The organism is Pseudomonas sp. 1928-m (genome assembly GCF_029269135.1).
Classification (GTDB): domain Bacteria; phylum Pseudomonadota; class Gammaproteobacteria; order Pseudomonadales; family Pseudomonadaceae; genus Aquipseudomonas.
The window spans coordinates 1-55,863 of the sequence record NZ_JARIXO010000005.1 but is presented as its reverse complement, the minus strand read 5'-3'; the positions used below and the strand labels follow the sequence as shown (position 1 = coordinate 55,863).

Below are 55,863 nucleotides of genomic sequence, written 5' to 3'. Positions count from 1 at the left end.
TGCCCAGCCCTGCCGCTTAAACCAGGTCATCAGATTCGGCACGCGCCGGTGGTCGATATTGCTGTCGGGCCGGCTTAGCCCCCAGTTTTTGGGATACAGGCGAAAGTTTGCGCGCATGTCCTGATGCACCGCTTGCTGCAGATCCAGCCCCTGCTGGCGCAGCGCGCGGATTATCACATCGGTACACACGCCAGTATTCAGCGGTACATCGCCATTGGGGTAACTCAGGCGGCGGTAAGCAGGGTCATAATTCAGGGTTACGCCGACTTGCTCGCGGGCCGCTGTGACCAGGGCATCGGCTTGCAGGGCCCAGGCCTGGGCGCTTAGCAACATGGCCAATGCAAACAGCAGAATCACCCGCATAACGCCTCCTTGATCGCCCAGCTGCTACTTGCCCACGGGATACAGCAGCTCTTCCTTATACCCGGCCCACACGCGCACCACATCGGGAAAGGCATCGTCCAACGCCACGTCGCCGCTGTCCACCAGCAGCGGCCGGCCTTCAAGCGTGCCGAGCTTGCGCTTGGTGGCGACCACCCGCAGGTTATCCAGTCCAATCGCGCGCAGCACTCGTGGGCTGACCTGCTGGTTGCCACGACCGATAATATGCCCCTGCCCGCCAATCGCAGTCACCAGCAGCCGCGCTGGATGGCCATCAATCAGCTCGAACAGCTGCGCCTCAGTGACATCGCTGGCCAGCAGCTGACCATTCTCGATTACATCGACGCCCAGCAGCGTGGTCTGCAAACCGAGGTTCTGCGCCAGGCCATGCAGGGTCGAGCCGGGGCCGAAGACATAACGTACATCGCTTTCCCAGCTGTCCTGCAACCAGTCGGCCAGGTCAATCAGTACCAGCTCTTCAGACTCCACGCCGCCCTGCTTGACCTGCTGCACATAGCCGCCTTCCTGCGGCACCGTCAGCTCGCCATACCAGCGCGCGGTTACGCGCCCCTCACGCAGCGCACTTTCATCAATATCGCGCACCTCGCCACTGCTCAGGCGCACCAGGCCGCCTTCGATTAGCCGTGCAGTCAGCTCACCGGCTGCGCGTGGGCTGATGGCGTAGACCCCGGACTGAATCTTTACCCCAGCCGGAATACCCAGCACCGGCTGGCCTTCGCGCGCTGCGGCGCAGATATCCCGCGCCGTGCCGTCGCCACCGGCAAACAAAATCAGTGCCACGCCGGCATCCTGCAGCAACTCCACAGCCTGACGGGTATCAGCGGCGCTGCTCGGACCCGCCGGCAGCTCACCGACCACGCGGTGGGCAAAACCCATCTCGCTCAGCAAGTCGGCGCCCATGGCGCCGGGAAAGGTGACGAATTCCAGGCGTTCACGCAGCGGAAGCAGCACTTCAAGGGCAGTTTGTGTACGCAGCGCCGACTTGGCCTCAACGCCCAGAGCCAAGGCCTGTTCGGCCATGCCGTCACTGCCCTTGAACCCCGCCGGGCCGCCCAGCCCGGCCAATGGATTGATGATCAAACCAATATGGAAAAGCCCCATAACACCCTCTAATTCAATACCTACCTGCTCAATATCTGCCGGGCCTGGCACAGTGCCTGCAGTGACTGATTTGCCCTGTGCCCTGCGGCGGTTTTCTGCCGTCGCAGTTGTCATAGCGCCTTCATCTAACACTCATAAAATCGCGCTAACCGATGAGGAGACAAGCCATGCACAGCCAACAACAGAATTCGCCAAAAGCCCCGACAATGCCGATTGGTGGTTTTGTCATCGACGCCCAGGGCCGCGAAATCCCGATCACCGAAGAGATGATCCAACAGGCCTGCAACGCGCTGGAAAAAGCTAAAAAGCAAGCCCCTCAAGCCAAGTAAGCATGCTCTTCGTAGGGTGGATGAGGCTTTTTTCATCCACCATGAAGAGAGCAGATGGTGGATGGGTGAAGCGCCATCCACCCTACTCTTTCATCTTCGCACCCAACGCCTGCACCAGGCTTACCAATGCCGGCGCATTACCCTTTACGCAAACCGCCAACCCGTCGATTTCCCGGCGCATAGGGTAGTGTTTGCGCAGCCCGTCAAAAGCCGCACGCCGGGTTGCCGCATCACCCTGCAGGCTGCGGCGAAAGTCCGCATCATCGCGGCGTGGGTCATACACGGCGCGGCAGATACTGGCCAAGGCCCAGGCCGGATCGGCGCTGGCATCAATCTCCAGCTCACGCAGCCAGGCAGCTGGCATCAGTTGCGCCAGTTCAACGCTGGGCGCAACGCCCAGGTGCTGACACAGCGCCTGATAAATCTGCGCCGTGCCGCGCAGCTTGCCGTCCAGGCTGTAGCCGGCAATATGCGGCGTAGCGATGCGGCACAAGGCGGCCAGCTCGACATCAGCCTGCGGCTCGCCTTCCCAGACATCCAGCACCACTTGCAAGTCAGTGCGCTGCGGCAACAACTCACGCAAGGCACGGTTATCCACCACAGCGCCACGGCTGGCGTTGATCAGCCAGCTGCCTGGCTTGAGTGCAGCCAGGCGCGCGGCATCGAATAGATGATGAGTGGCATGCTCGCCGATGCGTTCAAGCGGCGTATGCAGGCTGATCACATCGCACTGATCCAGCACCTGCTGCAGGCTGACATAATCACCGCCCTCCGCCGCCTGACGCGGGGGATCGCAGACCAGCACACGCCAGCCCAGGCCACGCAGCACCTTGAGCAAACGGCTACCAACCTGCCCCGCGCCGACCACGCCATAGGTGCGCGTCGCCAGATCAACGCCCTGTTGCTCGGCCAATACCAGCAGGCTGCCCAGCACATAATCGACCACGCCACGGGCGTTGCAGCCCGGTGCGCTGGCCCAGGTGATGTGGGCCAGCTGGAAGTAGTCGAGGTCCAGATGGTCGGTGCCGATGGTGCAGGTGCCGACAAACTTCACTGGCGAGCCGTCGAGCAGCGCGCGATCCACCTGAGTCACCGAGCGCACCAACAGCAGGTCGGCATCGACGACCGCCGCTGCATCGATGCTGCGGCCGGGCAAGCGGCGAATCTCACCAAAACCGGCAAAGAACTCATCAAGCAGAGGGATATTTTCATCAGCAACGATGCGCATAGAGGGTCTGTTCCCGTGCTCCGCAAATCAGGCCGGCATTCTAACCTGCCAACACAGCTTGGCTACGCTGAGTCGCGTAATGTGCCTGTTGCACTGAAACATTGCGCAACAAGGTTTCCTGACCAAGCCGTCAAGGCGTAGACTGCACGGTTTCCTGATATACAGCTGGATACACCTCAATGCTTGCCCAAACCCGCTTGCAACGCGTCAGCACCGAGTTCTACAGCCTGCTGAAGCTCGCAACGCCGATCATCATTGCCCAACTGGCCAACACCGCCATGGGCTTCGTCGATACCGTGATGGCCGGCCGGGTCAGCCCGCAGGATTTGGCTGCGGTGGCGCTGGGCAACTCGATCTGGGTGCCGGTGTTTCTGCTGATGACCGGCATTCTGCTGGCCACCACACCCAAGGTCGCGCAGCGCTTCGGTGCTGGTGCGCATACCGAAATCGGCCCACTGGTGCGCCAGGCGCTGTGGTTGGCGCTGACGGTGGGCATCGCGGCGGCGGTGATCCTGTGGAACGCGGAAATTGTCCTCAGCCTGATGAACGTCGACCCAGCGCTGATAGAGCCCGCCATGGGCTACCTGCGTGCGGTGGCCTGCGGTTTTCCGGCTGTGGCGCTGTACCACGTGCTGCGCTGCTTCAGTGACGGCCTCGGGCATACCCGGCCGAGCATGGTCATCGGCCTGTGCGGCCTGGCGCTGAATATCCCGCTCAATTACATCTTTATCTACGGCAAGCTCGGGTTGCCGGCCATGGGCGGCGTCGGCTGCGGCTGGGCCACTGGCCTGGTAATGGGCTTTATGTTTCTGAGCATGCTCTGGTGGGTGAAGTGGGCGCCGTTCTATCAACCGAGCAAAATCTTTAGCCATTTCGAATGGCCGCAGTGGCCGGTGCTCAAGCGCCTGCTCTCGGTCGGTCTGCCGATTGGCATCGCGGTGTTTGCCGAATCGAGCATTTTCGCCGTGATCGCCCTGCTGATCGGCGGCCTGGGCGCCACTGTGGTGGCCGGGCACCAGATCGCCCTGAACTTCAGCTCCATGGTGTTTATGATCCCGTATTCGCTCGGCATGGCTGCCACCGTGCGCGTCGGTCAGGCGCTSGGCCGTGGCGAGCCGCGTGAAGCGCGCTTTGCTGCTGGGGTGAGCATGGCGGCGGCGCTCGGCTATGCCTGCCTGTCGGCAAGTTTGATGCTGCTGTTGCGCGAAGAGATTGCGCAGATCTATACCCCGGACCGCGCAGTGATCGCGGTGGCCACCACGCTGTTGGTGTATTCGGCGCTGTTCCAGTTCTCCGATGCCATTCAGGTGACGGCTGCCGGTGCGCTGCGCGGTTATCAAGACACCCGCGTGACCATGATCCTGACCCTGTTCGCTTATTGGGGCATCGGCCTGCCGGTGGGTTATGCGCTCGGCCYGACCGACTGGCTCGGCGAACCCAGCGGCCCCAGCGGGCTCTGGCAGGGCCTGGTGGTTGGCCTGACCTGCGCCGGCGGCATGCTCGCCGTGCGCCTGGCCAGCAGCGCGCGCAAACGCATTCGAGCCGCTAAGATGGCCTGATGAACGCCCGCCTGCTGCTTCTGCTCACTGCACTTTGCCTGTGCGCCTGCACACCCGCCGATGATGGCCTGGCGCTGCAGGCCGATTACCTGCAGCGCCTGAGCAACGCCCTGGATGTCGAACCGGCAACAGCTTTCGACGCCAATGAGCTGACCCGCTATCGCCTACCTGCCCGCCGCGAACGGCTGATCGAGATTGCCGAGCTGCGCATCAGCCTGCTCGATCTGCTGGTCGATGTGCGTCGCTGCCCCGCCCTGCAACAACAGATCAGCCAGCGCAACAACAGCCTCGGCAAACAACTCACGCCCAGCAGCCGCCTGGCTTACGAAGGCGATCTGCTGCGCTCCCTGGATGCCTGCAGCGCACACCTGCGCAGTCAGGATCAGCAACCCTTGCGCAACACCCTTGAACAACTGGCGCAGGAAAAACGTGCGCAACTGCCCGGCGTATTCTGGAATGCCCTGAATGCCAGCCCGGAAGTCGAACGCTACCTGCGTTTTGCTGAACAGACCCTGCCGCCGGATGCCGACGAAGACAGTGCTGCGCTGGATGCCCTGGCGCAGCTGGCCAGCATCGGCAGCGCGCTACCCGCAGCCTTGCCGCCGAGTGCCGAGCAGCTTGATCCGCTGTTCTTCGCCCTGCATGCCAGCGACCAGGGCGGCCAATTGATCAGCAGCCTGGCCAGCCTGACCCACAGCCTCAACCTGGGCAGCGATATGCTGCAAAGCCGCCAACAGGGCCGACCGCTCTGCCCCACAGGCACGGCCACGCAAGGCGCACGTATCGCGCAGAACATCTTCGTCAAGTATTACGCCGGCAGCCTGCAGCCCTATCTGGCCCAGGTGGATCAGCGTGGCCAGCTCTGGAGCAGCAGCCTACGCAGCCTCAGCAGCGTGGCGCAGATACCGCCAGCCACTCGGCAGTATTTGCACAGTCTGAGCGGCCCAGAGGCTTCGCTATGGGCAGATTTCCAGCAGGCCACCGCGCGCCATGTGCGCAGCTGGCAGGAGCTGCTAAACAGCTGTGGCCTGGCGCCCGGTCAGTCGGGATGGACCGACCAGGCCGCCAGCGTCGACCAGTAGGCTTCGGACAACAACTCACGCCCAGCCAGCAGGTGGGCCAGGTAATCGGCGCTGGGCAACAGCCCTTCTTCGCGAAACGCCGGGTTGGCGATATACACCCAGGCCGGCTGCACGCCATAGGCCGCGACAATCGGCAGGCACTCGCGGCTGTAATAGATCGGCGTACCTTCGAAGTGATCCAGTTTGGCGATCTCACCAGCGTCGGCCAGGCGATAGAGCACACCCTCCACCACACTGTCGCGCTGATGCCGAATATTGGCGTAGGCCCGCCCCGGTGCACGGTCCGCTGCACGCTTGTTAAAGCACAGGCTGTATCCCGGCAGATGCCCTGGCAGCGCCTCCAGCACCGTCATGCCGCGCGCCTGCATGCGCGCGGGGTTCATATTCGAGCCGTAGGCGAAGTACCAGTTCATTAGTCGAGCTTCTTGCGGATTAAGTACAGGTAAGTCGCGCCGTCTTCGGCCTGTTCCACCAGCTCATGGCCGAGAAATACGCAGAACTTGGGAATGTCGCGGCGGGTCGAGGGATCGGTGGCAATCACCTTGAGCAGGCCGCCGGCCTGCAGGTCGCGCACCTTGTTGTGCAGCATCATCACCGGCTCGGGGCAGTTGAGCCCGGTGGCGTCGAGGGTGGCATCGGGAATGGCAGTGGTTTGCAAAGACATCAGCGGGCTCCAGTAGCAGGCCGCTATTCTCGCGCAAAGTTGACCCAAAGGTCATCTAGCAGACAGTTGAAAACGACTGCATCCGTATTCGAGCCGATAACAGGTCAACACAACCTTGGATGGGCAGGCAGCCACGGCCCGATCAGGCAGGCTGCGCAGCGTCCACCATTCCAATAAGAGCCATTCATGCGCCTTGCCCTTCTACTTGCCACCCTGCTGCTCAGCGGCTGCGCCGCCCGTGATCAACTGCCGGACTTCAGCGTCACCGCGCAGCAGGACCTGCCTGCCACCCACTTTGATGCGGTGATCTATGGCCGCGATGGCACCCGGTTGTCTGCCACGGTATTCCAGCCAGCGCTGAAGGCCGGCGAGCAGGCGCCAGTGATCGTGCATACCCACGGCTGGGGCGGCTGGCGCGTCACCCGGCCGAATGGCTTCTATGGCACGCAGATGATGTCCGGTCGCGCCGCAGTCAAAGCCTGGCAAGCCGGTTACTGGGTGATCAGCTACGACCAACGCGGCTGGGGCGGCAGCGAAGGCGATATCGAAATGATGAACCCCGAGTACGAGGTGCGGGACGCGCTGGCAGTGATCGACTGGGCCGCCGCCAACCTGCCGCGATTAAGCATGGACGGGCCGAACGACCCGAAAGTCGGCATGCTCGGCGAAAGCTACGGCGGCGCGGTGCAGCTGTTGGCCTCGGCGACTGATCCGCGTATCGACGCCATTGTGCCGATTGCCACCTGGTACGACCTGAGTGAAGCCCTGGCCCCGGACAGCCATATGAAAGTCGGCTGGACCGGCGTACTGCTCAGCCTGGGCCTGTCCACCGGCTATGACCTGGGCAAATTCGTCCAGGCGCCCTACCTGAAAAGCGCCGACGGCCGTATGCGCGAGCCGGTGCGCGCCGAGCTCAAGGCCCACAGCCTCACCAGCTACTGCGCACGCGGCCAGCGCCCACAGGCCGATGCCCTGCTGATCCAAGGCATGCGCGACACCCTATTCCCGCTCAACCAGGGCCTGGCGATTCGCGATTGCCTGCAACAAGGTGAGCGCGACGTGCGCCTGCTCGGCATGCAGGGCGGGCATATCCTGCCACCACCGATGCAACGCTGGAGCGGCCTGCCGCCGTTCAATAACGAAGCGGTGCTGCACTGCGACGGCCGGGCGATCAACCTCTACCAGAGCATCATCAACTGGTATGAAGACAAGCTGCGCGGCCGTAAGGGCGTGGCGGCGAGCATTCCTGAGTTCTGCATCAGTCTCGATCTGGATCAGGGCGTGGCCCTCCAGCAACTGCCAGTCAATCAGCGTATCGAGCTGACTGCTACAGCGATTCGCCCGCTTAGCAGCGGGCTGCTGCAGCCGTCGCGCTTTATCCCACTGCAACAGGTACAGGCGAGCAGCGCCCTGATCGGCGTGCCCCGGGTACATCTGGAAAACGCCGAGGGACTGCCGACGCTGTTTGCCGCCCTGGTGGTCAAGCGCGACAATGGCAGTAGCGAGGTGCTGAGCGAGCAGGTCACCCCACTCAACGGCCAGGCCAGCACCGAATTGGCTGCCGTCAGCGCGCAACTGCAACCTGGTGATGTGCTGGGTCTGCGCATCAGCGGCTTTAGCAGCCAATACCTGTTCAACAGTTCCTGGCAGCTCGCCAGCAGCACCCTGCAGGGGACGGTCGAGGTGCCGCAGTTGCTTCCGTTACAGCCGCAACTGGCCAGGCATTGAGATCACTTGCCTAACCGGCGCAGGTGGCAGGTCACTTCCTCGCGGTCGTGATAGAGCTGCTTGCAGGCAATCGAGACCTTGATCTTGCGCTCGGCAAAGCCATCTTCCAGGCGTTGCAACAGCCGGCGCACCTCGGCGTAGCGCTGCTTCATCGGCAACTTGAGGTTGACCACCGCTTCACGGCAATGCCCTTCGCCAATCCAGGTTTCCAACAAGGCGGCGCTGCGGGCGGGCTTTTCGACGATATCGCAGACCATCCAATCCACCGGCTGCTTGGGCTTCCAGGTGAAGCCGTCGACCATCAGGTGGGTCACCAGGCCGGTGTCCATCAGGCTTTCGGCCATTGGCCCATTGTCGATGGCGGTCACCAGCATGCCGCGCTTGACCAGCTGATAGGTCCAGCCGCCGGGCGCGGCGCCGAGGTCAACCCCGGTCATCTCGTCGGACAAACGCTCATCCCACTGTTCACGGGGGATAAAGGTGTGCCAAGCCTCCTCCAACTTGAGGGTCGAACGGCTCGGTGCCTCGCGGGGGAACTTCAAACGGGGAATGCCCATGGGCCAGATCGCCGAGTTATTCGCCTCGGCCATGCCGACGAACACTTCACGGCCACTTTTAAAGGTCAGCAGCAGACGCGGCTTGTGCGCATCCTCGACCAGCTTGCCGGCCTTGCTCAGGGCATTGCGCAGCGGCGCCTCGAACTTCTTGCAGAAGTTCGATAGCTCCTTGCCGTCATTGGTATCCAGCACTTCCAGCCACAGGCTGCCAAATACCGGAAAATCCGCCAGATGGCCGAGCAGCACGCTGATGCGGTCCAGCTCCGGCAGGTTGATAAACACCCCGCGCGCCCACTGCCGCGGGAAGATCAGCTGATTGAAGCGCACCCCACGCATCAGGCGCTCGGCACCCTCGCCCTCGGTGCAGATAAATTCCGCGCAGGCGGTACTCGGCTTGGCCTTGGCATAACCGGCAACGTCCAGACGCGCGGCATGTTCGGCGATTTCCGCACACACCTCATTTTCAAAACCCGGACGGCAGTGCAACAGCAACGTATTCATCAGCGACTCTCCTCAAGGCGCGCATCATAGCCGAGTCACCCGCTTGTGCTTGTTTTGCGTCGGCCTTTTCCTGGTCTGCAGGTTAGACTGGCGCCACTGCGCAAGGCTCTAGAGCCTGCCAACCGCTCATCGGCCGCCCCAGCAAAACAGCGCGGTACACGGCCATAACCTGTCCCTTGTCGGTTACGCCCGAATTCACGGGCTAAACTTCCGCCAGCAACGGCCGAAGTACCGGTAACGCTTAAAGGAATAAAGAACGCCATGCGCAATAACCAACCTATTACTCAGCGTGAGCGCACCTTCCCCGCGCAACAAAGGCTGATTTCCACCACTGACCTCAAGGGTCAGATCTCCTACTGCAATGACGCCTTTGTCGAGATCAGTGGTTTCACCCGCGATGAGCTGATTCGTGCGCCGCATAACCTGGTGCGCCACCCGGACGTGCCAGCAGAGGTGTTCCAGCATATGTGGGACACCCTGAAGAAGGGCCGGCCGTGGATGGGTATCGTCAAAAACCGCTGCAAGAATGGTGATCACTATTGGGTCAACGCCTACGTCACGCCGGTGACGGAAAACAACCAGGTAGTCGGTTACGAGTCGGTACGGGTCAAACCGACTGCCGAGCAGATACGCCGCGCCGAGGGGCTATACCAACGCATCAACAGCGGCAAATCGGCGGTCCCCAGCAGTGACCGCTGGCTGCCAATACTGCAGGACTGGCTGCCGTTTATCCTGGTCAGCCAGGTGGGTTTCCTGATCGGCGCATGGCTTGATTCCAGCTGGGGCTTTGCCATCGCTGCCGGCTTGTCGGTGCCACTGGGCCTAGCCGGGCTGAACTGGCAACAACGCGGCCTTAAGCGCCTGCTACGCCTGGCTGACCAAACCACCTCCGACCCGCTGATTGCGCAGATGTACACCGACAGCCGCGGCGCTCAGGGCCGCCTGGAGATGTCCATCCTCAGCCAGGAAGCCCGTCTGAAAACCTGCCTGACCCGTCTGCAGGACACCGCCGAACAGCTCACCCTGCAGGCCAAGCAGGCCGACACCTTGGCGCACAACAGCTCCGCCGGGCTTGAGCGTCAGCGCAGCGAAACCGACCAGGTCGCCACTGCAATCAATGAAATGGCCGCTACCACCCTGGAAGTGGCGAGCAACGTAGCGCGCACTGCCATTGCCACCCAGGACGCCAACCGCCTGACCAGCGCCGGCCGTGGCATCGCTGCTGAAACCCGCCAGGCCATTCAGCGCCTGTCGCAATCGGTTGGTGATACCGGTGAAACGGTGACTCGCCTGGCTCAAGACAGCAACGAAATCGGCGGCGTGGTCGATGTGATCAAAGGCATCGCCGACCAGACCAACCTGCTCGCCCTCAACGCTGCCATCGAGGCCGCGCGCGCCGGTGAAATGGGCCGTGGCTTTGCCGTGGTGGCCGATGAAGTGCGCTCTCTGGCGCAGCGCACCGCCGAATCCACCGGGCAAATTCACCAACTGATCGCCAAGCTGCAACGCACCGCCGAAGAAGCGGTGCTGACCATGGAAATCGGCCGCAAACAGGCCGACGAAGGGGTTGAACGCGTGCAGCAAGCCGATGAAGCGCTGGCCGGCATCAGCGACGCGGTGGCCAATATCACCGATATGGCCAACCAGATCGCTGCCGCCGCCGAGGAACAGAGCGCCGTGGCTGATGAGGTCAACCGCAGCATCACCACCATCGCCCAACTGGCCGATAAAACCGCTGGCGAAGCGCATGACACCGCCCTGCTCAGCGAAGCCCTGACGGCCACAGCCAATGGTCAGTACGCCCTGGTGGAACGCTTCAACCGCTAGAACCGTAGGTTGGTGCTGAGCGCAGCGAAGCCCAACGCAGGAACGCCAAGCTATGTTGGGCTTCGGCGCTGCGCGCCTTAACCCAACCTACTCCCTGCAGTGCGCGGCCCTCCCCGCTGTTACAAATTCTCGTAGCGATTCATATCCAGCACGCCAGCTTCCAGCGGTTCGGTTTGCTGGATATACGCTGACATATCGTGGAAGTAGCGCCAGAACTCTGGATGCGTGCGGCGAATACCCCAGCGCTCGACGACGTTCTCGAAGGCCGCGGCATCGCGCGCCTGCTCCAGTGCCGTAACAAACTCCGCCGCCTGCTGCACCTGCACATTGAAGATAAAATTCGGGTAGCTGCTAAGCACCCCCGGATACACCGTCAGGGTATCCAGCGCCGGCTGGTAGCGCAGTTCCTCGCCAAGCATAAAGGCCACGTTGCTGTGCGCGCGGTTGCGCAGCAGGCTGTACACCTCACGCTGACCATCGGCCATTTCCAGCCGTAGCAAGGTTGCTTCCGGCAGTTGCTCGATCACCTTGAGCGTGCCGGCCGGTTTTGCCGTCAGGCGGCTCAGCGACTGCTCGGCGCGCTGCAACTCGGCGTCCAGCCCCGGGCGATGGCAATGCGCGCCCGTGCAGCGATTGATCGGATCGGGGCGAGCATTCAGGCTGCCGTAACGCTCCAGCAGAGTCTCGACAAAACTGCGTTTGGGGTCATTGCCGGGCAGGCGCAAGGCGCTCGGGCTTTCCGTATCAATGGCCTGATAGTCCAGCCAGATTTTCAGTTTGCCGCTGCTCTGGTACCAGTCGCTCAGGTAGCCCTGGCGCGACTCGGCTGGCATCAAACGGAGGAAGTTGACCTCGGCGCCGTTACGGATCAAATCGAAGTACAGCCGCGTTTGCGCCTGGTGCGACACGTTGCCGAACACATCGAAATTCACCACCAGCTGGTAATAGGTGCGCTCCAGCAGCGGGAAGTCCAGCCACCAGAGGGTTTGCGGCACCTCACCGATCAGGCCTTTGCGCACCGAGGCGCTGTCGTGCTGGCGGAAGATCGACAGCAGCGCGTTGTCATTACCGGCCCAGATATGCGACCAGCTTGGCGCAGGCGCATCGGCATAGCGCTGCATGCGCAGCGCTTCGTACTCATTGCGCTTGTCGCGGTAGGTACGCCACAGGCCGAGCAGGTCGCCGATGCTGTCCAACTGCCCGGGCATGGCCAGCAGCTCCTTGGCCTGCTCGCGGTACTCGGGGTCGGTGATATACAGGTCGTGCTGCGGGTCCTGGAACACCGCCCAGAAGTTATCGCGAATCACATCCGTGGCAATCTGCCCACGACACACCGGCCCGCGAATAAAGGTGCGCACGAAGTATTCGGCGTTATCCAACATAAATTGGTAACGCGCCTGCGCCGGAATCGCGGCAAAGGTCTCGAACGGATTGGCCCGGCGCAGCAGGCTATAACCCGGCACCGCATCGGCCTGCCAATCGCTGGCGAAGAACAGCTCTTTAACCCGCGCCAGCTTGGCCGCACTCAGCCCATAGGTGATATGGGTCTTGTGCACAATCACGCCCTGCACCGGTGTCAGGCGGTAATAGAACTCGTTACCCGGGTCTTCATTGGGCAGGCGCGTGGCGATGATATCCACCGGCTTACCGCTGGGCGTACGCGAACGCACCATCTGAAAGAAATGCCCCGGCTCGCCGCCGGCAAAATACAGATGGGCAAGGAACAGATGCTCATACAACCAGCGCGAAACCAGCGACTCGCGGGCGCCGGGGGCGTTCATAAAGGCTTCCCAGGTGTCGATCTGCTGCGCCTCGGCGGTGCTGGCCTGCAGCGATTGCTGATCAACCGGTGCGCCCTGGGCCAGCCAAGCCTGCAGCGTCTGGTAGTCGGCCTCGCTCAAGCCGGTCACCGCGAACGGCATGCCGGCTTGCGGGTTCTTGCGGGCAAATTCGTCGAACTCCTGCGGCAGCGGGCATTGGTTGAGCCGATTGATGCTGATATCCAGCTGCGCCGGCAGTTTGCTATTGGCGGCCAATGGCTGCTGATGACCCAGCTCGAGCATGCGCGCCATCAGCGCGGCCTGGCTGCCCTGCTGCTCCAGCACGGAAACAAAGTCCTTGCGCCGCCACGCGGCCTCACCATGGGCATCGACAAACAGGCGCGTGGTGGCCTGCGCCTGGGTGCGTGTGCCGTTGTACACCGTGGCCTTGCTGGCGCCGCGCTGTACGCCTTCGCCACTGCCCAAGTTGAGCTGGCAGGCAGCGTCGTAGCAGGCATGGCAGGCCACGCAGTTCTTGGTAAAAATCGGTTGGATATCGCGGCTGTAGGAAATGGGCTCGGCCGCCTGTAATGAGCCGATGAACAACAAACACACGCCAAGCAGTAAGCGGCAGACCATGGAAACGTCTCTAAAATGGCTTAAGTGCCGATTCTAGCTGGCGCCGGCTGGCCAAGGCCAATCCACGAACATGAGTAAGATTCATGTAAAAGTGCAGGCCACTGCAAAAGCGTGCAGCTTTGTTATCATCGCGCATCTTTTTTTCACGCGTCCCAGGTAGTTCTCTCCATGTCTCTGTCCGATCGCAGCGCCCGCCTTAATGCACTTCAGCAAGCCCTGAAGGAACGCATCCTGATCCTCGACGGCGGCATGGGCACCATGATCCAGAGCTACAAGCTGGAAGAAGAGGACTACCGTGGCACGCGCTTCGCCGACTGGCCAAGCGATGTGAAGGGCAACAACGACCTGCTGATCTTGAGCCGCCCAGACGTGATCGGCGCCATCGAGAAGGCCTACCTGGATGCCGGCGCCGACATCCTCGAAACCAACACTTTCAACGCCACCCAGGTGTCCCAGGCCGACTACGGCATGCAGGCCCTGGCCTATGAGCTGAACGTCGAAGGCGCGCGCCTGGCCCGTAGCGTGGCTGATGCCAAGACCCTGGAAACCCCCGATCGCCCGCGTTTCGTGGCTGGCGTCTTGGGCCCAACCAGCCGTACCTGCTCGATCTCCCCGGACGTGAACGACCCCGGCTACCGCAACGTCACCTTCGACGAGCTGGTGGAAAACTACTTGGAAGCCACCCGCGGCCTGATCGAAGGCGGCGCGGACATGATCCTGATCGAAACCATCTTCGACACCCTCAATGCCAAGGCAGCGATCTTCGCCGTGCAGCAGGTGTTCGAGGACGACGGCGTCGAGCTGCCGATCATGATCTCCGGCACCATCACCGACGCCTCCGGTCGCACCCTGTCCGGGCAGACCACCGAAGCCTTCTGGAACTCGGTGCGCCATGCCAAACCGATTTCCGTGGGGCTGAACTGCGCCCTCGGTGCCAGTGACCTGCGCCCGTACCTGGAAGAACTGGCCAACAAAGCCGATACCCACGTCTCGGCCCACCCCAACGCCGGCCTGCCGAACGCCTTCGGTGAATACGACGAAACCCCGGCGGAAATGGCCGTGGTGGTTGAAGAGTTCGCCGCCTCGGGCTTCTTGAACATCATCGGCGGCTGCTGCGGCACCACGCCGGCGCATATCCAGGCGATTGCCGAAGCGGTGAGCAAATACTCGCCACGCATCATTCCGGAAATCCCCAAGGCCTGCCGCCTGTCGGGCCTGGAGCCCTTTACCATCGACCGCAACTCGCTGTTTATCAACGTCGGCGAGCGCACCAATATCACCGGTTCGGCCAAGTTCGCCCGGCTGATCCGCGAAGAGAACTACACCGAGGCGCTGGAAGTCGCCCTGCAGCAGGTGGAAGCCGGCGCCCAGGTGATCGACATCAACATGGACGAGGGCATGCTCGATTCCCAGGCGGCCATGGTCAAGTTCCTCAACCTGATCGCCGGCGAGCCGGATATCTCCCGCGTGCCGATCATGATCGACTCCTCCAAGTGGGAAGTGATCGAAGCCGGCCTGAAGTGCATCCAGGGCAAGGGCATCGTCAACTCGATCTCCATGAAGGAAGGCGTCGAACAGTTCAAGCACCACGCCAAGCTGTGCWAGCGCTACGGCGCCGCCGTGGTGGTGATGGCCTTCGACGAAGCTGGCCAGGCCGACACCGCCGCACGCAAACGCGAAATCTGCCAGCGCAGCTACGACATCCTGGTTAACGAAGTGGGCTTCCCGCCGGAAGACATCATCTTCGACCCGAACATCTTCGCCGTGGCCACCGGTATCGAGGAACACAACAACTACGCGGTCGACTTTATCGAGGCCTGCGCCTATATCCGCGACCACCTGCCCCACGCCCTAAGCTCGGGTGGGGTGTCCAACGTGTCGTTCTCCTTCCGTGGTAACAACCCGGTGCGTGAAGCCATCCACTCGGTGTTCTTGTACTACGCGATCCAGAACGGCCTGACCATGGGCATCGTCAACGCCGGCCAGCTGGAAATCTACGACGAGATCCCCAAGGAGCTGCGCGACCGCGTTGAAGACGTGATCCTCAACCGCACACCAGAGGGCACCGACGCCCTGCTGGCGATTGCCGACAACTACAAGGGCGACGGCAGCGTCAAGGAAGCGGAGACCGAAGAGTGGCGCACCTGGAGCGTGGTCGACCGCCTCAAGCACGCGCTGGTCAAGGGCATCACCAGCCATATCATCGAAGACACCGAAGAGTGCCGCCAGCAGTGCGCGCGCCCGATTGAAGTAATCGAAGGCCCACTGATGGCCGGGATGAACGTGGTCGGTGACCTGTTCGGCGCCGGCAAGATGTTCCTGCCCCAGGTGGTGAAATCCGCTCGGGTCATGAAGCAGGCGGTCGGCCACCTGATCCCCTTTATCGAGCTGGAAAAAGGCGACAAGCCGGAAGCCAAAGGCAAGATCCTGATGGCCACGGTCAAAGGCGATGTGCACGATATCGGCAAGAACATCGTCGGCGTGGTCTTGGGCTGTAACGGCTACGACATTGTCGACCTGGGCGTGATGGTGCCGGCCGAAAAAATCCTGCAAACGGCGATTGCCGAGAAGTGCGACATCATCGGCCTGTCCGGCCTGATCACCCCGTCACTGGATGAGATGGTGCATGTCGCCCGCGAAATGCAGCGCCAGGGTTTCCACCTGCCGCTGATGATCGGCGGCGCCACCACCTCGAAAGCCCACACCGCGGTGAAGATCGAGCCCAAGTACCAGAACGATGCGGTGATCTACGTCACCGACGCCTCGCGCGCGGTCGGCGTGGCCACTCAGTTGCTGTCCAAGGAACTCAAGGCCGACTTTGTCGAACGCACCCGCCTGGACTACATCGAAGTGCGCGAACGCACCGCCAACCGCAGCGCCCGCACCGAGCGTTTGAGCTATGCCAAGTCGGTGGAAAACAAACCGAAATTCGACTGGGCGACCTATCAGCCGACCGTGCCGAGCTTTACCGGCGTGAAGGTGCTGGAGGATATCGACCTCAAGGTGCTGGCCGAATATATCGACTGGACACCGTTCTTTATCTCCTGGGACCTGGCCGGCAAGTTCCCGCGCATCCTTACCGATGAAGTGGTCGGCGAAGCCGCCACCGCACTGTACGCCGACGCCCAGGAAATGCTGAAGAAGCTGATCGACGAGAAGCTGATCAGCGCCCGCGCCGTCTTCGGTTTCTGGCCAGCCAACCAGGTGAACGACGACGATCTGGATGTCTACTCAGGCAACGGCGAGAAACTGGCCACCCTGCACCACCTGCGCCAGCAGACCATCAAACCGGACGGCAAACCGAACTACTCCCTGGCCGACTTCGTGGCGCCCAAGGACAGCGGCATCACCGACTACGTCGGCGGTTTTATCACCACCGCCGGCATCGGCGCCGAGGAAGTGGCCAAGGCCTATCAGGACGCCGGCGACGACTACAACTCGATCATGGTCAAAGCCCTGGCCGACCGCCTGGCCGAAGCCTGCGCCGAATGGCTGCACAAAGAGGTGCGCACCAAGTACTGGGGTTACGATCCAGAAGAGCAGCTTTCCAACGATGAGCTGATCAAGGAAGCCTACAAAGGCATCCGCCCCGCTCCCGGCTACCCGGCCTGCCCCGATCACACCGAGAAGAAGACCCTGTTCACCCTGCTCGACCCGGCGGCCGAATTCAACAAGGCCGGCGCCAGCGGCGTGTTCCTCACCGAGCACTACGCCATGTTCCCGGCGGCAGCGGTATCCGGCTGGTACTTCGCCCACCCCCAGGCGCAGTACTTCGCCGTCGGCAAAATCGACAAGGACCAGGTGGAAAGCTACACCGCCCGCAAGAAGCAGGATCTCAACGTCAGCGAACGCTGGCTGGCGCCGAATCTGGGCTACGACAACTAAAACTAAAAAGGCCCGCTACTTAGCGGGCCTTTTTGCATTCCTCGACTGTTTAGCTCAACCGCGAGGTCGACTTGCGTACGATCTTGATCGAATGCTTAAGCGTCGGTTTGCGGGTAACGCTGATGGCTTTGCGCGAGACCGTGTCGATGGTGATATTCCAGAAACCGCTGCTGGGTACGGTGATTTTGGCCGGGAAGGTATCGAACGCGCCGCCGTGGTAAGTGTGCCGGCCGCCATTCTTGAAGCTGCGGAAGTTGGCATCGCTCATCAGGCGAATGTTGCAGGTCTGCGAGCACTCGATCACGACGACGTCGTCTTCGTTGAGGTGTTCGCGCTGGTGTATAAATTTCATCTACCGCTCCGCACAGCTGGGTCAGGCCAATCAGGTCGCTAGTATGAGTGCCTGGCGCGGCTTGAGCAAAGACTAAGCAGTTTTGCCAGTGCTCCGACGCTTGCCCTCCGCCGCACATACCACCGCAACCTGGCCGGTGGTAGCATGCGCGCCCCATGCATATTCACGACTTTCACCAACGCCTCACCGATCTCGGTGCCAAGCCCATGCACATTGGGCGGATTACCCGTGCCTGGCTGCGTGGCATGCCGCTGGATACCGGTACGCGCAACCAGAAGACCGAGAACTTCCTGCCGCTGGCGGTGCGTAATGCCCTGCCCGAAATCAGCAGCGAACTCGATGGGCTGGCGCGCCTCAGCTCCGAACATCCGGCGACGGACGGTTCGGCGCGTTTGCTGGTGGAGTTGGCCGACAAGCAGATGGTGGAAAGCGTATTGCTGCCACGCGACGGCCTGTGCGTGTCCAGCCAGGTCGGTTGCGCGGTGGGCTGCGTGTTCTGCATGACTGGTAAGAGCGGCCTGTTACGCCAGCTAAGCACCGCTGAGATCGTCGCTCAGGTGGCGCTGGCACGGCGCTTTCGCGCGGTTAAGAAAGTGGTATTTATGGGCATGGGCGAGCCGGMGCATAACCTGGATAACGTGCTCGAAGCGATCAACCTGCTCGGCACAGAGGGCGGTATCGGTCAGCGTAATCTGGTGTTTTCTACCGTCGGCGATCCACGGGTGTTCGAGCGCTTGCCGCAGCAGCAGGTCAAGCCAGCGCTGGCGCTGTCGCTGCACACCACCAATGCCGAACTGCGCCAGGCGCTGCTGCCGCGCGCGCCACGCATCGATCCTGAAGAGCTGGTCGAGCTGGGTGAAACCTACGCGCGGCAGATCGATTACCCAATCCAGTACCAGTGGACGCTGCTCAAGGGCATCAACGACAGCCAGGAAGAAATGGACGGCATCCTGCGCCTGCTAAAGGGCAAGTACGCGATCATGAACCTGATCCCCTACAACAGCCTGGAAGCCGACGAGTTCCAGCGCCCCGATGGCGACCGTATCGTGCAGATCGTGCGTTACCTGCACAGCCGTGGCGTGCTGACTAAAGTGCGCAACTCCGCCGGACAGGACATTGATGGCGGCTGCGGGCAACTGCGCGCACGGGCGACCGAGGTGCTGGATCGGCGCAAAAGCCGTACATAAGTTATGACTGCACTGTTGCGTCGCGGCTAAAGCCCCTCCCACAACACTAGGCAAGCAGCTACGAATCGACGGGCAATCTGACTCCCGTGGGAGGGGCTTTAGCCGCGAGCCTTTGCTTCAACAAACAACCAGCAGCATAAAAAATGCCCGCAGAGCGCGGGCATTTTTATTTGGGCAGCTACCTAGTAGTAGGCATTTTCCTTGATGCTGTGGTCAGTCACATCACGCACGCCTTTAAGCTCGGGAATGCGCTCAAGCAGGGTTTTCTCGATGCCTTCCTTGAGCGTCAGGTCAACCTGGCCGCAGCCCTGGCAGCCGCCGCCGAACTTCAGCACGGCAATGCCATCTTCGACTACGTCGATCAGGCTGACTTCACCGCCATGGCTGGCCAGACCGGGGTTGATCTCGGTCTGCAGGTAGTAGCTGATGCGCTCGTTGATCGGGCTGTCTTCATTGACCATCGGTACTTTGGCGTTCGGCGCCTTGATGGTCAGCTGGCCGCCCATGCGGTCGGTGGCGTAGTCGACCACAGCGTCTTCCAAAAACGGCTCGCTGACGGCGTCGATCCAGGCGGTGAAGCTGGCCAGGCCCAACGCAGTGTCTTCGGCCTTCTGCTCGCCCGGCTTGCAGTAGGCAATGCAGGTTTCGGCGTACTGGGTGCCCGGCTGGGTGATAAATACGCGAATGCCGATGCCCGGGGTGCTCTGCTTGCTCAGCAGGTCAGCCAGATAATCGTGGGCAGCGTCGGTAATGGTAATGGTGCTCATGGCAACTCCTCGCAAACATGGGCGCAGTGTACGCCACTCACCCGCGCCGGCAAAGTCCTAGTGTTTTAGTAGGAATAGAACTTATTCACCAAACGCCTGCCCTCGCCGGCTGTGCGCAGAGGAACTGCGCAATCGCATCGGCTGCTGCGAGCATGTGCTGCTGATGGTTGAAGCCTGAGCTTTTCAGCGGTTTGAGGTCGTGATCAGCGGCGGTTAACCAGTGCAGGTTGATCGCCTCAGACAGCGCATAGCCCGCTACTGCCTGGCGATCCCCCAGGGCATCGCGTTCACCCTGGATGATCAGCGTTGGCGTGCGCAGCTCGGCCAGGTGCGCGACACGCGGTTTTTCCGGTTTGCCTACGGCATAAAAGGGATAACCCAGACACACCAGCGCATCGGCGCCCAACTCATCGGCCAGCAGGCTGGCCATGCGCCCGCCCATGGACTTGCCGCCAATGGCCAGCGGCCCTGCGACCTGTTGGCGCACCTGGCGTACCTGGGTGTAGACCTCACGCCATTGCTCAAGCAGTTTGGCCTGGGGATTGGGTGGGCGTTTTTTGCCGTCCAGACGCCGCGCCGCCATATAGGCGAACTCGAAGCGCAGTACCGCAACCCCGCGCACAGCAAGGCTTTGCGCCATTTGCTGCATAAACTCGCTGTCCATCGGCGCACCGGCGCCGTGGGCCAGAATCAGGGTGGCGCGCGTCTCGTCAGACGAGCGATCCCACAGCCATGCGCTATCACCCTGCCACTGCGCGCATTGATCCCCGTCAATACCCGCCACCTGCCCTTTGCTCATGCTTGCCTCGCTTAAAGAATCCGTGGACTGCGGTGCCGATCGTACAAGCACTCAGCCGCTGATTTTCACTGATCTGCCTATAACCGTGGATGGAAGCCCAGACATGAACACAACCAGCAGTTCCGCCTACAACTACAAGGTGGTTCGCCAATTCGCCATCATGACGGTGGTGTGGGGCATTGTCGGGATGGGGCTCGGCGTGTTTATCGCCGCGCAACTGGCCTGGCCCGAGCTCAACTTCAACCTGCCGTGGACCAGCTTCGGCCGCCTGCGCCCGCTGCACACTAACGCGGTGATCTTCGCCTTCGGCGGTTGCGCGCTGTTCGCCACCAGCTATTACGCGGTGCAACGCACCTCGCAGGCCACCTTGTTCGCACCCAAGCTCGCGGCCTTTACCTTCTGGGGCTGGCAACTGGTGATCGTTCTGGCGGCCATCAGTTTGCCCATGGGCTGGACCAGCTCCAAGGAATACGCCGAGCTGGAATGGCCGATCGACATCCTGATCACCATTGTCTGGGTCAGCTACGCCATCGTGTTCTTCGGCACGGTCATGAAGCGTAACGTCAGCCATATCTATGTGGGCAACTGGTTCTTCGGCGGTTTTATCCTCACCGTGGCGCTGCTGCACCTGGTCAACAACCTGGAAGTACCGGTCACCCTGACCAAGTCCTACTCGGCTTATGCCGGGGCCACCGATGCGATGATCCAGTGGTGGTACGGCCACAACGCCGTGGGCTTTTTCCTCACTGCGGGCTTTCTGGGGATGATGTATTACTTCGTGCCCAAGCAGGCTGGGCGCCCGGTCTACTCCTACCGCTTGTCCATCGTGCACTTCTGGGCGCTGATCGCCGTGTACATCTGGGCCGGCCCGCACCACTTGCACTACACCGCGCTGCCGGACTGGGCGCAGAGCCTGGGCATGGTGATGTCGCTGATCCTCCTGGCACCGAGCTGGGGCGGCATGATCAACGGCATGATGACCCTCTCCGGGGCCTGGCATAAGTTGCGCACCGACCCGATCCTGCGCTTTCTGGTCGTTTCCCTGGCGTTCTACGGCATGTCGACCTTCGAAGGTCCGATGATGGCGATCAAGACCGTCAATGCCCTGTCCCACTACACCGACTGGACCATCGGTCACGTGCACGCTGGCGCCCTTGGCTGGGTGGCCATGGTGTCCATCGGCTCGCTGTATCACATGCTGCCGAAAGTCTTCGGCCGCGACGAAATGCACAGCACCAGCCTGATCAACGTGCACTTCTGGCTCGCCACCATCGGCACCGTGCTCTATATCGCATCGATGTGGGTCAACGGCATCGCACAGGGCCTGATGTGGCGTGCAGTCAACGAAGACGGCACGCTCACCTACTCCTTCGTCGAAGCGCTGGAAGCCAGCCACCCCGGCTTTGTGGTGCGGGTAATCGGCGGCGCGATCTTCTTCGCCGGCATGCTGGTGATGGCCTGGAACGTCTGGCAGACCGTGCGTCATACCAAGGCCGCTGAAATGGAAACCGCCGCGCAGTTTTCGCTTGAGGGAGCCCACTGATGAGACACGAAATACTCGAGAAGAATATCGGCCTGATGGCGCTGATGATGGTCCTGGCCGTGAGTATCGGCGGCCTGACACAGATCGTTCCGCTGTTCTTTCAGGACGTTACCAATGAGCCGGTGGCAGGCCTAAAGCCCTACACCGCGCTGCAACTGGAAGGCCGCGACATCTATATCCGCGAGGGCTGCGTTGGCTGTCATTCGCAGATGATCCGTCCGTTCCGCGCCGAAACCGAGCGTTATGGCCACTATTCGGTGGCAGGCGAAAGCGTCTACGACCACCCCTTCCTCTGGGGCTCCAAGCGCACCGGACCGGACCTGGCGCGCGTCGGCGGACGCTACTCGGATGAATGGCACCGCGCGCACCTGTACAACCCGCGCAACGTGGTGCCGGAGTCGAAGATGCCGGCCTACCCCTGGCTGGTGGAAAGCACCCTGGATGGCCAGGACACCGCCAAGAAGATGCAGGCCCTGCGCTTTCTCGGCGTGCCGTACAGCGACGAAGACATCGCCGGTGCGTCGGCTGCCGTCAAAGGCAAAAGCGAGATGGACGCCATGGTCGCCTACCTGCAAGTGCTCGGCATTGCCGTGAAGAACAAAAGGTAAGCGCCATGACATTTGAACTGATTGATATCGGCATGCTTCGTGGCATCGGCACGGCACTGGTTCTGCTGTCCTTTGTCTGCGTCACCCTGTGGGCTTACAGCGGCAAGCGCCGCCCGGCGTTCGATGAGGCCGCCCTTCTGCCCTTTGCCGATGAACCCAAGCTGGCTGCACCGAGGAGCAACACCCCATGAGCACGTTCTGGAGCTGGTACATCACAGTGCTGACCGTCGGCACCCTGCTCGCCCTGTTCTGGCTGATTTTCGCCACCCGCAAAAGCGAAGTGCACAAGAACCCCACCGAGCAGACCATGGGTCATTCCTTCGACGGCATCGAGGAATATGACAACCCACTGCCCAAGTGGTGGTTCATGCTGTTTATCGGCACCATCGTCTTCTCTATTGCCTACCTGGCGCTGTACCCAGGCTTAGGCAACTGGAAAGGCGTACTGCCGGGTTATGCAGACGGCTGGACCCAGGTCAAGCAATGGCAGCGTGAAGTCGACAAGGCTGACGAGTTGTATGGGCCGATCTTCGCCAAATACGCGGCCATGCCCCTGGAAGAAGTCGCCAAAGACGAGCAAGCGATGAAAATGGGCGGGCGCATGTTTGCCACCTATTGCTCGGTGTGCCACGGCTCCGACGCCAAGGGCGCAGTGGGCTTCCCTAACCTCACCGACAGTCACTGGCGCTGGGGCGGCGAGCCTAATGTGATCAAGACCAGCATCCTCAATGGCCGTATGGGCGCCATGCCGGCCTGGGCGGCGATCATTGGTGAAGACGGCGTGCAACAGGTTGCCGCTTATGTGCGCAAGGATCTGGCCAGCCTGCCGCTGCCAGCCGACAAGAGCGTCGATCTGGAAAAAGGCGCCGCCATCTATGCCGCCAACTGCCTGGCCTGCCACGGTGCAGAAGGCAAAGGCATGGCCATGCTTGGTGCGCCCGACCTGACCAGCCCGGCTGGCTGGATCTACGGCAGCAGCCTGGTGCAGTTGCAACAGACCATCCGTCACGGCCGCAACGGCCAGATGCCCGCGCAAGAGCAGTATCTGGGCAACGACAAGGTGCATCTGCTGGCCGCTTATGTCCTGAGCCTGAGCCAAAAACAACAGAACACCGCCGCACAGTAATCGCTAAAACCGCAGCACCCGGCTGGCGATCTCAGGTCGCCAGCCACTCAAGCAAGCCTCTCCCGCGCCCGGACAACCGTCCGAGCCATGCGACCCAAGGTCGCACCCTTCCGACCAAGTGCATGCGCGCCCTTTGACTTGAGCTAATCTTGTCGACAGTCGCCACCTGTCATAACTCCAAGGCGATTCCCATCTTTGCGCTACGCCTGTTTAAGGCGTTTTATGCTCGCGGCAATGCCCTGCATAAGCGGCCATGCATGCTTGCCAACAGCCCTGAAAGCCTTATCGCGCCGGCTTGTGTCGTTGCAATGAGCACCTGCTTTCTCCATACTTGCCGCCGATTTTTGCCCCTAAAAAATCCATTAACCGTGGAACCCATAATGAGCACAGCAATCAGTCCGACTGCTTATAACTACAAGGTGGTTCGCCAGTTCGCCGTAATGACGGTGATTTGGGGAGTCATTGGCATGAGCCTGGGTGTTTTCATCGCCGCGCAACTGGTGTGGCCTGAACTCAACCTGGGTATGGAATGGACGAGCTTCGGCCGTCTGCGTCCGCTGCACACCAACGCGGTGATCTTCGCCTTCGGCGGCTGCGCGCTGATGGCAACCTCGTTCTATGTGGTGCAACGCACCAGCCAGGTACGCCTGATCTCCGATGGCCTTGCCGCATTCGTATTCTGGGGCTGGCAAGCCGTGATCGTCGCTGCGGTGATCACCCTGCCAATGGGTTTCACCGGTTCCAAGGAATACGCCGAGCTCGAGTGGCCTATCGATATCCTCCTGGGTATCGTCTGGATCGCCTATGCGGTGGTGTTCTTCGGCACCATCGTCAAGCGCCAGACCAAGCACATCTATGTCGGCAACTGGTTCTACGGTGCCTTCATTCTGGTTACCGCGATGCTGCACATCGTCAACAGCGCGGCCGTTCCGGTCAGCCTGTTCAAGTCCTACTCGGCGTACGCCGGTGCGACTGACGCGATGATTCAGTGGTGGTACGGCCACAACGCCGTGGGCTTCTTCCTGACCACCGGTTTCCTGGGGATGATGTACTACTTCGTACCCAAGCAGGCCGAGCGTCCGATCTACTCCTATCGCCTGTCCATCGTGCACTTCTGGGCGCTGATCACCCTGTACATCTGGGCCGGTCCGCACCACCTGCACTACACCGCACTGCCGGATTGGGCACAGTCCCTCGGTATGGCGATGTCGATCATCCTCCTGGCACCAAGCTGGGGCGGCATGATCAACGGCATGATGAGCCTGTCGGGCGCCTGGCATAAGCTGCGCACCGACCCAATCCTGCGCTTCCTCGTGGTATCGCTGGCGTTCTACGGCATGTCGACCTTCGAAGGTCCGATGATGGCGATCAAGACCGTCAACGCCCTGTCCCACTACACCGACTGGACCATCGGCCACGTACACGCCGGCGCACTCGGCTGGGTAGCGATGATCTCCATCGGCGCCCTGTACCACCTGATTCCGAAGGTCTTCGGTCGTCCACAGATGCACAGCGTTGGCCTGATCAACGCGCACTTCTGGCTGGCCACCATCGGCACCGTGCTGTACATCGCCTCGATGTGGGTCAACGGCATCACCCAGGGTCTGATGTGGCGTGCAGTCAACGAAGACGGCACCCTCACCTACTCCTTCGTTGAAGCGCTGGAAGCCAGCCACCCGGGTTACGTGGTGCGCATGATTGGTGGCGCGTTCTTCGTCGCTGGCATGCTGCTGATGGCTTACAACACCTACCGCACCGTGCGTGCCGCCAAGGCTTCTGAGTACGAAGCCGCTGCACAGATTCCTGCTGGAGTAGCGCACTGATGAAACACGAAATCATTGAGAAGAATATTGGCCTGATGGCGCTGCTGATGGTTCTGGCCGTCAGCGTCGGCGGCCTGACTCAAATCGTTCCGCTGTTTTTCCAGGACGTTACCAACGAGCCGGTGGAAGGCCTCAAGCCTTACACCGCGCTGGAACTGGAAGGCCGCGATGTGTACATCGCCAACGGCTGTGTCGGCTGCCACTCGCAGATGATCCGTCCGTTCCGTGCTGAAACCGAGCGTTACGGCCACTACTCGGTAGCCGGTGAAAGCGTCTGGGACCACCCGTTCCTGTGGGGTTCCAAGCGTACCGGTCCGGACCTGGCTCGCGTTGGCGGTCGTTACTCGGATGAATGGCAGCGTGCGCACCTGTACAACCCGCGCAACGTCGTGCCTGAGTCGAAGATGCCGGCATACCCCTGGCTGGTTGAGCACAAGCTCGACGGCAAGGACACCGCCAAGAAGATGGAAGTCATGCGTGGCTTTGGCATTCCCTACACCGATGAAGACATCGCAGGGGCCAAGGACGCAGTAAAAGGCAAGACCGAAATGGACGCGATCGTTGCGTACCTGCAGGTTCTCGGCACATCCATCAAGAACAAACGGTAACGCACATGGATATCGGGATGATTCGCGGCATCGGCACAGCAGTGGTGTTCATCGCCTTTATTGGCGTGGTGCTCTGGGCCTACAGCAGCAAGCGTAAATCCAGCTTCGACGAGGCCGCCAACCTGCCCTTCGCCGACGATCCCAAACCCAATGAGCGTGACGAGCAATCTTCCAGGAGCAATAACCAATGACCACGTTCTGGAGTTGGTACGTAACCATTCTGTCTCTGGGCACCATCTTTGCCCTGACCTGGCTGATCTTCGGCACCCGCAAGGGCCAGCGCGAAGAAACCACCGAAGAAACCGTCGGGCATGAGTTCGACGGTATCGAAGAGTTCGACAACCCGCTGCCCAAGTGGTGGTTCATGCTGTTTGTCGGCACCATCATCTTTGCCCTCGGCTACCTGGCGCTCTATCCGGGCCTGGGTAACTGGAAAGGTCTGCTGCCGGGCTACGACTACCTCGACACCGAGGCCAAGACGCCCTTCGCCACCAATATCCAAATTGCCGGTGGTGTAGAGCGCAACGCAGGCTGGACCGGCGTGCACCAGTGGGAAAAGGAAATGGCCAAGGCTGAAGGCCAGTACGGCCCGATCTTCGCCAAATATGCCGCCATGCCGATTGAGCAAGTGGCCCAGGACGAGCAAGCGCTGAAAATGGGCGGCCGCCTGTTTGCCTCCAACTGCTCGGTCTGCCACGGCTCCGACGCCAAGGGCGCTTATGGCTTCCCCAACCTGACCGACAACGATTGGCTGTATGGCGGCGAGCCGGAAACCATCAAGACCACCATCATGGCCGGTCGTCAGGGCATGATGCCTGCACAACTGGATGCACTGGGCGAGGAAGGTATCCGCAACGTGGCTGGCTACATCCGCAGCCTGTCCGGTTTGAAAAACCCGGAAGGTATCGCGGTTGACCTTGCCGCAGGTCAAGACATCTTCGCCACTACTTGTGCAGTCTGTCATGGCGCTGAAGGTAAGGGCCAACAGGCCATGGGCGCACCCAACCTGACCGACAAAACCTGGCTCTACGGCTCCAGTTTTGCTCAGGTACAACAAACTCTGCGCTACGGCCGTAACGGCAAGATGCCAGCCCAGGCGGACTTCCTGGGCAACGATAAGGTGCATCTGCTGGCGGCTTACGTGTACAGCCTGTCGCAAGCAAAAACCGAGAAGTAATTCTCCTGCCTGGCAGGCGCGACCGCAGGTCGCACCTGCCAGGCAATCGTCAGGCGTACCATAGCGCAAGAGCCCGTATGACCCCGGCCGGCACGTATCGACCAGGGCAGCCAATCAACCGCCGTGGTACGAACTGATGAGTGCACAGATTCCAGTTAAAGACGTCACCCCTGCCCCGGCCAAGGTCGAAGTTGTTGACCTGTACGCCAACCGCGAAAAAATCTACACCCGCTCCTTCACCGGTATCTTCCGCAACTTGCGCATGCTCGGTGGCGCAGCCCTCTTTCTGTTGTACTTCGGCACCGTATGGTTGACCTGGAATGGCCGTCAGGCCGTCTGGTGGAACCTGCCGGAGCGCAAGTTCTATATCTTCGGCTCCACCTACTGGCCGCAGGATTTCGTCCTGCTCTCGGCGCTGTTGATCATCGCCGCCTTCGGCCTGTTCTTTATCACCGTGTTCGCTGGCCGCGTGTGGTGCGGCTACACCTGTCCGCAAAGCGTGTTCACTTGGGTATTTATGTGGGCGGAAAAGGTCACCGAAGGTGATCGCAACCAGCGCATGAAGCTCGACAAGGCGCCGATGACCACGCAGAAATTTCTGCGCAAGCTGGCCAAGCACGGCATCTGGGTCGGCGTGTCGCTGGTTACCGCGATTACCTTCGTCGGCTACTTCACGCCAATCCGCGAATTGATTCCCGAGCTGTTCACCCTGCAAGCCGGCGGCTGGGCGCTGTTCTGGGTCGGTTTCTTCACCCTCGCCACCTACGGCAACGCCGGCTACCTGCGCGAGCAGGTGTGCATCTACATGTGCCCCTATGCGCGCTTCCAGAGCGTGATGTTCGACCAGGACACCCTGATCGTCTCCTACGATCCGCGCCGCGGCGAACACCGTGGCCCGCGCAAACGCGATGCCGACTACAAGGCTGAAGGCCTGGGCGACTGCATCGACTGCAAGATGTGCGTGCACGTCTGCCCTACCGGCATCGACATCCGCGACGGCCTGCAGATCGAATGCATCGGCTGCGCGGCCTGCGTCGATGCCTGCGACAGCATCATGGAGAAGATGAACTACCCGAAAGGGCTGATCAGCTACACCACCGAACACAATCTTTCCGGGCAGAAAACCCACCTGGTGCGCCCGCGCCTGATCGGTTACGCCATCGCCCTGCTGGCCATGTTCTGCGTGTTCGCCTGGGCCATCGCCGACCGCTCGCTGGTGGAGCTGGATGTGCTGAAAGACCGCGTGCTCTACCGCGAAAACGAAGAAGGCCGGATCGAGAACGTCTACACCCTGAAGATCATGAACAAGGCCCAGCACGAGGTCACTTATCTGATCGAAGCTGACGGCCTTGAAGGCCTGGTGTACGAAGGCAAGCGCGAGATCAGGGCAATCGCTGGCGAGGTGCTGTCGCTGCCGGTTGAACTGTCCATCGAGCCGGAAAAACTACCTTCGAGCACCAATGAAATCACCTTCCACCTGCACTCGGTGGATGACCCAAGCATCAAAACCGACGCCGCCAGCCGCTTTATCGGCCCCAGCGTACGCTGATTAGAGAAGCCCATGCCTGAACCCATAGCTGAAAAGAACGCCGAAATCATCAAGCCCTGGTACAAGCAATTCTGGCCCTGGTTCCTGATTGGCCTGCTGGCCTATTCAGTGGTCCAGGGGCTGACCCTGCTGACCATCGCCACGAAGAACCCGCCGGGGCTGATTTCCGATGACTATTACGACGTCGGCAAAGGCATCAACCAGTCCCTGGAGCGGGAAAACCACGCCATTCGCCTCAAGCTGCACGCCAGCCTGCTGCTCAACGATGACAACGGCACCGCCACCCTGCAACTGAGCGGCAACAGCCGGCCGCAGCAATTGGTGCTCAACCTGATCTCGCCGACCCAACCCGAGCGCGACCGCCGGGTGATTCTGCAGCCGCAGGCCGATGGCAGTTACAGCGGACAGATGATCGACGCCGTGCAAGGCCGGCGCTTTGTCGAACTAATCGGCCAGGAAGGCGGCAAGGACTGGCGTCTGTTCGAAGAAGAGAACGTGCAAAGCGGGCAGAACATCCTTCTCGGGGATGCTCAATAAGCGCACCGATGGCCAGCCCGACTCCCTGCTATCACTGTGGTCTGCCGGTTCCCGCCGGCAGCCGTTTCCAGGCCCAGGTACTGGGCGCAACCCGCGAGATGTGCTGCCCGGGCTGTCAGGCAGTGGCCGAAGCCATTGTCAGCGGCGGCCTGGAGCACTATTACAAACACCGCAGCGAAAGCGCCGCCAACCCGCAGAGCCTGCCCCAGGCGCTGCCCGATGAGCTGGCGTTGTATGACCGCAGCGACGTGCAGCAGCCTTTTGTCGAGCATAACGGCGAACTCAGCGAAACCTGCCTGTTGATCGAAGGCATCAGCTGCGCGGCCTGTGGCTGGCTGATTGAAAAGCACCTGCGCACCCTGCCCGGCGTTAGCGAGGCGCACCTCAACCTGTCCAACCACCGCCTGCAGGTGCGCTGGGCCGACAGCCAACTGCCGCTCAGCAGCCTGCTCAAAGCCCTGCGCAAGATCGGCTACGCCGCCCATCCCTGGCAGGCCGATGCCGCCGCCGAACAGCTGCAGCGTGAGAACCGCCGCGCCATGCGCGAACTGGGGGTGGCCGGCATGCTGTGGATGCAGGTGATGATGGCGACCATGGCTACCTGGCCGGAATTCAATATCGACCTCAGCCCCGAGCTGGACAAGATCCTGCGCTGGGTCAGCCTGTTTCTCACCACGCCGATAGTCTTCTACTGCTGCGGTCAGTTCTTCCGTGGCGCGCTGCGCGACCTGCGTACCCGCCACCTGACCATGGATGTGTCGGTCTCGCTGGCGATTGGCGGTGCCTACATCGCCGGCATCTGGTCAACCGTCACCGGCCAGGGCGAACTGTATTTCGATGCCGTGGGCATGTTTGCCCTGTTTCTGTTGGCCGGCCGCTATCTGGAGCGCCGCGCCCGCGAACGCACAGCCGCCGCCACCTCGCAGCTGGTCAATCTGCTGCCGGCCTCCTGCCTGCGCCTGGCTGCCGATGGCCAGAGCCAGCGCATTTTGCTGAGCGAATTGCGCGTCGGCGATCAGGTGCTAGTACCGCCTGGCGCTCTGCTGCCCGCTGACGGGCGGATTGTTCAGGGTCAGTCGAGCGTGGATGAGTCCGTGCTCACCGGCGAGTACCTGCCACAGGCGCGTAACGTTGGCGACAGCGTTACTGCCGGCACCCTGAATGTCGAAGGACCGTTGCAGGTTGAAGTACAGGCGCTTGGTGATGCCACGCGCCTGTCGGCCATCGTCCGCCTGCTGGAGCGCGCGCAGAGCGACAAGCCGCGCCTGGCGGTACTGGCCGACCGGGTTGCGCAGTGGTTCCTGCTAATCGTGCTGGTGGTAGCGGCCATCGTCGGCCTGGTCTGGTGGCAGCTYGATCCCTCGCGCGCATTCTGGATCGTCCTGGCCCTGCTGGWCGCCACCTGCCCGTGCGCCCTGGCGTTGGCTACACCCACAGCGCTCACCGCCGCCACTGGCTCGCTGCACAAACTAGGCATGTTGCTGACCCGTGGCCATGTATTGGAAGGCCTGAACCAGATCGACACCCTGGTGCTGGACAAGACCGGCACCCTTACCGAAGGCCGCCTGACCCTTAGCGCCATCCACCCCCTGCGCGATCTGGATGCCGACAACTGTCTGGCCCTAGCCGCCGCCCTGGAAAACCGCTCCGAACACCCGATTGCCCGCGCCTTCGGCCAGGCCCCTGAAGCCGCCGAAGCAGTCGACAGCCATCCAGGCCTGGGCCTGCAAGGGTATGTCGGCGGGCGGCGGCTGCGTATCGGCGAGGCCAATTTTGTCTGCGCACTCAGTACTCAGCCCGCCCCTGCGATTAGCGGCGAACACGGCCAATGGCTGCTGCTGGGTGATGAGCAAGGGCCGCTGGCCTGGTTCGTATTGAATGACCGCCTGCGCGAAGACGCACCGCAACTGATCGACATGGCCAAGGCCAAGGGCTGGCAGATCCTGCTGCTGTCCGGTGACAGCTCGCCGATGGTCGGCGAAGTGGCGCGCCAACTGGGCATCATTGACGCCCGTGGCGGCCTCACTCCGGATGCCAAGCTGGATGTGCTGAAACAATTGCACAGCCAGGGCCGCCGGGTGCTGATGCTCGGTGACGGGGTTAACGATGTGCCGGTATTGGCCGCCGCCGATATCAGCGTGGCCATGGGCAGCGCCACCGACCTGGCAAAAACCAGCGCCGATGCCGTACTGCTGTCCAACCGATTGAGCAGCCTGGTGCAGGCGCTACACATGGCGCAACGAACCCGGCGCATCATCATCGAGAATCTGACCTGGGCCAGCCTGTACAATGGCCTGGTGCTACCCTTCGCCGCCATTGGCTGGATCACGCCGATCTGGGCGGCGCTGGGCATGTCAGTCAGTTCACTGCTGGTGGTGGTCAACGCCCTGCGCCTGACTCGCACGTAGGGTGGATCACGCTTCACCGATCCACCACAACGTTGCTCCGGTGGATGTAAAAAGCGACATCCACAAGTCAAACAGTCCACTAATACGCCCGGCGAGGTCCTATGCAAAACAACATGACTGGCAAGGTTGCCGGGTGGGTGCGCTTACTGGCCGTGGTGCTGTTCAGTCTGCAGCTGTTTATGGCCTACCACGTTGCTACCGCGCTGATCAGCCAGCAGACCACGCTCAGCAGTCTGTTTACTGACAGCCTGCCGGACACCCTGATCATGCTTTTCCTTAATGCTCTGTTTGCCTTCGTCGCACTGACCGGTCGCAGCCCGGACAGACTCTTCCCAGTTGCCAGCCTCGATCTGCGACAACTCTTGCGCCGGAGCCACTAAGCCATGCCCGCCCTCTATATCCTGATCCCGGTTGCCATCGCCCTGGTGGCCTTTGCCATCTGGCTGTTCTTCTGGGCGGTGGACAGCGGCCAGTACGACGACCTCGACGGCCCGGCCCACAGCATCCTGTTCGACGACGAAGACCCCAAACACACTGCCGCCGTAAACCAGGTGCAGCAGCTCGACGACCCCGAGACCGAACAGAAGCCACAGGACAAGCCCGGTGCTTGAGCTACTGCCGCTGCTGATTTCGGCGCTGATTCTCGGCCTGCTCGGCGGCGGCCACTGCCTGGGTATGTGTGGCGGCCTGATGGGCGCACTGACCCTGGCCATCCCACCCGAGCGGCGCGCACAGCGCTTTCAACTGCTGCTGGCCTATAACCTGGGGCGTATTTTCAGTTACAGCCTGGCCGGCCTACTGCTCGGCCTGGCCGGCTGGGCAGTAGCCAACAGCCCTTTGGTCATGGGCCTGCGCGTGATTGCAGCGCTGTTGCTGATTGCCATGGGGCTGTACCTGGCCGGCTGGTGGAGCGGACTGACCCGTATCGAAGCCCTCGGTCGTGGCCTTTGGCGACATATCCAACCGCTAACCCGCCGCTTTATGCCGGTCACCAGCCTGCCGCGTGCCCTGGTGCTCGGCAGCCTGTGGGGCTGGCTGCCCTGCGGCCTGGTCTACAGCACCCTGCTGTGGGCCGCGAGCCAGGGCAATGCATTGAGCAGCGCGGCGCTGATGTTGGCCTTCGGCCTCGGCACCCTGCCGGTGCTGCTGGCCACCGGCATGGCCGCCGAACGTTTGACCGCCCTGCTACGCAGACAAGGCGTGCGCATGGCCGGCGGTATTCTGGTAATCCTCTTCGGCCTATGGACAATGCCCGGCCCGCACCAGCACTGGCTGATGGGCCACTAGCAGGCCGCTTGATACAGGTCAAAACACCCCAGGCGCAGCGCTCTTAGACTCCCCGGTATTGAAAGCCAAACCGGGAATACCCGCATGCTCAACGCCATCCAGTGGGACAGCACCATGATCCGTCGCTACGACCAGGCCGGCCCGCGTTACACCTCCTACCCGACCGCCGTGCAGTTCCATGAGCGCATCAGCCAGTTCGACCTGCTGCACGCCCTGCGCGACAGCCGCAAAGCCCTGCGGCCGCTGTCGCTGTATGTGCACATCCCGTTCTGCGCGCACATCTGCTACTACTGCGCCTGCAACAAGGTGATCACCAAGGATCGCGGCCGCGCCCAGCCCTATCTGGACAAACTCGAGCGCGAAATCGAGATCATCAGCCGTCACCTCGACCCGCAGCAGAAGGTCGAACAGCTGCACTTCGGCGGCGGCACCCCGACCTTTCTCAGCCACGATGAACTGCGCCACCTCATGAGCAACCTGCGCCAGCATTTCAACCTGCTGGATGACGACAGCGGCGATTACAGCATCGAGATCGACCCGCGCGAAGCCGACTGGTCGACCATGGGCCTGCTCCGCGAGCTGGGTTTCAACCGCGTCAGTCTGGGGGTGCAGGACCTCGACCCGGCCGTGCAGCGGGCGGTCAATCGCCTGCAAACCCTGGAAGAAACCCGCGCCATCGTCGAAGCCGCGCGCACCCTGCAGTTCCGTTCGGTAAACATCGACCTGATCTACGGCCTGCCGCTGCAAACCCCGGAGCGTTTCGCCCGCACTGTGGCCGAAGTGATTGCCCTGCAGCCCGATCGTCTGTCGCTGTTCAACTACGCCCACCTGCCGGAACGCTTTATGCCGCAGCGGCGGATCAACACCAGCGACCTGCCCAGCCCAGGCGACAAGCTGGCCATGCTGCAGGCCAGCATTGAGCAACTGAGCGCCGCCGGTTACCGCTATATCGGCATGGATCACTTCGCCCTGCCCGACGACGAACTGGCCAGCGCCCAGGAAGATGGCAGCCTGCAACGCAACTTCCAGGGCTACACCACCCATGGCCATTGCGACCTGATCGGTCTGGGGGTGTCATCGATCAGCCAGATTGGCGAGCTGTACTGCCAGAACAACAGCGACCTGAGTAAATACCAGGACAGCCTCGGCCACAGCGAACTGGCCACCCTGCGCGGCCTGCACTGCGATGCCGACGACCAGCTGCGGCGAGCGGTAATCCAGCAATTGATCTGTCATTTTCAGCTGCGTTTTGCCGATATCGAACAGGCCTATGCCATCGATTTTCGCAGTTACTTTGCCGAGGTCTGGCCGCAACTGCAGCAGATGGCCAGTGATGGGCTGATAGAGTTGAATGCTCAGGGCATCGAAGTGCGGCCCGCGGGGCGCCTGCTGGTGCGCTCACTGTGCATGCTGTTTGATCGCTACCTCAGCGAGCTAAACCAGCAGCGTTTTTCCCGGGTGATCTAGCAGGCTGTCAGGATACGAGCCGAGGTCATTTCATAATCAGGGTGGCTACTTCCTGCATCTGCTGGTCGCTCAGGTTCTGCTCACGCATGGTCTTGATCAGCGTCGCGTTGGCGCTGCTCAACGCGCCCTGCAGTGAAGCCAGCTCGCCCTGCAGCGCTTCGATCTTTATGCGCTTGGCCTCGGGGTTGAGGCTCTGGTCCTGCATGACCTCTTTCAGCTCGGCTTTCTTCGCCTCGATCTGCGCCTTGAGTTCGCGGATCATCTTGAGAATATCCTTGAGCACATCCGGCAGGCTGCTCTCATCAATGTCGCGGTTCTTCTCTGCCGCGGCGGAGCGGGCCTTGCCCAGCTCCGACAGGCTCACCCGCAGGCTGTCGCGCAGCGCCTGCTGATCCGCCTCGTTGCTTGCCACAACGCCTTCGCTCGCAGCGCTCTTACGCTCCAGCGCCAGGTTCATGCGGGTACTCAAGTGGGTCGATTCCAGACGCATACGAATGCTCCTTGCAGATATTCAAAGCCGCCTGGTTTATCGGCCGCACCCGCTAAAACTTGAACATTCGATCAGACTTGTGTCTTGGTGGCCCTACCCTGCGCCCTGCTGTAACCTTACGGCTATTGTGTGTTTACCCTCAGGATCGCCAGCGATGTCCGAAAGCATCAAGTTGCATACCCCACACCAAGCCCATTGCAAGGATTGCAGCCTGGCGAGCTTGTGCCTGCCGCTGTCCCTCAACCTGGAAGACATGGACGCGCTCGACGAAATCGTCAAACGCGGCCGCCCGCTGAAAAAGGGCGAATTCCTGTTCCGCCAGGGCGATGCCTTCAATTCAGTATTTGCGGTGCGCTCCGGCGCGCTGAAAACCTTCAGCCTGAGCGACAGCGGTGATGAGCAAATCACCGGCTTCCACCTGCCCAGCGAACTGGTCGGTCTGTCCGGCATGGACAGCGAAGCGTACCCGGTGTCCGCCATGGCATTGGAAACCACCTCGGTGTGTGAAATCCCCTTCGAGCGCCTCGACGAGTTGTCGGTGCAACTGCCGCAGCTGCGCCGCCAGCTGATGCGCATCATGAGCCGCGAGATCCGCGACGATCAGCAGATGATGCTGCTGCTGTCGAAAAAAACCGCCGACGAACGCATCGCCACCTTCCTGGTCAACCTCTCGGCGCGCTTCCGCGCCCGCGGTTTCTCGGCCAATCAGTTCCGCCTGGCCATGTCACGCAACGAAATTGGTAACTATTTGGGCCTTGCGGTGGAGACCGTATCGCGGGTATTTACCCGCTTCCAACAGAACAAGCTGCTCGAAGCCGAAGGCAAGGAAGTGCATATCCTCGATCCCATCGAGCTGTGCGCATTGGCCGGCGGCAACCTTGAGGGCTGATCGACCCGCACAGCGCAGGACCTAGCCGATGATCTTCGACGAATTCAGCATCAAAACCCTGATCCGCCCGGTGGTGGACTTCCCCAAGCCGGGGGTGATCTTTCGCGACATCACCCCGCTGTTCCAGTCGCCGCGTGCCCTGCGCATGGTCGCCGACAGCTTTATCCAGCGTTACGTCGAAGCGGATTTCAGCCATATCGGCGCCATGGATGCGCGCGGTTTTCTGATCGGCTCGATCATCGCCTATGAGCTGAACAAACCGCTGATCCTGTTTCGCAAGCAAGGCAAGCTGCCCGCCGACGTGCTGAGCGAGAGCTACCAGACCGAGTACGGCGAAGCCAAACTGGAAGTGCACGCCGACAGCCTCTGCGAAGGCGACAAGGTACTGATTTTCGATGACCTGATCGCCACCGGCGGCACCCTGCTGGCCGCCGCACAACTGGTACGGCGCATGGGCGCGAGCATCATCGAAGCCGCCGCGATCATCGATCTGCCCGAACTGGGCGGCTCGCAGAAACTGCAGGACAGCGGCATCCCCACCTTCGCGCTGACCAGYTTCGCCCTCAACGACCAATAAATCCGCCTCAAGGCCCTGACGGCAGCGCTGCATGTCCGGGCCAGGCTGACCTTCGCGAACTCACTCGCCCACCGCTTACACAAGTACCCCACAGACCATGAATCAACTACCCATAACCCCGACGTCCAGCCACTGGCGACTGCGCCTCGGCGCGCTGATGGAAAGCACAACCGTCACCCGCCTGGTCACCGCCCTGATCATCCTCAACGCGACGATTCTCGGCATCCAGACCTACCCCGGGCTGATGGCCGATTGGGGCGAGTTGCTGCTGATGTTGGATCAACTGATTCTCGCGGTGTTTATCCTGGAACTGGCGCTGCGCTTTATCGCCCGCGGCCTGGGGCTGCTGCGTGATCCCTGGGCAGTATTCGACTGCCTGGTGGTGGGCGTGGCGCTGGTGCCGTCCAGCGGGCCATTCGCCGTGCTGCGTGCGCTGCGCGTGTTGCGCGTGCTGCGGCTGATTTCGATCAACCCGAATATGCGCCGGGTGGTCGAGGCGCTGCTGTCCTCACTGCCGGGCATGGGCAGTATCGCCATGCTGCTCGGCCTGGTGTTCTACGTGGCGGCGGTGATGGCCACCCAGCTATTCGGCGCTGCCTTCCCCGAGTGGTTCGGCAGCCTCGGCGCCAGCCTCTACACCCTGTTCCAGGTGATGACCCTGGAAAGCTGGTCGATGGGCATCGTGCGCCCGGTGATGGAGACATTCCCGCTGGCGTGGATGTATTTCCTGCCGTTTATCCTGATTGCCACCTTTATGATGCTCAACCTGTTTATCGCCGTGGTGGTTAATGCCATGCAGACCACCCATGAACAGGAAGCCAAACTGGCGCCGCCTTCGCCCACCGAGCAATTGCTGCTCGATGAACTGCGCGCCCTGCGCGCCGAAGTCGCCGAGCTGCGCCAGCAGCGCTGAGGCCAACACACGTAGCAGCACTGCTTCGCGCCGCCCTGGCGCGATGCAGTGCTGACATAGATCGCATTTCCGCAACGCCCACCCTCTCGCTGCTAACTCACGCCCCTAAAGTGCCTGGGCCTGAACAACTGTCCGACAACTATCCATAAGTTGGCGCAATTCCGGCCGCCCTGGCCAGGAATGACCTCGCGCCCAAAACGCCCTCGGCTAAAGATAAATCACGGCCCAAGACAGCCCAGCCTGTCGTCTCAAGCCCCATAACAAGAGCGGTCGCGAATGCGACCAATATGCCGAGGAGTCGCCCTTATGACAGCCAAAACCAGCACCCCTACCGCCAGCTTTCCCGTGCGTCGCATGGACTTCACCTTCGATGAAAGCCAGAAGTTCTGGTTTGCCGGCGACCCCTTTATGAGCCACTTCATGAACAACCTGTCGTCGCTGTTTCCCTATGGCGAAAAGTTCTTCGTCGACAGCGTGCGCGCCGTGCGCGAACAGGTAAGCGAGCCGCAGCTGAAAAAGGACATCAGCGCCTTTATCGGCCAGGAAGCCATGCACTCCAAGGAACACGCGGCCTATAACGACTACGCCGCCGAGCACAATATCGACCTGGAGTTGCTGGAGCTGCGCATCAAGGTGCTACTGGAGTGGGTCACCAAGATCACCACCAAGAAGCAGCGCCTGGCCGCCACCTGCGCCCTGGAGCACTTCACCGCGACCATGGCCGAACAATTGCTGCAGCGTGAAGACCTTACCACCCAGATGAACGACCCCAAGCTGTACCAGCTGTGGATGTGGCACGCGATTGAAGAGAACGAGCACAAGGCAGTCTGCTACGACGTGTACCAGAAGGTCTACGGCGGTTATTTCACCCGCGTCGGCATGATGGCGATCTCTACCGTGATCTTCTTCGGCGTCATTGGCTGGTTCCAGCTGCACCTGCTGCGCAAAGACGGCCAACTGTTCAACTGGCGCAGCTGGGGCAAAGGCCTGAAAACCCTGTTCGGCCCACGCAACGGCTTCCTGACCAAACTGATCCTGCCGTACCTGGACTACTACCGCCCCGGCTTCCACCCCTTCGACCACGACAGCAAGGCGCTGGAACAGCGCTGGCGGCAGCGTCTGGGCTTTAACAACTGAGTGTTGCCCAGCCATAAAAAAACCGGCCTCGGCCGGTTTTTTATGGGTTCGACAGGCACCTACTCCACAGGCAATTTCAACTGCCCTAGCCCCTGCAACACGCTGGCCCCGGTAAACAGCATAACGATCTGCTCCTCGGCCAGTGCACAGATTGCCTCTTGCCGCTCGGGTTGGCCGATATAGTCCAGCGACAGCTGGAACAGGTTGCGGCTGATCAGGTTCGACACCTGCAGCACCACCGCTGGGTTGACCATTTCCGGCAGCAGCTTGAAGGCGATGATGTCCTCGGCCATGTCCGCGCCAAACTCATCCATCACCTCCTGCAGCGCCGCGCGCAGCACGGCCGAGGCGCCATGCAGCTCGCGCACGCCGATGATAAAGGCCTCGGGGTTTTGCGCGACGAAATCAAAGAACAGCTGCACGGTTTCATGGCACACCCGTCGACCGCGTTGCAAGTCGATGCCAAACAACATCGGCGAGCTTGCCTGAGTCGACTGCACGGCCCGCTCAGCGGCTTCACGGCGCAGGTCGCGCAGCGGTTGGCGCAGCTGGGTGGAGATCTGCCGGATCACCGTCAGCCCAAGGTCATCGACATCCTTGAAGTGCCTATAGAAGGTATTGGGGTTTAGCCCCGCCTCACGGGCCAGCTCGCGCAGGCCCAGATTGCTCAGGCTGCGGCTGGTTGAGGTGAGACGTAACGCTGCCTCCAGTAACAGGGTCTTGCCTGGGGCCTCGCTGGCTTTTTCTGCGGCTGGCTGCTGCGCGCTGGCATCTGCCTGCATGACGAACCCTACCTAAAAGTTGGCTTGTGAGAATGCTGCTTGCTGGCGAGTATACATTTGTCTACCTTGGTATACAGCTGTATACGCCAGCAATAAACATAACAGGAGCTTGGCCATGAATGCACCCGTCTCACCCCCTTCTGCCACCCGCCACTGCAAGGTCGCCATTATCGGTACGGGCTTCTCCGGCCTGGGCATGGCCATCCGCCTGAAGCAGGCCGGCGAACATGACTTCCTGCTGTTCGAGAAAGAAGCCGGCGTCGGCGGCACCTGGCGGGTGAACAATTACCCGGGCTGTGGCTGTGACGTGCAATCGCATCTGTATTCCTTTTCGTTCGAGCAGAACCCCAACTGGACGCGCATGTTCGCCAAACAGCCGGAGATCCAGGGTTATCTGGAAAGCTGCTGGGCCAAGTACCGCCTGCAGAACCACACCCAGTTGAACACCGAAATCACCCGCCTGGCCTGGGATGAGCAGCAGGAGCTGTGGCAGATCAGTGACAGCGCTGGCAACAGCTACACCGCGCAGTTCGTGGTGTCCGGCATGGGCGCGCTGTCCACCCCGTCGATTCCGGCGCTCAAGGGCCTGGGCGATTTCACCGGCAAGATCTTCCACTCGCAGCAGTGGGATCACAGCTATGACCTCACCGGCAAGCGCATCGCGGTGATCGGCACCGGCGCCTCGTCGATCCAGTTCGTGCCGCAGATCCAGAAGCAGGTCAGCCAGCTAGACCTCTACCAGCGCACCGCGCCGTGGATCATGCCCAAGCCCGACCGCGCTATCAGCGAGCGTGAACGCAACCGCTTCAAGCGTTTCCCGCTGCTGCAGAAGCTCTGGCGCGGCACCATCTACGCCCTGCTGGAAAGCCGGGTGATCGGCTTTGCCATGCTGCCCAAGGTGATGACCATCGCGCAGAAAGTCGGCAAGTGGTACATCAACAAGCAGATCAAGGACCCGGTCCTGCGCGCCAAGGTCACCCCGGATTATCTGATGGGCTGCAAACGCGTGCTGATCTCCAACGATTACTTCCCGGCGCTGACCCAGCCCAACGTTGACCTGATCACCGACGGCATCGAGGAAATCCGCAGCGGCAGCATCCGCACCGTGGACGGTAAAGAGCGCGAGATCGACGCGATCATCTTCGGCACCGGTTTCACCCCGAGCGACCCGCTGCCGCGCGGCGTGGTGTTTGGTCGCGGCGGCGTCGACCTACTCGATACCTGGCCAGAAGGCCCACAGGCCTACAAAGGCACCCTGACCGCCGGCTTCCCCAACCTGTTCTTCCTGATGGGGCCGAACACCGGGCTGGGCCACAACTCGATGGTCTATATGATCGAGTCGCAGATCCATTACGTGCTGGGCGCGCTCAAACTGGTGGGTGAGCAAGAATTGCAGAGCCTGGAGGTCAAGCAGGCGGTGCAGGACAAATTCAACGGCAAGCTGCAAGGCAGCCTGGGCAACACCGTATGGAATGCCGGCGGCTGCACCAGCTGGTACCTGCACCCGGTCAGCGGCCGCAACTGTACGGTATGGCCGGGCTTTACCTGGCGTTTTCGCCTGCTGACGCGCAACTTTGACCCGGCGGCCTATCATTTCAGCCGTAAACACGCGGCACACCCGGCGCAGAACAGCGCTATCCAGTTGACTGCCCAGGAGGCCAGCGCATGAAGTCGTTTGAAAATAAGGTAGCCGCCATCACCGGCGCCGGTTCCGGCATCGGCCGCGCCCTGGCTTTCGGCCTGGCTCGTCAGGGTTGCCAGCTGGCGCTCTCCGATGTGAATGCCGAAGGCCTGGCAGAAACCGCCGCCCAGGCGCGCAAGCTCGGTGTGCAGGTCAGCGAAACCCTGGTCAACGTTGCCGACCGTGAAGCCGTGCATGCCTGGGCGGACCAGGTGGTGGCTGAGTTCGGCCGGGTCAACGCGATCTTCAACAACGCTGGCGTGGCCCAGGGCGGCACCGTGGAAGGCAATGACTACGCCGACTACGAGTGGATTATGAACATCAACTTCTGGGGCGTGGTCAACGGCACCAAGGCCTTCCTGCCGCATATCAAGGCCTCGGGCAGTGGCCATATCGTCAACGTCTCCAGCGTCTTCGGCCTATTCGCCCAGCCGGGCATGAGCGCCTACAACGCCAGCAAGTTCGCCGTGCGCGGCTTTACCGAGTCGCTGCGCCAGGAGCTGGACATGGCCGATTGCGGTGTATCGGCCAGCTGCGTGCACCCTGGCGGGATCAAGACCAACATCGCCAAGACCGCGCGGATGAATGCCAGCCTGAGCAACGTCACCGGCCAGGATGCCGACAAGGCGCGTCAGCAGTTCAACGATCAGTTGCTGCGCACCACGCCGGAGAAAGCCGCCCAGGTAATCATCAACGGCGCGCTGGCGAACAAGCGGCGCATCCTGATCGGCCCGGACGCCTACGCCCTGGATGGCATGCAACGCCTATGGCCGGCCTTCTATCAGCGCCTGGTAACCGCTTCCATGCGCCTGGCCGCGCGCTTTGCACCGAAAGGCTCAAGCAAGAAAGCCCAGGCTGCCGTGGAGTAATCGGCAACAGCTCAAGCCCCAGCGCCGCAGGTGTCTGGGGCTTTTTTATGCCTGCCATCCCTGGCAGCCACCCTACGGGCCGTCGCTGTGCGACGTTAAAAATGGCTCCCGGCCATTTTTTATGCCTAACGTTTGTCTGTGCGGGATGAATACCGCGCGCATTCAATTGGCATAACAGTAGTTGGCGCGATAAATTGTCGGCACCTGTCCCATACCGCTGGAGAATGCCATGAACACGCAAGACCCTTGCGCCRAACTGCTGCTCGATAACCAGCTGTGCTTTGCCCTGTATTCGACGTCGCTGCTGTTGACCAAGGTCTACAAGCCGCTGCTGCAGGAGCTGGGCCTGACCTACCCGCAGTACCTGGCGATGATGGTGCTCTGGGAAAGCGATGGCATCACCGTCGGCGATATCAGCAGCCGTATGCTGACCGACCCCGGCTCCGTCACCCCGCTGCTCAAACGCCTGGAAGCCGAAGGCCTGCTCAAGCGCACCCGCAGCAGTGTCGACGAGCGTGTGGTCGAACTGTTCCTCACCGACAAGGGCCGCAACCTGCGCGAACAGGCCAAACGCATCCCCGGCTGCATCCTTACCGCCACTCAGCAATCCGCTGCGGAGCTCGGCGCGCTCAAGGCTGAGCTGGTCGCCCTACGCAGCAGCCTGCAGCAAGCCGTGTAAGCACCTGGGCGACAGACCTGTCGCCCGCCCCAGCGGTCTGGTTAAACAGATCGCGTCACGTATCCCCCGTCATTTCCCCGCTCCGTACAATAATTTCGCCCTGCCGCCACGCTCAAAAAATCGCGCAATCGCCCGCCAATCCTCGCTTATGCCCGAACAAAGCAGCGCTTATCGCTAAATGATCAGAAATATATCTTGCGCGCTAAATTAATGAGCACTAGAGTTCACCCCATGGAACTGATTAGCGCACAAAACATTAGCGCGAAAAGACCGCGAAAACCTGCAGTTGTCTTCACTCACCCAACAACCTGACTGTCGTGGAGAACCGTTATGAAAATCCTGATCGCTTTCACCGCCCTGCTCGCCCTTTCCGCCCCAGTTCTGGCTGACGACAGCCAGGCAGATGGCAAAGGCCTTTACCCAAACTGGCTGATCAGCCACGAAGGTTAATCGCCACCTGACACCGCAACGCCTTAAACAAACCACCCCAAACAGCTCCGAGGATTACCACCATGTCGATTCAAACCATTGCTTACCGTGCCTACGCAGAAGCCACTGGCGGCCGTGACGGCCGTGCCATCTCCTCCGACGGCGTACTCGACGTCGCCCTGACCACCCCGAAAGAACTTGGCGGTGCAGGCGGTGCGGGCACTAACCCCGAGCAGCTGTTCGCAGCGGGCTACTCGGCCTGCTTTATCGGCGCGATGAAGTTCGTCGCCGGCCGCGACAAGCTGGCAATGCCTGCGGACGCCTCGATTGAAGGTGTCGTAGGGATCGGCGCGATCCCCAACGGTTTCGGCATCGAAGTCGAACTGCGCATCAGCCTGCCGGGCATGGACCGTGAGCAAGCGCAGACCCTGATCGAGCGTGCACACATCGTCTGCCCGTACTCCAACGCCACCCGCGGCAATATCGACGTCACCCTGACGCTGCTCGACTAACCCGCCACTCATCCGGCCGCTGCCAGTCAGCGGCCCGCCCCAGGAGGCTGCACATGAACATCAAACACCGTTTGTCGATCGCCGTACTCGCCCTTGCCGTCAACAGCGCATTTGCCGCTGGTAGCCCCGGGGTGGAGCGCAATACCCAAGATTTCCTCAATGCCCTAGCCGCTGGCGGTGGCACACCGCTGGAACAGATGACGCCCAAAGAAGCCCGCGCCGTATTGGTCGGCGCGCAGGCTGGGGTCAAGGTCGATGTATCGGGCATAAAAGTGGCCGACAAGACCATCGAAATCGATGGCCAGTCGATCCAGCTCAAAGTTGTGCGCCCGGCTGATGCCCAGGGCACGCTGCCGGTCTTTATGTTCTTCCACGGTGGCGGCTGGGTACTCGGTGACTATCAGACCCACGAACGTCTGATCCGTGACCTGGTGGTGGGCTCCGGCGCTGCGGCGGTGTATGTCGATTATACCCCGTCACCCGAAGCCAAGTACCCGACCGCAATCAACCAGGCCTACGCCGCAACCCAATGGGTGGCGCAGCACGGCGCGCAGATTGGTGTCGACGGCAAACGCCTGGCAGTGGCCGGCAACAGTGTGGGCGGCAATATGGCCGCTGTGGTCAGCCTGATGGCCAAAGACAAAGGCACCCCGGCGATCAAATTCCAGCTGCTGCTGTGGCCGGTCACCGACGCCAACTTCAACAACGCCTCCTATAACCAGTTCGCCGACGGTCACTTCCTCAGCAAGAGCCTGATGCAGTGGTTCTGGGATAACTACACCAGCGACCCGAAACAGCGCGCCGAAATCTACGCCTCGCCGCTGCAGGCATCGGTTGAACAACTGAAAGGCTTGCCGCCTGCCCTGGTGCAAACCGCCGAGTTCGACGTGCTGCGTGATGAAGGCGAAGCCTATGCACGCAAGCTGGACGCCGCTGGGGTCAACGTCACCGCCGTGCGCTACAACGGCATGATCCATGACTTCGGCTTGCTCAACGTGATCAGCCAGATCCCCGGCACGCAAAGCGCCATGCAGCAAGCCGCCGCCGCGCTGAAAGCCAACCTCAAGTAACCCGCGTTACAACAAAACGCCCCAATACGCTTAGCGTGCCGGGGCGTTCTGCTGTTCAAGCGGCCTCACACTGCAAGCGCTGCAGCAGGCCTTGCTGCAATGCCTGGTCGAATGTCTGCTGCAACAGCGGCGCAGCGAAGAATCCCTGCAACGCCGCTGTCGATTGCCAACGGCTCTGCAACTGCCACTGCACCGCATCATCCGGCAGCTGCTGCAGCTCAACCCCCAGGCAACCGGGCATGATTTGCATGGACTCAGCCAAACCATGCAGACACAACCCCAACTGCTCGGTGCGTCCCGCCCTGGCATGCAGCACTGCGCTATGACTTAGCATCGGCTTGCTCTCCAGACATGCAAACTCAATAAGGACTGGCAGTCGGCCGCACGATCAGCTCGCTGACGTCGACATCCGCCGGCTGCTCGACCGCATAGGCGATGGCACGGGCAATCGCATCCGGGGTGATGGCAACCTTGCGAAACGCCTTCATCGCTTCACGGCTCGACTCATCGGAAATGCTCTCGGCCAGCTCCGACTCGACCACGCCCGGCGATACCAGGGTCACGCGAATATCGCCGCCCACTTCCTGGCGCAAACCTTCGGAGATGGCGCGCACCGCATATTTGGTTGCGCAATACACCGCACCGGTCGGCACCACACTGTAGGCGCCAATGGAGGCGATATTGACGAACTGACCGCTGCGCTGACGCTGCATCACCGGTAACGCCGCGGCGATGCCGTGCAGCACGCCACGGATGTTCACGTCGATCATGCGGTTCCACTCATCGACCTTGAGCACATCCAGGCGCGACAGCGGCATAACCCCGGCGTTGTTGATCAGCACATCAATGCGGCCGTGCTGCGCCAGGGCGGCGTCGACAAACGCCTGAGTGTCGGCCTGGCTGGTCACGTCCAGACGACGATAATCGGCGTTACCGCCTGCCTCGCGGATTTCGCTGACCAACTGCTCCAGGCGCTCGGTACGCCGTGCGCCGAGCAACATCCGCGCGCCCTTCTCGGCCAGCAAACGTGCGCAGGCCTCACCGATACCGCTGCTGGCGCCGGTGATCAGAATGACTTTGTCTTGGATATTCAACATGGCCGAATCCTCTGCTGGTAAGCGGCAAGGGTTGCCGCGACAACAACAGATTCAGTGACATGGCGCATTCAGGGTTAGACGATTTCTGGCGAATAATTGCCTAAAGCTGCAACCCGTTAATTTGGTAAGACTTACCGAACGCAGTCCATGAATAGCTCAATATTGCACTGATAACCCATAAAGCCTGGCCTTTTGCCTAATGCTGGCGAATTATTGCCTGATCCTGCAGCGCCTTATCTTCAACGCAGACTTGCCTGAAAAACCGGGATAATCTGCAACCAGCAGCAGGAGCTAGCCGATGACATCACCCACAATCCTCTCAGCTCTCGACGACACCCTGGCCCCGCGCCAGGCTGAGTTGGCCGCCCTGATCCAGCGGCAATGCCCGGGGGACGGCCTGCATGGCAGCGCAATTGCTGGCCTCGACCTGGCCTGTGCGACCCAGCCCAGCCTGCCCGTGCCGACGCTGTATCGGCCCTGCCTGTGCATCATTGCCCAGGGCCGCAAGGATGTGCGCCTTGGCGATGAGCAATACACCTATGACCCGCTGAACTACCTGGTGGCCTCCGTCACCCTGCCGGTAACCGGCCAGGTAATCGGCGCAACCCCCGAGCAGCCCTACCTGAGCCTGCGCCTGGAGATTGATCCGGCGCTGATCACCAGCCTGATCGCCGACATCGGCCCCATCGGCGTGCCTAATCCTGGCCCACGTCGGGCGCTGTATCTGGATCGCCTGGATACTCAATTGCTCGACGCAGTGTTGCGCCTGCTGCGTCTGCTGGACACCCCACGCGATATCGCCATGCTTGCGCCGTTGGCTCTGCGCGAGATTTTCTACCGGCTACTGCACAGCCCGCAGGGTCACCGGCTGCACGAAATCGCCATCGCCGACAGCCAGGGCCAGCGCATCAGCCGCGCCATCGAATGGCTGAACCTGCATTTCGACCAGCCGCTGCGCATCGAGGACCTGGCCCGCGAGGTCAACCTCAGCACCTCAACCCTGCATCACCGTTTCAAGGCCGTCACCGCTCTCAGTCCACTGCAGTACCAGAAGCAATTACGCCTGCAGGAAGCGCGGCGCCTGATGCTCTGCGAGGGGCTGGAAGCAGCTTCAGCCAGTTACCGCGTCGGCTATGAAAGCCCCTCGCAGTTCAGCCGCGAATACAGCCGCCTGTTCGGCGCGCCACCGCTGCGCGATCTGGCACGCTTACGCAGCTCGGCATAGCGCGGCGAAAAGCAGACTGAAACACAAACGCCCCGGCGCTTTTCAAGAGCGCCGGGGCGTTTTACTTGGGCCAAGTTACCGCTTCAGCAGGCAAAACTGGCCATAAATCGTTACCGGCAACAGCATTTAGCAGATACTTAACCGCCCTGCAGCCCAGGTAAATAGGGCCTTTACGGAGTATGGGCAGAGAAAAATATGAATAATTAACGTTAAACCCAACACTTCCCGTAAAAACGGCCTATTATGGCTGAGCTGACTTGTAGTTATCAGCAAAACCGCATAGGTGCTATGAGCACTCTGGCACCGCACTTCGTATCGATTTAAGAGACACACCATGGCAAATCGCGAAACTGGCACCGTCAAATGGTTCAACGATGAGAAAGGCTTCGGCTTCATTACCCCGACTAACGGCGGCGATGACCTCTTCGTTCACTTTAAAGCCATCCAAAGCGACGGTTTCAAAAGCCTGAAAGAAGGCCAGACTGTTACCTACGTGGCCGCTCGCGGTCAGAAAGGTATGCAAGCTGAAGAGGTACAGGTGGCCTAAGCCCCTGTCCTGCTTTAAAACAAACCCCGCGCTCGCGGGGTTTGTTTTATCTGACGTTTGGAAAACCTGCCTACTTCATAAGCCCATCTGCTTGCTGATGATTTCGTTCATGATTTCACGCGAGCCACCACCAATCGACAGAATGCGGTTATCGCGGTACAGCCGCTCCACCAGGCTTTCGCGCATATAACCCATGCCCCCCATGATCTGCACCGCATCGTAGGTCAGTCGATCAGCAATATCAGTGGCAAAGTTCTTGGCCATGGATATTTCCTTGATCACGCTTTTACCCGCCGCCATCTTCGCCGCTTGCCGATAGGTAAAGTCGCGCGACACTTCAAGCTGGGTCGCCATTTCCGCCAGACGATGCTTAAGCACCTGGAACTTGCCAATAGGCTTGCCGAACGCTTCTCGTTCTTTGGCCCATTTCAATGCTTCTTCAAGCGCCAACTGCGCCGTCATATTCGCCATGATCGCCAGCGATAGCCGCTCGCTCTGGAAATTCGCCATGATGCAGGCAAAGCCCATGTTCTCGGCACCGATCAAGTTGCCTACCGGTACCCTGCAGTCGTCAAAGAACAACTCTGCCGTATCCGATGCCCACCAGCCCATTTTCTTCAGCTTGCGCCCCACGGTAAAACCAGGCGTGCCCTTCTCTACCAGCAGCAGGCTGACGCCGCCATAACCATCGCCGCCGGTACGCACGGCAACTGTGTAGTAATCCGCACGCACGCCACTGGTGATAAAGGTTTTGCTGCCGCTGACGCGATAGAAGTCGCCATCTCGCACCGCGCGGGTTTTCAGATTGGCCACATCCGAGCCACCGGACGGCTCGGTCACCGCCAGGGCCATGATTTTTTCACCGGCCAGCACTTGCGGCACAATGCGCTCGCGCAGCTCCGGTTTGGCCCACTTCACTACGGGTGGCAAACCAATATCCAGCGAGCCAAGGCCTGCCACTAGACCGCCAGAGCCTGAGCGCATCAACTCCTCGCTGGCCGCGACCTTGGCAAAGACATCACCTTCATGACTGCCGCCAAAAGCCTCTGGATAGCCAATCCCGAGAATCCCCGCAGCACCGGCCTTGAGATAGAGCTCGCGAGGAAACTCCTCGGCCTCCTCCCAATCATTGATATGCGGCAGAATTTCGCGCTCGACAAAGCGCCTGACCGAATCACGCACCAGCTGATGGGATTCGTCGAAATATTCCTGAAAGGCAGACATGAGGTATTCCCACTGAGGTTTCAGGGAAATTACCAAGCGCTTGCTTGGTTTACAAGAAGGGGATTACGCCATGCATCAGGGCGATCAAGCCGCCGACAACTCGCGAGTCTAGAGTTGGATGGGCCGGCGCCCGGCAATCGAATGCGCCAGGGTGCCCCCGTCAACCAACTCCAGCTCGCCACCCAACGGCATGCCGTGAGCAATGCGCGAGGCAATCAGGCCTTTGCCCGCCAGCAGCTGAGCGATGTAATGGGCGGTGGCCTCGCCTTCTACAGTCGGGTTGGTGGCCAGAATCACCTCGATGAAACTGCCGGCAGCAATCCGCGCCAGTAGCTCGGGAATACCAATCGCTTCTGGGCCGAGACCGTCGAGCGGCGACAAATGCCCCTTGAGCACAAAGTAGCGCCCGCGAAACCCAGTGTGCTCGACCGCATACACATCCATCGGCCCCTCAACCACACACAGCAGGCTGTCGTCACGCCGCGGGTCCAGACACAGCTGGCACACCTCGTCCTCGCTCAGACTACGACACTGCTTGCAGTGACCGACCCCTTCCATCGCCTGCGTCAGCGCCTGGGCCAGGCGCAAGGCACCGGAGCGATCCCGCTCAAGCATCTGCAAGGCCATACGCTGAGCAGTCTTTTGCCCAACACCGGGAAGAATGCGCAGGGAATCGATCAGGTGGCGGATCAGCGGACTGAAGCTCATGGGAAATACTCGATGACTAGTAACGCTTACCAACAAAACCCAACAGAGCTATTGGGCCCTGACAGATCAAAGCTCAGGCAGGCGCGGGCTGAGGATACCCACACCTGCTTGCAGCGCAGCCATGTGCGCTGACCTGATGCTTTTTAGAACGGCATTTTGAAGCCTGGTGGCAACTGCATGCCGGCAGTCATACCGGACATCTTGTCCTGGCTGTTCTGCTCGACCTTGCGTACAGCATCGTTTACCGCTGCAGCGATCAGGTCTTCAAGGATTTCCTTGTCTTCCTGCATCAGGCTGTCATCCAGGCTGACACGCTTGACGTCGTGACGGCCAGTCATGACCACGCTGACCAGCCCAGCACCGGATTGACCGGTTACTTCGGCGTTTGCCAGCTCTTCCTGCATCTTCTGCATTTTTTCCTGCATTTGCTGAGCCTGCTTCATCAGGCCGGCCATGCCACCTTTCATCATGGTCTAAGTCCTCGGTAATTAGGGGTTAACGGAAGTATCCAGGGGTTCAATGCTGTCTGCGCGGATAACCGCAGCAAACTGCTGAATCATTTGTTGAATAACCGGGTCCTGATGGATCGAGGCCTCGGCCTCGCGCTGACGATTGGCGCGCTTACTCGCCGCTGCCTGCGCCGGCGTCTCCTGCTCAGGCTTGCACAGCTCGATCAATACCTTGAGCTCGCGCCCGTGAAACTGATTGAGCGCATCATTCAGGCGCCGCTGCTGGGTTGGGTTGAACAGCGCAGAATGCGCAGGGTCCAGGTGCAGCAACCAGTTATCGCCCTCAACGCTGATCAGGGTGCAGTTGGCGCCGATGCTGCCGGTCATCCCGGACAAGCCGAGCTTCGGGAACAACTCCAGCCAGTCAGCCGCCAGCCCGGTCGCTGGCTGCGCCGCCGGCAACACTTCCGGCTCTGCAGATGCGCTGCGCTCTACTGCATCAAAATCGTAATCAAACGACTCGGCGTCCATCTCGACATAGTCGTAGTCACCCAGCGGCGGCTCATCGTCATCCGCATCAGGTAGCTGCACAGACTCGGCCGGCTGCGACTCAAGCACTACGGGCTGCACTGTCTCAGCAATCACTTCTGGAGCAATAGTCGCGACAGGCTCAGCCACCTCAGCAACCGGCGCCTGAGCCTGCTCTTCCCAAGGCAGATCAACAACAGCAGCGGCAGGTGCAGGTGCAGGTGCAGGTGCAGGTGCAGGTGCAGGTGCAATTTCGACCGACGACGGTTGCGCCGCAACCACTTCGGCAACCTTAGGTTCTGCCTGCGCTTGCGGCACGACGGCGGCAGGAACCTCAGGCACCTCCACAGGCGTGACAGCGACCGCCTCTACAACAGCGGCTGGCTGCGGCGCAGGAGAAGTCGCAACAGGTACGCTGACCGGTGCAGCGATAGCCGCACCGGCCACTGGGTTGGTCGAAGGATCAGCAGTGGCCTGACTAATCCCCAGCGGCTTTAGCGCCACCCTCGGCGCATCGTGGGTATCCGCCGGGCGGAAGGCCAACATACGCAACAGCACCATCTCGAAGCCGCTGCGCGGATCAGGCGACAACGGCAGATCGCGGCGCCCAATCAAACCCATTTGATAATAAAACTGCACGTCTTCGCTAGGCAGAACCCTGGCCAGTTCAAGCACTCGCTCACGATCTCCCTGACCATTATCCACGGCCTCGGGCAGCGCCTGGGCAATGGCTACTCGGTGCAGTACGTTGAGAATCTCGGACAGTACGCCATTCCAATCCGGCCCCTGCTCCGCCAGATGCCGTACAGCCTCAATCAAAGCGCGCGCATCACCCTCCAGCAGAGCGTGCAACACACCATAGACCTGCCCATGATCAAGCGTACCGAGCATGGCGCGCACATCGGCGGCCAGCACCTTACCCTCACCAAAGGCAATCGCCTGATCGGTCAAACTCATCGCATCGCGCATAGAGCCGTCGGCCGCGCGCCCGAGCAACCAAAGCGCGTCATTTTCGAACGGAATGTTTTCCGCTGCCAGAACATGGGTGAGGTGATCAACCACCCGCTCCGGCGGCATATTCTTCAGTGAAAACTGCAAGCAGCGCGACAACACGGTGACCGGCAGCTTCTGCGGGTCAGTGGTCGCCAGGAGGAATTTGACGTGGGGTGGCGGTTCTTCCAGAGTCTTCAACAGCGCGTTGAAGGAACTGGTGGAAAGCATGTGCACTTCGTCGATCAGGTAGACCTTGAAGCGTCCACGGCTCGGCGAGTACTGCACGTTGTCGAGCAGCTCGCGGGTGTCTTCAACCTTGGTACGGCTGGCAGCATCGACTTCGATCAGATCAATAAAGCGACCCTCATCGATCTCTTTGCAAATCGAACAAACACCACAAGGCGTCGAGCTGATGCCAGTCTCGCAATTCAGGCACTTGGCAATAATCCGCGCAATGGTGGTTTTACCCACACCACGGGTACCCGTGAACAAATAGGCATGGTGCAGACGCTGGCTATCGAGCGCATTGATCAGCGCCTTGAGCACATGCGTCTGGCCAACCATTTCGTTGAACGAGCGCGGACGCCACTTGCGTGCAAGAACCTGATAACTCATCGAAACCCGTCACGAGAGGAAAGCAAAAGTGGGGCTAATCCTAACGGAGCATGGGGCAAATTGCATCCGATGCGCAGCCCACTAATGGCAAGCCTGCAGCATTGCCTGCAAATAAACTGGCGAAAAATTAACCAGGCAGGTATCATCCGCCCCGTTCGTACCACGCTGTAAGTCAATCAGGCCTTTTGGCCCCCTCGATGGTTTCCAGGTAAGAGCGCATCACCCAAGGGTAATGCCGCACAGCTCTAACCCATATCCCAACCTGCTGACTGATCTGGCAGTCCCGCGCAAGCGCTGACTCAAGCCCGCCTCCGACGTACCGACCCGCACACCGCAACCATTATGGAAACTTGTGCGCGCAGTCCAGCTCCTATCTGCACATGCAATCGACACATTAAGTCGACAGCCTGGAGCTTTATTTAGCGCAATGATGCGCCTGTTGTTTTAGGAAATACCAAAAAATGAATACTCAACACCAAATTCAGGATGCTATTCGCACCCTCTCTAGTGCATTTGCACCTTTTGATTGCCGCATCCTGGCCGCCCGCAAAGGCAGCTTCAGCTTCACCATCGTCAACGATGCGGGCATCGCCAAGCACAGTCAGCGTCTGTACCCCGGCCAGTACAGCGGCGCCCACCTGGAACAGGTCATCGAGCGCGCCCGGCAGTCACTGACTCCCTGATTAATGAGGTCCGCGAACCATCGAGCATCTTCAGGGTCTGAAGCTATCACCCTCAGGATGGAGCATGGTCATGGACAACATTAACCGCGAACTCGTTGAACAGCTGTTTGCCCCGCTGCGCGCTACATTCAGCCCGCCCCGCCCCGATGGCGGGGTTGTGCTCTCTCTGCTGGATGCCAGCGACGCCACCGCATACAGCCGCGTACTCAGCGCAGCTCAACGCACCGACCCGCAAGCCTTCGCCCAAAGCCTGGAAGACATCCGCCTGGAACTCGCCATGCGCTCCGGCAGCATCCCAGCAGATATGCGTAAAGCGTTGAAGGAACAGGATAGCGTGCTTAGCTACCACACAAGCTAAGACCGGCTAGCGCCCTGCCAACCAGCAGGGCCGCTTACTTTGAAATCTCGACTGAACTGCATCAGCGCGTGAAAACCATTCAACAAGCGAGCTTTATTCGGCCAATCGCGCAAGCCAGGACATCAGCAACCCAGCCAATCCGTTTTCGAAAGCAATGGAACACAGTCACGCCAAGCGCGAATGCCTAATATGCGATAAATGAGTTTTTAGCAGAGATACGAATCGACTCGAAGGAATGAGCCGACACACAAGAGATTGGAGGCAACCCCACCAGCCACACCTCGGCACACAATGTCACCGCTGCGGCTGCTCCCTTCCAGGCCTGACCGGGTTCACGGCTGATCGTTGCGAGGGGACCGGCAGGGCCACCATAACGCAGCTCGCAGGAAGCGAGCCGCGCCATTGTACCGGCTTAAACCGAAGTTACAACCGTTTCAAACACTTAGCTAATTGAAACGGACACTACACACGAAACCGACCAACCAGGTTGCTCAAACCATGCGACAATTCAGATAGCCGCTGGCTGGCTTGGGCACTCTGCTCGGAGGTTTGCGCCGCCTCATTAGACAGATCACGAATGTCGCTGATATTGCGTGCAATCTCTTCGGTCACGCTGCTCTGCTCTTCGCAAGCTGTTGCGATCTGCGCGGTCATGTCATTGATACGCTGCACCGAGTCACTGGTATCAGTGAGCGCCTGATCCACTCCGGCCGCCTGCTCGACACTTTGCCTTGCCTTACTACTACCAGAATGAGTGGCTTTAACCGCATTCTGCACACCGATTTGCAGACGCTCAATCATCACCTGAATATCCTTGGTCGACTCCTGCGTACGCGCCGCCAGCGCACGCACCTCATCAGCCACAACCGCGAAACCGCGCCCCTGCTCTCCGGCACGCGCAGCCTCAATGGCCGCATTTAGTGCCAGCAAGTTGGTTTGCTCTGCAATACCCCTGATAACAGCCAAAACCGCACCGATATTGGCGGCTTCTTGCTCAAGGGTCTGAATGGTTGCCGATGCACTTTCAACTTCTTGCGCTAACTGGCGAATCGAGTTGATCGTGGCACCCACCACTTGCGCGCCCTCTCGTGACTGGGCTTCAGCACTACGAGCAGCATCAGCTGCATTTTGCGCATTACGCGCCACTTCATGCACAGCAGAGCTCATCTCCGTTGCTGCTGTGCTGACTTGGTCAACTGCCGCATGCTCACTGCTAATCAATCGATCATTGGCTGCGGCCATCCCAGCCAGACTTTGTGCAGAACTCTCGACCTCCCCGGTAACCCGGCCGACCTCCTTGATTAACGGCTGCAATTTATCGAGAAAGCGATTGAACGCGTGACTGAGCTTGCCTAATTCATCATTAGACAAAACGTCCAGACGCACCCGCAGATCGCCATCACCATCAGCAATTTGCTCAATACGATTAAGCAGATTATGCAACGGCCCAGTGACCAGAATTGGAAAACCAACCACTAGCACAAGGCAAACGACCAAGCCGATGGCAATAATCACGCCTTGCTGCCAGCTCAAGGTTTCGCCTAGGTTAATAGCTGCCAGCCCTTCAGCATTAGCCGCCGCATCATCCATCTCACCCAACTTGTCGATAGCAGTACGCATCACCTCAAACTGCTCTTCACTGCCGCCAAAGCTCAACACACTGGCTGCTTGCGGATCACTAGAAGCCAATTGCAAGACCTTTTGTGAAGTGGCCTTCCACCGTTCAAAACCCACATCGAACTGCGCGACCAATTGCATCGCCCCACTACCAGGCTGCATATCCGCGAACTTATGGACGCGGTCATAAGCCTGCTGCAGGTTTTCTGCATGCGCGGCAGTCAACGCCTCAGCATGTGCACCCGCGCCCTCATCAAGCAAGCTGCGCTCAGCAACAAACGCCTGATAGAGATCACGATCAGCATTCAGCAGTAGACTGATCCCGGGCAAGAATCGATTTGTCAGTTTCGTACTTGAATCTGCAACCTGAGTGATGCCTCGCATCCCCAAAATGCCCATAGAAACCAGCAAAATCGCCAGCAGCATAATCGGTAACGCAATTTTCCAACGAAACCCTAAATCAGCGAAGGCACGAAGCATGCTGGCTCTCCAGGACAATGGCCAAGTAGCATCAGCATAGACTACCGATCGCAGAGCGATATAAAGCTCCGCCCCCACTGCTACGCCTCATCCCAGCAGCTTATGGCACACTTGCAGCACGACCTCTCCCCCTATATCCGAACCAAGGAGCAGCACCATGGCGATGACCAAAGACCAACTGATCAGCGATATTGCAGAAGCCATAGACACACCGAAAAACACCGTACGCGCCGCACTCGAGCAGTTGAGTGAAATCGTCAGCGACGCACTGGAAAACAATGACGAAATCACTCTACCGGGGATTGGTAAATTCAAAGTGAGCGAGCGCCCCGCCCGCACCGGCCGCAACCCTCAAACAGGTCAAGCCTTGCAAATTGCAGCAAAGAAAGTCGTTAAATATGTGCCGGCAAAAGCACTGAGCGATGCAATCAACTGAATACCCTGGCGCGCTCTTGGGCGCGCCCTTACATAGCACTCTGTCCGATTTTCTCGACACAAAGTAAAACCCCCGACCAGTTTCCTGATCGGGGGTTTTGGTGTAGGTGCTTGACGATGACCTACTCTCACATGGGGAAACCCCACACTACCATCGGCGATGCATCGTTTCACTACTGAGTTCGGGATGGGATCAGGTGGTTCCAATGCTCTATGGTCGTCAAGCGATTCAGCGGAGATGTCGTGCTGCTTGCGCGGCTCGCTACCTCGAATTGGGTATGTGATGTCTTGGTTTGTAGTTGTGCAAATTTTCGGCTGTTGCAGTCTTCATAGAGACACACAAACATCAAATTGTTTGGGTGTTATATGGTCAAGC

55 protein-coding genes, 1 rRNA gene and 1 other RNA gene (1 of these 57 only partly in view) are annotated in these 55,863 nt (G+C 60.6%); 36 read left to right on the top strand and 21 right to left on the bottom strand.

Translation table 11 applies throughout. From position 1 onward, the window contains the following. Window positions 1–363, bottom strand: partial view of a DUF1287 domain-containing protein gene (locus P3C18_RS15660; protein ID WP_275962776.1) — the 5' portion only. It extends 213 nt beyond the left edge of the window; the window shows 363 of its 576 coding nt (coding positions 1–363); its start codon is at window positions 361–363; its stop codon lies off the left edge, out of view. Window positions 364–387: 24 nt separating this feature from the next. Beyond that, entirely contained in the window at window positions 388–1,503 is a 1,116-nt protein-coding gene (locus P3C18_RS15655) for an ATP-NAD kinase family protein (protein ID WP_275962775.1), read from the bottom strand. A gap of 152 nt (window positions 1,504–1,655) precedes the next feature. Here P3C18_RS15655 and P3C18_RS15650 point away from each other — a divergent pair, with 152 nt between their 5' ends. Beyond that, window positions 1,656–1,832 carry a PA1571 family protein gene (locus tag P3C18_RS15650; protein WP_346015635.1) on the top strand — a complete coding sequence of 59 codons (177 nt, stop codon included), beginning with the start codon at window positions 1,656–1,658 and terminating at the stop codon, window positions 1,830–1,832. Window positions 1,833–1,914: 82 nt separating this feature from the next. Here P3C18_RS15650 and pdxB read toward each other — a convergent pair whose 3' ends face one another. Then, complete coding sequence (gene pdxB, locus P3C18_RS15645) at window positions 1,915–3,060, bottom strand: 4-phosphoerythronate dehydrogenase PdxB (RefSeq protein ID WP_275962773.1); 1,146 nt, start codon at window positions 3,058–3,060, stop codon at window positions 1,915–1,917. 179 nt (window positions 3,061–3,239) lie between these two features. On the opposite strand from pdxB, the gene P3C18_RS15640 reads away from it, so the two are divergent. Continuing rightward, a complete protein-coding gene (locus P3C18_RS15640; RefSeq protein WP_275962772.1) occupies window positions 3,240–4,619 on the top strand; it encodes an MATE family efflux transporter in 1,380 nt (459 codons plus the stop codon). Beyond that, entirely contained in the window at window positions 4,619–5,701 is a 1,083-nt protein-coding gene (locus P3C18_RS15635; RefSeq protein WP_275962771.1) for a DUF3080 family protein, read from the top strand. Before P3C18_RS15640 ends, P3C18_RS15635 begins: the two co-directional genes overlap by 1 nt. On the opposite strand, the gene P3C18_RS15630 is transcribed toward P3C18_RS15635, so the two are convergent. Continuing rightward, complete coding sequence (locus P3C18_RS15630; protein WP_275962770.1) at window positions 5,659–6,114, bottom strand: gamma-glutamylcyclotransferase family protein; 456 nt, start codon at window positions 6,112–6,114, stop codon at window positions 5,659–5,661. The genes P3C18_RS15635 and P3C18_RS15630 overlap by 43 nt on opposite strands. Further along, window positions 6,114–6,365, bottom strand: coding sequence for a sulfurtransferase TusA (gene tusA, locus P3C18_RS15625; RefSeq protein WP_170048792.1), 252 nt, complete (start codon window positions 6,363–6,365; stop codon window positions 6,114–6,116). Before tusA ends, P3C18_RS15630 begins: the two co-directional genes overlap by 1 nt. A 186-nt stretch (window positions 6,366–6,551) precedes the next feature. Here tusA and P3C18_RS15620 point away from each other — a divergent pair, with 186 nt between their 5' ends. Next, window positions 6,552–8,093 (top strand): CocE/NonD family hydrolase, encoded by a 1,542-nt coding sequence (locus P3C18_RS15620; protein ID WP_275962769.1) that lies wholly within the window; start codon window positions 6,552–6,554, stop codon window positions 8,091–8,093. A 2-nt stretch (window positions 8,094–8,095) separates the two neighbouring features. On the opposite strand, the gene rlmM is transcribed toward P3C18_RS15620, so the two are convergent. Continuing rightward, entirely contained in the window at window positions 8,096–9,151 is a 1,056-nt protein-coding gene (gene rlmM / locus P3C18_RS15615; protein ID WP_275962768.1) for a 23S rRNA (cytidine(2498)-2'-O)-methyltransferase RlmM, read from the bottom strand. A 261-nt stretch (window positions 9,152–9,412) separates the two neighbouring features. Here rlmM and P3C18_RS15610 point away from each other — a divergent pair, with 261 nt between their 5' ends. Further along, a complete protein-coding gene (locus P3C18_RS15610; protein WP_275962767.1) occupies window positions 9,413–10,978 on the top strand; it encodes a PAS domain-containing methyl-accepting chemotaxis protein in 1,566 nt (521 codons plus the stop codon). Window positions 10,979–11,097: 119 nt separating this feature from the next. Here P3C18_RS15610 and P3C18_RS15605 read toward each other — a convergent pair whose 3' ends face one another. Beyond that, window positions 11,098–13,377 carry a fatty acid cis/trans isomerase gene (locus P3C18_RS15605; RefSeq protein WP_275962766.1) on the bottom strand — a complete coding sequence of 760 codons (2,280 nt, stop codon included), beginning with the start codon at window positions 13,375–13,377 and terminating at the stop codon, window positions 11,098–11,100. A gap of 168 nt (window positions 13,378–13,545) precedes the next feature. On the opposite strand from P3C18_RS15605, the gene metH reads away from it, so the two are divergent. Next, a complete protein-coding gene (gene metH / locus P3C18_RS15600) occupies window positions 13,546–17,262 on the top strand; it encodes a methionine synthase (RefSeq protein WP_275962765.1) in 3,717 nt (1,238 codons plus the stop codon). Between the two features lie 49 nt (window positions 17,263–17,311). Here the strand turns inward: metH and P3C18_RS15595 are convergent, their stop codons facing one another. After that, a complete protein-coding gene (locus P3C18_RS15595; RefSeq protein ID WP_090256153.1) occupies window positions 17,312–17,614 on the bottom strand; it encodes a DUF1883 domain-containing protein in 303 nt (100 codons plus the stop codon). A gap of 155 nt (window positions 17,615–17,769) precedes the next feature. Here P3C18_RS15595 and P3C18_RS15590 point away from each other — a divergent pair, with 155 nt between their 5' ends. Then, the gene (locus tag P3C18_RS15590) at window positions 17,770–18,801 is read left to right on the top strand and encodes an RNA methyltransferase (RefSeq protein ID WP_275962764.1); all 1,032 of its coding nucleotides are present in this window, start codon (window positions 17,770–17,772) and stop codon (window positions 18,799–18,801) included. Between the two features lie 182 nt (window positions 18,802–18,983). On the opposite strand, the gene nfuA is transcribed toward P3C18_RS15590, so the two are convergent. Both nfuA and P3C18_RS15580 read right to left on the bottom strand, forming a co-directional pair. Then, window positions 18,984–19,568 (bottom strand): Fe-S biogenesis protein NfuA, encoded by a 585-nt coding sequence (gene nfuA / locus P3C18_RS15585; RefSeq protein WP_275962763.1) that lies wholly within the window; start codon window positions 19,566–19,568, stop codon window positions 18,984–18,986. An 85-nt stretch (window positions 19,569–19,653) separates the two neighbouring features. After that, the gene (locus tag P3C18_RS15580) at window positions 19,654–20,367 is read right to left on the bottom strand and encodes an alpha/beta family hydrolase (RefSeq protein WP_275962762.1); all 714 of its coding nucleotides are present in this window, start codon (window positions 20,365–20,367) and stop codon (window positions 19,654–19,656) included. Window positions 20,368–20,470: 103 nt separating this feature from the next. Between P3C18_RS15580 and ccoN (P3C18_RS15575) the strand changes: the two genes are divergently transcribed. The 15 genes from ccoN (P3C18_RS15575) (at window position 20,471) to hemN (ending at window position 34,500) form a co-directional block, all read left to right on the top strand. Continuing rightward, window positions 20,471–21,910, top strand: a complete 1,440-nt coding sequence (gene ccoN, locus P3C18_RS15575) for a cytochrome-c oxidase, cbb3-type subunit I (protein ID WP_275962761.1) — start codon at window positions 20,471–20,473, stop codon at window positions 21,908–21,910. After that, window positions 21,910–22,518, top strand: a complete 609-nt coding sequence (gene ccoO / locus P3C18_RS15570; protein WP_275962760.1) for a cytochrome-c oxidase, cbb3-type subunit II — start codon at window positions 21,910–21,912, stop codon at window positions 22,516–22,518. Before ccoN (P3C18_RS15575) ends, ccoO (P3C18_RS15570) begins: the two co-directional genes overlap by 1 nt. 5 nt (window positions 22,519–22,523) lie before the next feature. Beyond that, the gene (locus P3C18_RS15565) at window positions 22,524–22,709 is read left to right on the top strand and encodes a CcoQ/FixQ family Cbb3-type cytochrome c oxidase assembly chaperone (RefSeq protein ID WP_275962759.1); all 186 of its coding nucleotides are present in this window, start codon (window positions 22,524–22,526) and stop codon (window positions 22,707–22,709) included. After that, on the top strand, window positions 22,706–23,644 hold the full coding sequence (ccoP, locus tag P3C18_RS15560; RefSeq protein ID WP_275962758.1) for a cytochrome-c oxidase, cbb3-type subunit III: 939 nt from the start codon (window positions 22,706–22,708) through the stop codon (window positions 23,642–23,644). Before P3C18_RS15565 ends, ccoP (P3C18_RS15560) begins: the two co-directional genes overlap by 4 nt. A 380-nt stretch (window positions 23,645–24,024) precedes the next feature. Next, window positions 24,025–25,467: a cytochrome-c oxidase, cbb3-type subunit I gene (ccoN, locus tag P3C18_RS15555; protein ID WP_275962757.1), complete on the top strand. Its 1,443-nt coding sequence runs from the start codon at window positions 24,025–24,027 to the stop codon at window positions 25,465–25,467. After that, window positions 25,467–26,075, top strand: coding sequence for a cytochrome-c oxidase, cbb3-type subunit II (gene ccoO / locus P3C18_RS15550; RefSeq protein ID WP_275962756.1), 609 nt, complete (start codon window positions 25,467–25,469; stop codon window positions 26,073–26,075). The genes ccoN (P3C18_RS15555) and ccoO (P3C18_RS15550) overlap by 1 nt, the downstream gene beginning before the upstream one ends. A gap of 5 nt (window positions 26,076–26,080) precedes the next feature. Further along, window positions 26,081–26,266, top strand: coding sequence for a cbb3-type cytochrome c oxidase subunit 3 (locus P3C18_RS15545; protein ID WP_275962755.1), 186 nt, complete (start codon window positions 26,081–26,083; stop codon window positions 26,264–26,266). Next, window positions 26,263–27,252, top strand: coding sequence for a cytochrome-c oxidase, cbb3-type subunit III (gene ccoP / locus P3C18_RS15540; protein WP_275962754.1), 990 nt, complete (start codon window positions 26,263–26,265; stop codon window positions 27,250–27,252). The genes P3C18_RS15545 and ccoP (P3C18_RS15540) overlap by 4 nt, the downstream gene beginning before the upstream one ends. 136 nt (window positions 27,253–27,388) lie before the next feature. Beyond that, the gene (ccoG, locus tag P3C18_RS15535; RefSeq protein WP_275962753.1) at window positions 27,389–28,801 is read left to right on the top strand and encodes a cytochrome c oxidase accessory protein CcoG; all 1,413 of its coding nucleotides are present in this window, start codon (window positions 27,389–27,391) and stop codon (window positions 28,799–28,801) included. Window positions 28,802–28,813: 12 nt separating this feature from the next. Beyond that, the gene (locus tag P3C18_RS15530) at window positions 28,814–29,338 is read left to right on the top strand and encodes a FixH family protein (protein ID WP_275962752.1); all 525 of its coding nucleotides are present in this window, start codon (window positions 28,814–28,816) and stop codon (window positions 29,336–29,338) included. Window positions 29,339–29,346: 8 nt separating this feature from the next. Next, window positions 29,347–31,746, top strand: a complete 2,400-nt coding sequence (locus P3C18_RS15525; RefSeq protein ID WP_275962751.1) for a heavy metal translocating P-type ATPase — start codon at window positions 29,347–29,349, stop codon at window positions 31,744–31,746. 113 nt (window positions 31,747–31,859) lie between these two features. Then, complete coding sequence (locus P3C18_RS15520; RefSeq protein ID WP_275962750.1) at window positions 31,860–32,126, top strand: hypothetical protein; 267 nt, start codon at window positions 31,860–31,862, stop codon at window positions 32,124–32,126. A gap of 3 nt (window positions 32,127–32,129) precedes the next feature. Next, window positions 32,130–32,357, top strand: a complete 228-nt coding sequence (gene ccoS / locus P3C18_RS15515; RefSeq protein WP_275962749.1) for a cbb3-type cytochrome oxidase assembly protein CcoS — start codon at window positions 32,130–32,132, stop codon at window positions 32,355–32,357. Then, window positions 32,350–33,033, top strand: coding sequence for a sulfite exporter TauE/SafE family protein (locus tag P3C18_RS15510; RefSeq protein WP_275962748.1), 684 nt, complete (start codon window positions 32,350–32,352; stop codon window positions 33,031–33,033). Before ccoS ends, P3C18_RS15510 begins: the two co-directional genes overlap by 8 nt. 84 nt (window positions 33,034–33,117) lie before the next feature. Further along, window positions 33,118–34,500: an oxygen-independent coproporphyrinogen III oxidase gene (gene hemN, locus P3C18_RS15505; protein ID WP_275962747.1), complete on the top strand. Its 1,383-nt coding sequence runs from the start codon at window positions 33,118–33,120 to the stop codon at window positions 34,498–34,500. A 25-nt stretch (window positions 34,501–34,525) separates the two neighbouring features. Here hemN and P3C18_RS15500 read toward each other — a convergent pair whose 3' ends face one another. Further along, entirely contained in the window at window positions 34,526–34,990 is a 465-nt protein-coding gene (locus tag P3C18_RS15500) for a hypothetical protein (protein WP_275962746.1), read from the bottom strand. Between the two features lie 154 nt (window positions 34,991–35,144). Between P3C18_RS15500 and fnr the strand changes: the two genes are divergently transcribed. The 4 genes from fnr (at window position 35,145) to P3C18_RS15480 (ending at window position 38,506) form a co-directional block, all read left to right on the top strand. Then, window positions 35,145–35,879, top strand: coding sequence for a fumarate/nitrate reduction transcriptional regulator Fnr (gene fnr, locus P3C18_RS15495; protein ID WP_275962745.1), 735 nt, complete (start codon window positions 35,145–35,147; stop codon window positions 35,877–35,879). 28 nt (window positions 35,880–35,907) lie between these two features. Beyond that, entirely contained in the window at window positions 35,908–36,456 is a 549-nt protein-coding gene (locus P3C18_RS15490) for an adenine phosphoribosyltransferase (protein ID WP_275962744.1), read from the top strand. A 97-nt stretch (window positions 36,457–36,553) separates the two neighbouring features. Then, a complete protein-coding gene (locus P3C18_RS15485; RefSeq protein WP_275962743.1) occupies window positions 36,554–37,369 on the top strand; it encodes an ion transporter in 816 nt (271 codons plus the stop codon). A gap of 306 nt (window positions 37,370–37,675) precedes the next feature. After that, window positions 37,676–38,506 carry a metal-dependent hydrolase gene (locus P3C18_RS15480; protein WP_275962742.1) on the top strand — a complete coding sequence of 277 codons (831 nt, stop codon included), beginning with the start codon at window positions 37,676–37,678 and terminating at the stop codon, window positions 38,504–38,506. Window positions 38,507–38,565: 59 nt separating this feature from the next. On the opposite strand, the gene P3C18_RS15475 is transcribed toward P3C18_RS15480, so the two are convergent. Beyond that, a complete protein-coding gene (locus tag P3C18_RS15475; protein ID WP_275962741.1) occupies window positions 38,566–39,288 on the bottom strand; it encodes a TetR family transcriptional regulator in 723 nt (240 codons plus the stop codon). A gap of 115 nt (window positions 39,289–39,403) precedes the next feature. Between P3C18_RS15475 and P3C18_RS15470 the strand changes: the two genes are divergently transcribed. From P3C18_RS15470 to P3C18_RS15450, 5 genes are all read left to right on the top strand, one after another. Further along, window positions 39,404–40,957: an NAD(P)/FAD-dependent oxidoreductase gene (locus tag P3C18_RS15470; protein WP_275962740.1), complete on the top strand. Its 1,554-nt coding sequence runs from the start codon at window positions 39,404–39,406 to the stop codon at window positions 40,955–40,957. Next, window positions 40,954–41,838 (top strand): SDR family NAD(P)-dependent oxidoreductase, encoded by an 885-nt coding sequence (locus P3C18_RS15465; RefSeq protein ID WP_275962739.1) that lies wholly within the window; start codon window positions 40,954–40,956, stop codon window positions 41,836–41,838. The genes P3C18_RS15470 and P3C18_RS15465 overlap by 4 nt, the downstream gene beginning before the upstream one ends. 229 nt (window positions 41,839–42,067) lie before the next feature. Then, on the top strand, window positions 42,068–42,517 hold the full coding sequence (locus P3C18_RS15460; protein ID WP_275962738.1) for a MarR family transcriptional regulator: 450 nt from the start codon (window positions 42,068–42,070) through the stop codon (window positions 42,515–42,517). A gap of 512 nt (window positions 42,518–43,029) precedes the next feature. After that, entirely contained in the window at window positions 43,030–43,458 is a 429-nt protein-coding gene (locus P3C18_RS15455) for an organic hydroperoxide resistance protein (protein ID WP_090256124.1), read from the top strand. Window positions 43,459–43,511: 53 nt separating this feature from the next. Further along, window positions 43,512–44,528: an alpha/beta hydrolase gene (locus P3C18_RS15450; RefSeq protein ID WP_275962737.1), complete on the top strand. Its 1,017-nt coding sequence runs from the start codon at window positions 43,512–43,514 to the stop codon at window positions 44,526–44,528. 55 nt (window positions 44,529–44,583) lie between these two features. Here P3C18_RS15450 and P3C18_RS15445 read toward each other — a convergent pair whose 3' ends face one another. Both P3C18_RS15445 and P3C18_RS15440 read right to left on the bottom strand, forming a co-directional pair. Beyond that, entirely contained in the window at window positions 44,584–44,862 is a 279-nt protein-coding gene (locus P3C18_RS15445; RefSeq protein ID WP_275962736.1) for an antibiotic biosynthesis monooxygenase, read from the bottom strand. Between the two features lie 25 nt (window positions 44,863–44,887). Beyond that, the gene (locus P3C18_RS15440) at window positions 44,888–45,625 is read right to left on the bottom strand and encodes an SDR family oxidoreductase (RefSeq protein WP_275962735.1); all 738 of its coding nucleotides are present in this window, start codon (window positions 45,623–45,625) and stop codon (window positions 44,888–44,890) included. Window positions 45,626–45,923: 298 nt separating this feature from the next. Between P3C18_RS15440 and P3C18_RS15435 the strand changes: the two genes are divergently transcribed. Beyond that, on the top strand, window positions 45,924–46,850 hold the full coding sequence (locus P3C18_RS15435; RefSeq protein WP_275962734.1) for an AraC family transcriptional regulator: 927 nt from the start codon (window positions 45,924–45,926) through the stop codon (window positions 46,848–46,850). Between the two features lie 334 nt (window positions 46,851–47,184). After that, the gene (locus tag P3C18_RS15430; protein WP_069516724.1) at window positions 47,185–47,397 is read left to right on the top strand and encodes a cold-shock protein; all 213 of its coding nucleotides are present in this window, start codon (window positions 47,185–47,187) and stop codon (window positions 47,395–47,397) included. 75 nt (window positions 47,398–47,472) lie between these two features. Here the strand turns inward: P3C18_RS15430 and P3C18_RS15425 are convergent, their stop codons facing one another. From P3C18_RS15425 to dnaX, 4 genes are all read right to left on the bottom strand, one after another. Next, window positions 47,473–48,621, bottom strand: a complete 1,149-nt coding sequence (locus tag P3C18_RS15425; protein WP_275962733.1) for an acyl-CoA dehydrogenase family protein — start codon at window positions 48,619–48,621, stop codon at window positions 47,473–47,475. A gap of 108 nt (window positions 48,622–48,729) precedes the next feature. Beyond that, entirely contained in the window at window positions 48,730–49,329 is a 600-nt protein-coding gene (recR, locus tag P3C18_RS15420) for a recombination mediator RecR (RefSeq protein WP_275962732.1), read from the bottom strand. Window positions 49,330–49,472: 143 nt separating this feature from the next. Further along, the gene (locus tag P3C18_RS15415) at window positions 49,473–49,799 is read right to left on the bottom strand and encodes a YbaB/EbfC family nucleoid-associated protein (protein ID WP_090385942.1); all 327 of its coding nucleotides are present in this window, start codon (window positions 49,797–49,799) and stop codon (window positions 49,473–49,475) included. Between the two features lie 18 nt (window positions 49,800–49,817). Next, window positions 49,818–51,914, bottom strand: a complete 2,097-nt coding sequence (dnaX, locus tag P3C18_RS15410) for a DNA polymerase III subunit gamma/tau (RefSeq protein WP_275962731.1) — start codon at window positions 51,912–51,914, stop codon at window positions 49,818–49,820. Window positions 51,915–52,375: 461 nt separating this feature from the next. On the opposite strand from dnaX, the gene P3C18_RS15405 reads away from it, so the two are divergent. After that, window positions 52,376–52,597, top strand: coding sequence for a hypothetical protein (locus P3C18_RS15405; RefSeq protein ID WP_275962730.1), 222 nt, complete (start codon window positions 52,376–52,378; stop codon window positions 52,595–52,597). A gap of 70 nt (window positions 52,598–52,667) precedes the next feature. Next, window positions 52,668–52,955, top strand: coding sequence for a DUF3509 domain-containing protein (locus P3C18_RS15400; protein WP_275962729.1), 288 nt, complete (start codon window positions 52,668–52,670; stop codon window positions 52,953–52,955). Between the two features lie 265 nt (window positions 52,956–53,220). On the opposite strand, the gene ffs is transcribed toward P3C18_RS15400, so the two are convergent. Both ffs and P3C18_RS15390 read right to left on the bottom strand, forming a co-directional pair. After that, an RNA gene (ffs, locus tag P3C18_RS15395) (signal recognition particle sRNA small type) lies at window positions 53,221–53,317 on the bottom strand. A gap of 100 nt (window positions 53,318–53,417) precedes the next feature. Continuing rightward, window positions 53,418–55,052, bottom strand: a complete 1,635-nt coding sequence (locus P3C18_RS15390) for a methyl-accepting chemotaxis protein (RefSeq protein ID WP_275962728.1) — start codon at window positions 55,050–55,052, stop codon at window positions 53,418–53,420. A 157-nt stretch (window positions 55,053–55,209) separates the two neighbouring features. Between P3C18_RS15390 and P3C18_RS15385 the strand changes: the two genes are divergently transcribed. After that, the gene (locus tag P3C18_RS15385) at window positions 55,210–55,488 is read left to right on the top strand and encodes an HU family DNA-binding protein (RefSeq protein ID WP_275962727.1); all 279 of its coding nucleotides are present in this window, start codon (window positions 55,210–55,212) and stop codon (window positions 55,486–55,488) included. A gap of 108 nt (window positions 55,489–55,596) precedes the next feature. Here P3C18_RS15385 and rrf read toward each other — a convergent pair. Continuing rightward, a 5S ribosomal RNA gene (gene rrf, locus P3C18_RS15380) occupies window positions 55,597–55,712 on the bottom strand. Window positions 55,713–55,863: the final 151 nt, after the last annotated feature.

What these genes read in the sequence shown, in the direction of transcription:
- P3C18_RS15655 (WP_275962775.1), bottom strand. Translation starts at nt 1,503, where the DNA reads ATGGGGCTTTTCCATATTGGTTTGATCATCAATCCATTGGCCGGGCTG.
- P3C18_RS15650 (WP_346015635.1), top strand. Translation starts at nt 1,656, where the DNA reads ATGAGGAGACAAGCCATGCACAGCCAACAACAGAATTCGCCAAAAGCC.
- pdxB (WP_275962773.1), bottom strand. Translation starts at nt 3,060, where the DNA reads ATGCGCATCGTTGCTGATGAAAATATCCCTCTGCTTGATGAGTTCTTT.
- P3C18_RS15635 (WP_275962771.1), top strand. Translation starts at nt 4,619, where the DNA reads ATGAACGCCCGCCTGCTGCTTCTGCTCACTGCACTTTGCCTGTGCGCC.
- P3C18_RS15630 (WP_275962770.1), bottom strand. Translation starts at nt 6,114, where the DNA reads ATGAACTGGTACTTCGCCTACGGCTCGAATATGAACCCCGCGCGCATG.
- tusA (WP_170048792.1), bottom strand. Translation starts at nt 6,365, where the DNA reads ATGTCTTTGCAAACCACTGCCATTCCCGATGCCACCCTCGACGCCACC.
- P3C18_RS15620 (WP_275962769.1), top strand. Translation starts at nt 6,552, where the DNA reads ATGCGCCTTGCCCTTCTACTTGCCACCCTGCTGCTCAGCGGCTGCGCC.
- rlmM (WP_275962768.1), bottom strand. Translation starts at nt 9,151, where the DNA reads ATGAATACGTTGCTGTTGCACTGCCGTCCGGGTTTTGAAAATGAGGTG.
- P3C18_RS15610 (WP_275962767.1), top strand. Translation starts at nt 9,413, where the DNA reads ATGCGCAATAACCAACCTATTACTCAGCGTGAGCGCACCTTCCCCGCG.
- P3C18_RS15605 (WP_275962766.1), bottom strand. Translation starts at nt 13,377, where the DNA reads ATGGTCTGCCGCTTACTGCTTGGCGTGTGTTTGTTGTTCATCGGCTCA.
- P3C18_RS15595 (WP_090256153.1), bottom strand. Translation starts at nt 17,614, where the DNA reads ATGAAATTTATACACCAGCGCGAACACCTCAACGAAGACGACGTCGTC.
- nfuA (WP_275962763.1), bottom strand. Translation starts at nt 19,568, where the DNA reads ATGAGCACCATTACCATTACCGACGCTGCCCACGATTATCTGGCTGAC.
- P3C18_RS15580 (WP_275962762.1), bottom strand. Translation starts at nt 20,367, where the DNA reads ATGAGCAAAGGGCAGGTGGCGGGTATTGACGGGGATCAATGCGCGCAG.
- ccoN (WP_275962761.1), top strand. Translation starts at nt 20,471, where the DNA reads ATGAACACAACCAGCAGTTCCGCCTACAACTACAAGGTGGTTCGCCAA.
- ccoO (WP_275962760.1), top strand. Translation starts at nt 21,910, where the DNA reads ATGAGACACGAAATACTCGAGAAGAATATCGGCCTGATGGCGCTGATG.
- P3C18_RS15565 (WP_275962759.1), top strand. Translation starts at nt 22,524, where the DNA reads ATGACATTTGAACTGATTGATATCGGCATGCTTCGTGGCATCGGCACG.
- ccoP (WP_275962758.1), top strand. Translation starts at nt 22,706, where the DNA reads ATGAGCACGTTCTGGAGCTGGTACATCACAGTGCTGACCGTCGGCACC.
- ccoN (WP_275962757.1), top strand. Translation starts at nt 24,025, where the DNA reads ATGAGCACAGCAATCAGTCCGACTGCTTATAACTACAAGGTGGTTCGC.
- ccoO (WP_275962756.1), top strand. Translation starts at nt 25,467, where the DNA reads ATGAAACACGAAATCATTGAGAAGAATATTGGCCTGATGGCGCTGCTG.
- P3C18_RS15545 (WP_275962755.1), top strand. Translation starts at nt 26,081, where the DNA reads ATGGATATCGGGATGATTCGCGGCATCGGCACAGCAGTGGTGTTCATC.
- ccoP (WP_275962754.1), top strand. Translation starts at nt 26,263, where the DNA reads ATGACCACGTTCTGGAGTTGGTACGTAACCATTCTGTCTCTGGGCACC.
- ccoG (WP_275962753.1), top strand. Translation starts at nt 27,389, where the DNA reads ATGAGTGCACAGATTCCAGTTAAAGACGTCACCCCTGCCCCGGCCAAG.
- P3C18_RS15530 (WP_275962752.1), top strand. Translation starts at nt 28,814, where the DNA reads ATGCCTGAACCCATAGCTGAAAAGAACGCCGAAATCATCAAGCCCTGG.
- P3C18_RS15520 (WP_275962750.1), top strand. Translation starts at nt 31,860, where the DNA reads ATGACTGGCAAGGTTGCCGGGTGGGTGCGCTTACTGGCCGTGGTGCTG.
- ccoS (WP_275962749.1), top strand. Translation starts at nt 32,130, where the DNA reads ATGCCCGCCCTCTATATCCTGATCCCGGTTGCCATCGCCCTGGTGGCC.
- hemN (WP_275962747.1), top strand. Translation starts at nt 33,118, where the DNA reads ATGCTCAACGCCATCCAGTGGGACAGCACCATGATCCGTCGCTACGAC.
- P3C18_RS15500 (WP_275962746.1), bottom strand. Translation starts at nt 34,990, where the DNA reads ATGCGTCTGGAATCGACCCACTTGAGTACCCGCATGAACCTGGCGCTG.
- fnr (WP_275962745.1), top strand. Translation starts at nt 35,145, where the DNA reads ATGTCCGAAAGCATCAAGTTGCATACCCCACACCAAGCCCATTGCAAG.
- P3C18_RS15485 (WP_275962743.1), top strand. Translation starts at nt 36,554, where the DNA reads ATGAATCAACTACCCATAACCCCGACGTCCAGCCACTGGCGACTGCGC.
- P3C18_RS15480 (WP_275962742.1), top strand. Translation starts at nt 37,676, where the DNA reads ATGACAGCCAAAACCAGCACCCCTACCGCCAGCTTTCCCGTGCGTCGC.
- P3C18_RS15475 (WP_275962741.1), bottom strand. Translation starts at nt 39,288, where the DNA reads ATGCAGGCAGATGCCAGCGCGCAGCAGCCAGCCGCAGAAAAAGCCAGC.
- P3C18_RS15470 (WP_275962740.1), top strand. Translation starts at nt 39,404, where the DNA reads ATGAATGCACCCGTCTCACCCCCTTCTGCCACCCGCCACTGCAAGGTC.
- P3C18_RS15465 (WP_275962739.1), top strand. Translation starts at nt 40,954, where the DNA reads ATGAAGTCGTTTGAAAATAAGGTAGCCGCCATCACCGGCGCCGGTTCC.
- P3C18_RS15455 (WP_090256124.1), top strand. Translation starts at nt 43,030, where the DNA reads ATGTCGATTCAAACCATTGCTTACCGTGCCTACGCAGAAGCCACTGGC.
- P3C18_RS15450 (WP_275962737.1), top strand. Translation starts at nt 43,512, where the DNA reads ATGAACATCAAACACCGTTTGTCGATCGCCGTACTCGCCCTTGCCGTC.
- P3C18_RS15445 (WP_275962736.1), bottom strand. Translation starts at nt 44,862, where the DNA reads ATGCTAAGTCATAGCGCAGTGCTGCATGCCAGGGCGGGACGCACCGAG.
- P3C18_RS15440 (WP_275962735.1), bottom strand. Translation starts at nt 45,625, where the DNA reads ATGTTGAATATCCAAGACAAAGTCATTCTGATCACCGGCGCCAGCAGC.
- P3C18_RS15435 (WP_275962734.1), top strand. Translation starts at nt 45,924, where the DNA reads ATGACATCACCCACAATCCTCTCAGCTCTCGACGACACCCTGGCCCCG.
- P3C18_RS15430 (WP_069516724.1), top strand. Translation starts at nt 47,185, where the DNA reads ATGGCAAATCGCGAAACTGGCACCGTCAAATGGTTCAACGATGAGAAA.
- P3C18_RS15425 (WP_275962733.1), bottom strand. Translation starts at nt 48,621, where the DNA reads ATGTCTGCCTTTCAGGAATATTTCGACGAATCCCATCAGCTGGTGCGT.
- recR (WP_275962732.1), bottom strand. Translation starts at nt 49,329, where the DNA reads ATGAGCTTCAGTCCGCTGATCCGCCACCTGATCGATTCCCTGCGCATT.
- P3C18_RS15415 (WP_090385942.1), bottom strand. Translation starts at nt 49,799, where the DNA reads ATGATGAAAGGTGGCATGGCCGGCCTGATGAAGCAGGCTCAGCAAATG.
- dnaX (WP_275962731.1), bottom strand. Translation starts at nt 51,914, where the DNA reads ATGAGTTATCAGGTTCTTGCACGCAAGTGGCGTCCGCGCTCGTTCAAC.
- P3C18_RS15405 (WP_275962730.1), top strand. Translation starts at nt 52,376, where the DNA reads ATGAATACTCAACACCAAATTCAGGATGCTATTCGCACCCTCTCTAGT.
- P3C18_RS15400 (WP_275962729.1), top strand. Translation starts at nt 52,668, where the DNA reads ATGGACAACATTAACCGCGAACTCGTTGAACAGCTGTTTGCCCCGCTG.
- P3C18_RS15390 (WP_275962728.1), bottom strand. Translation starts at nt 55,052, where the DNA reads ATGCTTCGTGCCTTCGCTGATTTAGGGTTTCGTTGGAAAATTGCGTTA.
- P3C18_RS15385 (WP_275962727.1), top strand. Translation starts at nt 55,210, where the DNA reads ATGGCGATGACCAAAGACCAACTGATCAGCGATATTGCAGAAGCCATA.